At 39.5% G+C, this 57,671-nt stretch carries 57 protein-coding genes (2 of these 57 only partly in view); 50 read left to right on the forward strand and 7 right to left on the reverse strand.

Going from position 1 to position 57,671, the window contains the following annotated elements; all coding sequences use genetic code 11:
• Together M1D60_RS01125 and M1D60_RS01130 are read right to left on the reverse strand one after the other, a co-directional pair.
• On the reverse strand, window positions 1-95 hold the start of the coding sequence (locus M1D60_RS01125; protein WP_456277395.1) for a lipoate--protein ligase family protein. 745 nt of this gene lie to the left of the window's left edge; only the first 95 of its 840 coding nucleotides appear in the window; it begins with the start codon at window positions 93-95; its stop codon lies beyond the left edge, outside the window.
• 253 nt (window positions 96-348) lie between these two features.
• Window positions 349-1,023 (reverse strand): RsfA family transcriptional regulator, encoded by a 675-nt coding sequence (locus tag M1D60_RS01130; RefSeq protein ID WP_456277396.1) that lies wholly within the window; start codon window positions 1,021-1,023, stop codon window positions 349-351.
• Window positions 1,024-1,263: 240 nt separating this feature from the next.
• Here M1D60_RS01130 and M1D60_RS01135 point away from each other — a divergent pair, with 240 nt between their 5' ends.
• The 6 genes from M1D60_RS01135 to M1D60_RS01160 all read left to right on the forward strand — a co-directional run bounded on the left by M1D60_RS01135 (window position 1,264) and on the right by M1D60_RS01160 (window position 5,858).
• Window positions 1,264-1,488 (forward strand): DUF1450 domain-containing protein, encoded by a 225-nt coding sequence (locus M1D60_RS01135; RefSeq protein WP_456277397.1) that lies wholly within the window; start codon window positions 1,264-1,266, stop codon window positions 1,486-1,488.
• 111 nt (window positions 1,489-1,599) lie between these two features.
• Window positions 1,600-2,103, forward strand: coding sequence for a hypothetical protein (locus M1D60_RS01140; RefSeq protein WP_456277398.1), 504 nt, complete (start codon window positions 1,600-1,602; stop codon window positions 2,101-2,103).
• 470 nt (window positions 2,104-2,573) lie between these two features.
• Entirely contained in the window at window positions 2,574-3,878 is a 1,305-nt protein-coding gene (locus M1D60_RS01145; protein ID WP_456277399.1) for an HD domain-containing protein, read from the forward strand.
• Window positions 3,879-3,928: 50 nt separating this feature from the next.
• Window positions 3,929-4,432 (forward strand): YwgA family protein, encoded by a 504-nt coding sequence (locus M1D60_RS01150; protein WP_456277400.1) that lies wholly within the window; start codon window positions 3,929-3,931, stop codon window positions 4,430-4,432.
• A gap of 186 nt (window positions 4,433-4,618) precedes the next feature.
• Window positions 4,619-5,302, forward strand: a complete 684-nt coding sequence (locus M1D60_RS01155) for a site-2 protease family protein (protein WP_456277401.1) — start codon at window positions 4,619-4,621, stop codon at window positions 5,300-5,302.
• A 37-nt stretch (window positions 5,303-5,339) separates the two neighbouring features.
• A complete protein-coding gene (locus M1D60_RS01160; protein WP_456277402.1) occupies window positions 5,340-5,858 on the forward strand; it encodes a YwhD family protein in 519 nt (172 codons plus the stop codon).
• Window positions 5,859-6,030: 172 nt separating this feature from the next.
• Here M1D60_RS01160 and M1D60_RS01165 read toward each other — a convergent pair whose 3' ends face one another.
• A complete protein-coding gene (locus M1D60_RS01165; protein ID WP_456279544.1) occupies window positions 6,031-8,106 on the reverse strand; it encodes a transglycosylase domain-containing protein in 2,076 nt (691 codons plus the stop codon).
• A 584-nt stretch (window positions 8,107-8,690) separates the two neighbouring features.
• Between M1D60_RS01165 and speE the strand changes: the two genes are divergently transcribed.
• Both speE and speB read left to right on the forward strand, forming a co-directional pair.
• Entirely contained in the window at window positions 8,691-9,518 is an 828-nt protein-coding gene (speE, locus tag M1D60_RS01170; RefSeq protein ID WP_456277403.1) for a spermidine synthase, read from the forward strand.
• Between the two features lie 30 nt (window positions 9,519-9,548).
• Window positions 9,549-10,427 (forward strand): agmatinase, encoded by an 879-nt coding sequence (speB, locus tag M1D60_RS01175; protein WP_456277404.1) that lies wholly within the window; start codon window positions 9,549-9,551, stop codon window positions 10,425-10,427.
• A gap of 342 nt (window positions 10,428-10,769) precedes the next feature.
• On the opposite strand, the gene M1D60_RS01180 is transcribed toward speB, so the two are convergent.
• Window positions 10,770-11,018 (reverse strand): YetF domain-containing protein, encoded by a 249-nt coding sequence (locus tag M1D60_RS01180; RefSeq protein WP_456277405.1) that lies wholly within the window; start codon window positions 11,016-11,018, stop codon window positions 10,770-10,772.
• Between the two features lie 168 nt (window positions 11,019-11,186).
• Between M1D60_RS01180 and M1D60_RS01185 the strand changes: the two genes are divergently transcribed.
• The 3 genes from M1D60_RS01185 to M1D60_RS01195 are packed head-to-tail and all read left to right on the forward strand — an operon-like array spanning window position 11,187 to window position 13,523.
• Window positions 11,187-11,624 carry a DUF1934 domain-containing protein gene (locus tag M1D60_RS01185; protein WP_456277406.1) on the forward strand — a complete coding sequence of 146 codons (438 nt, stop codon included), beginning with the start codon at window positions 11,187-11,189 and terminating at the stop codon, window positions 11,622-11,624.
• Window positions 11,624-13,294: an arginine--tRNA ligase gene (gene argS / locus M1D60_RS01190; protein ID WP_456279545.1), complete on the forward strand. Its 1,671-nt coding sequence runs from the start codon at window positions 11,624-11,626 to the stop codon at window positions 13,292-13,294. Before M1D60_RS01185 ends, argS begins: the two co-directional genes overlap by 1 nt.
• A gap of 52 nt (window positions 13,295-13,346) precedes the next feature.
• Window positions 13,347-13,523, forward strand: a complete 177-nt coding sequence (locus tag M1D60_RS01195) for a XapX domain-containing protein (protein ID WP_456277407.1) — start codon at window positions 13,347-13,349, stop codon at window positions 13,521-13,523.
• 46 nt (window positions 13,524-13,569) lie between these two features.
• Here the strand turns inward: M1D60_RS01195 and uvsE are convergent, their stop codons facing one another.
• Both uvsE and cls read right to left on the reverse strand, forming a co-directional pair.
• Window positions 13,570-14,523 carry a UV DNA damage repair endonuclease UvsE gene (gene uvsE, locus M1D60_RS01200; protein WP_456277408.1) on the reverse strand — a complete coding sequence of 318 codons (954 nt, stop codon included), beginning with the start codon at window positions 14,521-14,523 and terminating at the stop codon, window positions 13,570-13,572.
• Between the two features lie 15 nt (window positions 14,524-14,538).
• Window positions 14,539-15,732, reverse strand: coding sequence for a cardiolipin synthase (gene cls, locus M1D60_RS01205; RefSeq protein WP_456277409.1), 1,194 nt, complete (start codon window positions 15,730-15,732; stop codon window positions 14,539-14,541).
• 184 nt (window positions 15,733-15,916) lie between these two features.
• Between cls and M1D60_RS01210 the strand changes: the two genes are divergently transcribed.
• The 9 genes from M1D60_RS01210 (at window position 15,917) to M1D60_RS01250 (ending at window position 29,623) form a co-directional block, all read left to right on the forward strand.
• Window positions 15,917-18,031, forward strand: coding sequence for a heterodisulfide reductase-related iron-sulfur binding cluster (locus M1D60_RS01210; protein WP_456277410.1), 2,115 nt, complete (start codon window positions 15,917-15,919; stop codon window positions 18,029-18,031).
• A gap of 186 nt (window positions 18,032-18,217) precedes the next feature.
• Window positions 18,218-19,402: an acetyl-CoA C-acetyltransferase gene (locus M1D60_RS01215; protein WP_456277411.1), complete on the forward strand. Its 1,185-nt coding sequence runs from the start codon at window positions 18,218-18,220 to the stop codon at window positions 19,400-19,402.
• 125 nt (window positions 19,403-19,527) lie between these two features.
• On the forward strand, window positions 19,528-20,379 hold the full coding sequence (locus tag M1D60_RS01220) for a 3-hydroxybutyryl-CoA dehydrogenase (RefSeq protein ID WP_456277412.1): 852 nt from the start codon (window positions 19,528-19,530) through the stop codon (window positions 20,377-20,379).
• Window positions 20,380-20,495: 116 nt separating this feature from the next.
• Window positions 20,496-21,629 (forward strand): acyl-CoA dehydrogenase, encoded by a 1,134-nt coding sequence (locus M1D60_RS01225; protein ID WP_456277413.1) that lies wholly within the window; start codon window positions 20,496-20,498, stop codon window positions 21,627-21,629.
• Between the two features lie 89 nt (window positions 21,630-21,718).
• Window positions 21,719-22,858 carry an acyl-CoA dehydrogenase gene (locus M1D60_RS01230; protein WP_456277414.1) on the forward strand — a complete coding sequence of 380 codons (1,140 nt, stop codon included), beginning with the start codon at window positions 21,719-21,721 and terminating at the stop codon, window positions 22,856-22,858.
• Window positions 22,859-22,892: 34 nt separating this feature from the next.
• A complete protein-coding gene (locus M1D60_RS01235; RefSeq protein ID WP_456277415.1) occupies window positions 22,893-23,534 on the forward strand; it encodes a TetR/AcrR family transcriptional regulator in 642 nt (213 codons plus the stop codon).
• A complete protein-coding gene (gene icmF, locus M1D60_RS01240) occupies window positions 23,534-26,779 on the forward strand; it encodes a fused isobutyryl-CoA mutase/GTPase IcmF (protein ID WP_456277416.1) in 3,246 nt (1,081 codons plus the stop codon). The genes M1D60_RS01235 and icmF overlap by 1 nt, the downstream gene beginning before the upstream one ends.
• A gap of 226 nt (window positions 26,780-27,005) precedes the next feature.
• The gene (rpoE, locus tag M1D60_RS01245) at window positions 27,006-27,587 is read left to right on the forward strand and encodes a DNA-directed RNA polymerase subunit delta (RefSeq protein ID WP_456277417.1); all 582 of its coding nucleotides are present in this window, start codon (window positions 27,006-27,008) and stop codon (window positions 27,585-27,587) included.
• Between the two features lie 431 nt (window positions 27,588-28,018).
• A complete protein-coding gene (locus tag M1D60_RS01250) occupies window positions 28,019-29,623 on the forward strand; it encodes a CTP synthase (protein ID WP_456277418.1) in 1,605 nt (534 codons plus the stop codon).
• Window positions 29,624-29,668: 45 nt separating this feature from the next.
• Here M1D60_RS01250 and M1D60_RS01255 read toward each other — a convergent pair whose 3' ends face one another.
• The gene (locus M1D60_RS01255) at window positions 29,669-30,208 is read right to left on the reverse strand and encodes a DUF2529 domain-containing protein (RefSeq protein WP_456277419.1); all 540 of its coding nucleotides are present in this window, start codon (window positions 30,206-30,208) and stop codon (window positions 29,669-29,671) included.
• Between the two features lie 549 nt (window positions 30,209-30,757).
• Here M1D60_RS01255 and M1D60_RS01260 point away from each other — a divergent pair.
• The 30 genes from M1D60_RS01260 to M1D60_RS01405 form a co-directional block, all read left to right on the forward strand.
• The gene (locus tag M1D60_RS01260) at window positions 30,758-31,135 is read left to right on the forward strand and encodes a response regulator (RefSeq protein WP_456277420.1); all 378 of its coding nucleotides are present in this window, start codon (window positions 30,758-30,760) and stop codon (window positions 31,133-31,135) included.
• Between the two features lie 174 nt (window positions 31,136-31,309).
• Window positions 31,310-32,167, forward strand: a complete 858-nt coding sequence (locus M1D60_RS01265) for a class II fructose-bisphosphate aldolase (RefSeq protein WP_456277421.1) — start codon at window positions 31,310-31,312, stop codon at window positions 32,165-32,167.
• Between the two features lie 325 nt (window positions 32,168-32,492).
• On the forward strand, window positions 32,493-33,134 hold the full coding sequence (fsa, locus tag M1D60_RS01270; protein WP_456277422.1) for a fructose-6-phosphate aldolase: 642 nt from the start codon (window positions 32,493-32,495) through the stop codon (window positions 33,132-33,134).
• A gap of 404 nt (window positions 33,135-33,538) precedes the next feature.
• Window positions 33,539-34,825, forward strand: coding sequence for a UDP-N-acetylglucosamine 1-carboxyvinyltransferase (locus M1D60_RS01275; RefSeq protein ID WP_456277423.1), 1,287 nt, complete (start codon window positions 33,539-33,541; stop codon window positions 34,823-34,825).
• Between the two features lie 110 nt (window positions 34,826-34,935).
• A complete protein-coding gene (glpX, locus tag M1D60_RS01280; RefSeq protein WP_456277424.1) occupies window positions 34,936-35,904 on the forward strand; it encodes a class II fructose-bisphosphatase in 969 nt (322 codons plus the stop codon).
• A 729-nt stretch (window positions 35,905-36,633) separates the two neighbouring features.
• The gene (gene rho / locus M1D60_RS01285) at window positions 36,634-37,914 is read left to right on the forward strand and encodes a transcription termination factor Rho (RefSeq protein ID WP_456277425.1); all 1,281 of its coding nucleotides are present in this window, start codon (window positions 36,634-36,636) and stop codon (window positions 37,912-37,914) included.
• A gap of 179 nt (window positions 37,915-38,093) precedes the next feature.
• Window positions 38,094-38,294 carry a 50S ribosomal protein L31 gene (rpmE, locus tag M1D60_RS01290; protein ID WP_456277426.1) on the forward strand — a complete coding sequence of 67 codons (201 nt, stop codon included), beginning with the start codon at window positions 38,094-38,096 and terminating at the stop codon, window positions 38,292-38,294.
• A 239-nt stretch (window positions 38,295-38,533) separates the two neighbouring features.
• Complete coding sequence (locus M1D60_RS01295) at window positions 38,534-39,142, forward strand: thymidine kinase (protein ID WP_456277427.1); 609 nt, start codon at window positions 38,534-38,536, stop codon at window positions 39,140-39,142.
• Between the two features lie 58 nt (window positions 39,143-39,200).
• On the forward strand, window positions 39,201-39,641 hold the full coding sequence (locus M1D60_RS01300) for a hypothetical protein (RefSeq protein ID WP_456277428.1): 441 nt from the start codon (window positions 39,201-39,203) through the stop codon (window positions 39,639-39,641).
• 229 nt (window positions 39,642-39,870) lie between these two features.
• Window positions 39,871-40,938 (forward strand): peptide chain release factor 1, encoded by a 1,068-nt coding sequence (gene prfA / locus M1D60_RS01305; protein WP_456277429.1) that lies wholly within the window; start codon window positions 39,871-39,873, stop codon window positions 40,936-40,938.
• Window positions 40,939-41,790: a peptide chain release factor N(5)-glutamine methyltransferase gene (gene prmC, locus M1D60_RS01310; protein ID WP_456277430.1), complete on the forward strand. Its 852-nt coding sequence runs from the start codon at window positions 40,939-40,941 to the stop codon at window positions 41,788-41,790.
• 231 nt (window positions 41,791-42,021) lie between these two features.
• Entirely contained in the window at window positions 42,022-42,651 is a 630-nt protein-coding gene (spoIIR, locus tag M1D60_RS01315) for a stage II sporulation protein R (RefSeq protein WP_456277431.1), read from the forward strand.
• A 79-nt stretch (window positions 42,652-42,730) separates the two neighbouring features.
• Complete coding sequence (locus M1D60_RS01320; RefSeq protein ID WP_456277432.1) at window positions 42,731-43,177, forward strand: GNAT family N-acetyltransferase; 447 nt, start codon at window positions 42,731-42,733, stop codon at window positions 43,175-43,177.
• Window positions 43,178-43,350: 173 nt separating this feature from the next.
• Entirely contained in the window at window positions 43,351-44,397 is a 1,047-nt protein-coding gene (locus M1D60_RS01325) for an L-threonylcarbamoyladenylate synthase (RefSeq protein WP_456277433.1), read from the forward strand.
• Between the two features lie 66 nt (window positions 44,398-44,463).
• Window positions 44,464-45,018, forward strand: a complete 555-nt coding sequence (locus M1D60_RS01330) for a manganese efflux pump MntP (protein ID WP_456277434.1) — start codon at window positions 44,464-44,466, stop codon at window positions 45,016-45,018.
• 33 nt (window positions 45,019-45,051) lie between these two features.
• Complete coding sequence (locus tag M1D60_RS01335) at window positions 45,052-45,489, forward strand: low molecular weight protein arginine phosphatase (RefSeq protein WP_456277435.1); 438 nt, start codon at window positions 45,052-45,054, stop codon at window positions 45,487-45,489.
• Between the two features lie 93 nt (window positions 45,490-45,582).
• Window positions 45,583-46,035, forward strand: coding sequence for a ribose 5-phosphate isomerase B (gene rpiB, locus M1D60_RS01340; protein ID WP_456277436.1), 453 nt, complete (start codon window positions 45,583-45,585; stop codon window positions 46,033-46,035).
• A gap of 9 nt (window positions 46,036-46,044) precedes the next feature.
• Window positions 46,045-46,617 (forward strand): TIGR01440 family protein, encoded by a 573-nt coding sequence (locus tag M1D60_RS01345; RefSeq protein WP_456277437.1) that lies wholly within the window; start codon window positions 46,045-46,047, stop codon window positions 46,615-46,617.
• Window positions 46,618-46,936: 319 nt separating this feature from the next.
• On the forward strand, window positions 46,937-47,746 hold the full coding sequence (locus M1D60_RS01350) for a DUF1189 domain-containing protein (RefSeq protein ID WP_456277438.1): 810 nt from the start codon (window positions 46,937-46,939) through the stop codon (window positions 47,744-47,746).
• A 111-nt stretch (window positions 47,747-47,857) separates the two neighbouring features.
• The gene (locus M1D60_RS01355; protein WP_456277439.1) at window positions 47,858-49,099 is read left to right on the forward strand and encodes a serine hydroxymethyltransferase; all 1,242 of its coding nucleotides are present in this window, start codon (window positions 47,858-47,860) and stop codon (window positions 49,097-49,099) included.
• A 267-nt stretch (window positions 49,100-49,366) separates the two neighbouring features.
• Complete coding sequence (gene upp / locus M1D60_RS01360) at window positions 49,367-49,996, forward strand: uracil phosphoribosyltransferase (RefSeq protein WP_456277440.1); 630 nt, start codon at window positions 49,367-49,369, stop codon at window positions 49,994-49,996.
• Window positions 49,997-50,101: 105 nt separating this feature from the next.
• Window positions 50,102-52,357, forward strand: coding sequence for a S8 family serine peptidase (locus tag M1D60_RS01365; protein WP_456277441.1), 2,256 nt, complete (start codon window positions 50,102-50,104; stop codon window positions 52,355-52,357).
• 392 nt (window positions 52,358-52,749) lie between these two features.
• On the forward strand, window positions 52,750-52,971 hold the full coding sequence (locus tag M1D60_RS01370) for an AtpZ/AtpI family protein (RefSeq protein ID WP_456277442.1): 222 nt from the start codon (window positions 52,750-52,752) through the stop codon (window positions 52,969-52,971).
• 4 nt (window positions 52,972-52,975) lie between these two features.
• The gene (locus tag M1D60_RS01375) at window positions 52,976-53,359 is read left to right on the forward strand and encodes an ATP synthase subunit I (RefSeq protein WP_456277443.1); all 384 of its coding nucleotides are present in this window, start codon (window positions 52,976-52,978) and stop codon (window positions 53,357-53,359) included.
• A 7-nt stretch (window positions 53,360-53,366) separates the two neighbouring features.
• Entirely contained in the window at window positions 53,367-54,107 is a 741-nt protein-coding gene (gene atpB, locus M1D60_RS01380; RefSeq protein WP_456277444.1) for a F0F1 ATP synthase subunit A, read from the forward strand.
• A 52-nt stretch (window positions 54,108-54,159) separates the two neighbouring features.
• Entirely contained in the window at window positions 54,160-54,372 is a 213-nt protein-coding gene (gene atpE, locus M1D60_RS01385) for a F0F1 ATP synthase subunit C (RefSeq protein WP_163180386.1), read from the forward strand.
• A 150-nt stretch (window positions 54,373-54,522) separates the two neighbouring features.
• On the forward strand, window positions 54,523-55,056 hold the full coding sequence (gene atpF, locus M1D60_RS01390; RefSeq protein WP_456277445.1) for a F0F1 ATP synthase subunit B: 534 nt from the start codon (window positions 54,523-54,525) through the stop codon (window positions 55,054-55,056).
• Window positions 55,053-55,592 (forward strand): F0F1 ATP synthase subunit delta, encoded by a 540-nt coding sequence (locus M1D60_RS01395; protein WP_456277446.1) that lies wholly within the window; start codon window positions 55,053-55,055, stop codon window positions 55,590-55,592. The genes atpF and M1D60_RS01395 overlap by 4 nt, the downstream gene beginning before the upstream one ends.
• Window positions 55,593-55,607: 15 nt before the next feature.
• Entirely contained in the window at window positions 55,608-57,116 is a 1,509-nt protein-coding gene (atpA, locus tag M1D60_RS01400; RefSeq protein WP_456277447.1) for a F0F1 ATP synthase subunit alpha, read from the forward strand.
• Window positions 57,117-57,222: 106 nt separating this feature from the next.
• Window positions 57,223-57,671: the 5' portion of a F0F1 ATP synthase subunit gamma gene (locus M1D60_RS01405; protein WP_456277448.1), read on the forward strand. 415 nt of this gene lie beyond the right edge of the window; the window shows 449 of its 864 coding nt (coding positions 1-449); it begins with the start codon at window positions 57,223-57,225; its stop codon lies beyond the right edge, outside the window.

Raw genomic sequence — 57,671 nt, forward strand, 5'->3', positions numbered from 1 at the left:
GCAAAGGATTGCTTCGCTTCAAATAGTGAGCCTAATGTGGATTGATCGATAATTCTCCAGCGTGGTTGGGTAAGCAATGAATCTAGTTGTGACATATTGTTAATCTCCTTCGCTACATTTCCGATTTCTAATTATAGCATAAAGGATTTTGATATGAAAAAATCAGTAGCTAGGTGGCTACTGATTTATAGATTTATTGATTTTTTATGGTGTTGCAGTAATCTAGCTCCAGCACCCAGCCCCTCGAGGTCAAATAACCCTTGAAGAGTAAAAGGGAAGGTTCACCCTTTTTCTCTTCAAGGAACATTTGCTTTTCGGGGCTAAACGGGGCGCTTCCGCTTTTTGAGTTTATTCAGCTAGTTTTTCTAGGTTACCGTTACGGTCCATTTTAAATTTAGTAGAAGGGCGTTCTTCATCTTCAAAAAGAACTAGCTTTCTAGCTCGGTTCATAATGGACATTAAGGTTTGGTAATCCTCTTCAATCGTTTGTGAATCTTTTTCAAGCTTTAGCACCTGTCTCTCAAGCTCTTCATTTTTACGTGCGAGCTGTTCATTTTCAAGTCGAAGTGCTTCGTTTTCATGCTGTGTCATGGTGACGTTATATCGGTTTCCTCGTAATCCTGAAAGAAAGTGAATGACATCATCTAAAGATAGACTACCGGTTTCTTGCATGTACGTAGTTGGTAAACTAGTAGTGGAAGAAACAGGTGTTACGATATTAGTAGGTTCTGTCATTGCTGGTTCTGGTGGAGTATATAGTAGCTGCTTTTTTGCAGGCTTTCCTTGTCCCATCGTGCGCAGGCGTTGTTTACGTTGTTTTTTAGCTAGTGCTAGTGCTTTCTCGTATTGCTCCCTAACGACAGCATTCCAACGGAACCCACAAGCGGATGCTGTTCGATTTAAAATATCGCCTACCTCTTCAAAGGCGTTTAGCTGTGTGCTACCTTCTCTTACGTGCCGCAGTACTGTTTCTGCTAGTAATAAGTCATTTTCTTCTGACCATGCATCTTGTCTTATCTTCATCTTTTACACTTCCTATCTATGTATTTTATAAAAGTTATTAAATTGGAAGGGAGGGTTTATATTACCCAGGTTCCCAAATTTCCCCTTACCTGCAGTATGGGCAGATTCGCTGTGGTTTATACCATAAATTTTTATAAGGATAGTAGATTACTACTTTTTCCGTATGGGACTGTTACTTGCATTGTCGAAATGAAGAAGGTACAATACCGTATAGGATTTGAGAGAGAAAGGATTGCTTGTATGGCAAACGAATTTCGTATTTGTGATGATTGTCAGGCGACGAATATTAAAACCTTGGTACCGAAATTAAAAAAGGTTGATCCGGATGCAACCATTGATATAGGGTGTCAGTCATATTGTGGACCTGGGAGAAAAAAATCATTTGCTTTTGTCAATAACCGTCCAGTTTCTGCACCTACTGAAGATGAACTGATTGAAAAAGTAGAGGGCAAAATTAAGAAGTAAGTTGAAAACTCTTGTATTGTATATGCAAGAGTTTTTTTGTATACAAACAGGTAGATTTTCTTGTATGGTGGTGGGAATTTATGGTCAAGCTTATTAATGAGGTGAGACATCATGATCAGAAGAATTCTATTACTATTTTTGTTAATGGAGCTTGGCGTAATTGGATGGTTTTTTCAGAAGGAGACACAGCTTGAAGGGGACATGGACCATGGAGTGCCCCAGGAATTTAGAGAATCAGAGGTTAAGGGTACCCAAGAAGCTGTTCAAGAAGATTCGATGATTAACGGAGAAGAATTGAAGCAACTTTTAGAAATGGTACCTGAGCTTTTCAGCGAACTTCTCCAATTTGGAAAGTTACAAAATGAAGTGATCAGTAGTGACCTTTTGGAAGAATTGGACAAGCTCCAATTAGAAGCAGGGAGCTCGCTAGATTTAAATGAAAATGGATTAAAAGAGATTATGACTCAGCTGCTTGAAGACCCGGAAAATAAAGAAGCAGTAAGGGTTTATTATGAGTGGCTAAAGGAACAACTTGAGGATCATAAAGAGAAAATCAATGAAGTCATCAATCAAGAAGATTCGTTCCATGAAGAACGAGTATCTGAAATGTATTAGCTGTCTCATCTAATGGTAGATGAGGCATTTTTAATAGAGTGGGACTATTTTAGAAAAGGCTTTAGAAGCTTCAATTGCAAACAGAGATTTGTAAGGCTTTTCTCTTAAAGATTGTTGCTGTTTGAATAGCTTTGTTAAAGCACTGAGTTGATTGGAGCGGAAGGTACTCGACTCCTGCGGGAGATAGAGGGAAGTGTGAGACCCCACAGGCACAGCCGAGGAGGCTCACATCCCTCCCCGCGGAAAGCGAGTGCCTGCAGCGGAGATCAACGGTCCCAATAAAAAAATCATTTATTTGAAATTAGCAACAAAGTATGAGAAAAGCTTGAGGGAGTAATAGGCAGCAGTACTTCTTCGTCTTTTTTGTCAAATATAAGCAGAGTAAAATGTCAAAAGTCGGGTTTTTTTATCGAAAAAAAGAAGCTATAATAAAATTTATAAAAAATTATAACGGTTCTGGGGGTAAAAGAATGACATATCCCAATGGTAAATTAAGTGAAGAAAAGGTATTCAAAGATCCTGTTCATCGCTATATTCATGTACGAGATAAGTTGATCTGGGATTTAATTGGGACCCCGGAGTTTCAAAGACTACGTCGAATTAGGCAATTAGGGACTACGTACCTGACCTTTCATGGAGCAGAGCATAGTAGGTTTAATCATTCCTTAGGTGTTTATGAAATCATTCGCAGAATTATTGATGATGTGTTTCATGAGCGACCACAGTGGGATGACAATGAACGGATATTAAGCCTTTGTGCAGCATTACTACATGATTTAGGGCATGGCCCGTTTTCTCATGCTTTTGAAAAAGTGTTTCATTTAGATCATGAGGAGTTTACACGAGCGATTATTCTAGGTGACACTGGAATTAATAAGGTTTTGAAGCGAATGGGAGCGGATTTCCCTAAAAAGGTAGCTGAAGTGATTGAAAAAACCTATGAAAATAAGCTGGTTGTGAGTTTAATTTCAAGCCAGATTGACGCCGATCGAATGGATTACTTGCAGCGAGATGCTTATTTTACAGGGGTTAGCTATGGTCATTTTGACATGGAACGGATTTTACGTGTCATGAGACCGAGGGAAGATCAGGTTGTTATTAAAAAGAGTGGAATGCATGCGGTGGAAGACTATATTATGAGTCGCTATCAAATGTATTGGCAGGTTTATTTTCATCCGGTATCTCGGAGTGCAGAAGTGATCCTAACCAAGATTCTACATCGAGCCAAGCATTTACATCAGGATGGTTACCAATTTAAAACAGAACCAAAACACTTCTATTCCTTGTATAATAATGAAATTACAGTTCAGGATTATCTAAAGCTAGATGAATCTATTATACTGTTTTATTTCCAAGCATGGATGGAAGAGGATGATCAGGTCCTAGCTGACTTATGTAACCGATTTGTTCACCGTAATTTATTTCAATATGTGGAGTTCAATCCACATCTTCAAATGCAGCAGTGGTTGGAGCTTATTCAGCTTTTCAAAAAGGCTGGAATTGACCCAGAATATTACTTAGTTTTAGATTCTTCTTCCGATTTACCTTATGACTTTTATCGACCAGGAGAAGAGGAAGAACGGTTACCAATTCATTTGCAAATGCCGAATGGTGAATTGCGTGAACTATCACGAGAATCCGAAATTGTTGAGGCGATTTCAGGGAAGCGTCGTACCGACCATAAGCTTTATTTCCCTCAGGATATAATTGAGGATCTGTCTAGTAAGCGAAAAGTGAAAGAACAGATATTAGAAATTTTAAAGAAGCCGTATTAGAAGAAGGCTTATAGATATAGATAAATGCCGGAGTAAGGAGTGTTGGTGAGTTGTTAAAGGATCATATAAAGGTAATGAAGGTATTTGCTGAAGCTGGGGAAATTATTGGACGAAAAAAGCTTCAAAAAATGATATATATCGGAAAAAAGCTTCAGTTCCCGTTTTATGAGCGTTATGATTTTCATTTCTATGGCCCGTATTCCGAAGAATTAACACTACGCATAGAGGAGCTTTGTAATCTAGGTTTTCTTCAGGAAATGAAAGAGAAAAAGGGTGGTTATTTTCAATACCGTTATACACTAACGGAAGTAGGAGAGCAGTTCCTCAATCAAAATGACTATACGCTGCCTGATCTTAATGGCTGTATGAAAGCTATGAATGAACAAAGCTCACGGTTCTTAGAGCTTGTATCTACTGTTTTATACTTCGAAAGCCTAGACAAAGAAGAAGTGAAAGAAAAGGTATTCACCCTAAAAAGCAAGCAACGTTATACAGAAGAAGAAATCGAGGAAGCCTATCAATATATTGCTGCCCTAAAACAGCAGGTAAATTAATAGAATAAAAGATTTAATCTGGTTGGGGGTCTGGTTCCTTTCATGCATTAACGCATTGGGGGACAGGCCCCCATCACGTTAATGGGGTAAAGTGAATGATTACATAATATATGACATATTTTTGGATGATTGGTGCTAGGATTATAGTATAATGATAGACAATGATGAGTGGAAAAGGAGAATATTATGGATTTTCTTCCGTTTCAAAGCTTGGATTTACAAACGATTATTTATTTTGTGATCACCTTACTAATTGCCTTTACGCTTCATGAATTTGCCCATGCCTATGTTGCCTATAAGTTCGGGGATCCTACTGCGAAGAACCAGGGGCGCCTGACTCTATCACCGTTGAAACATTTGGATCCGATTGGAACAATCGCACTATTTATTATGGGCTTTGGTTGGGCTAAGCCAGTACCGGTAAATCGTTTCTTCTTTAAAAAGCCAAGACTGGCTGGGGTTTTGGTTTCGATTGCAGGGCCTTTAAGTAATCTAGTTCTAGCTTTTATTGGATTATTAATCTGGTTTGGCTTAATGAAGCTTGGAATCTATAATAGTGTTTCTGTTGAGACAGAGCAGTTATTGTATGGTTTTTTTAATGTGTTTATCTTAATTAATGTAGCGTTATTTGTATTTAATTTACTTCCTTTTCCACCACTTGATGGCTATCGAATCGTTGAGGATCTTGCTCCGCCGTCCGTTCGTGCAAGACTTACACAATATGAGCAGTATGGTATTATAATTTTCTTAATTCTAGTCATTACACCACTCGACCAATATACGATTCTACCAATTTTTGATACGGTCATTCCGTTTGTTACGGATACTTTAACCGTCTTCGTACTAACTTTGTTGAATATGAATGGGTGAATTCGTTAAAATGGAACACAAAGAGGAGGTCAAATCGATGGAACAGGATAAAAAGAAGAAATCAATTGGTTTTAATATTATAAAAAATGATCCAACAGACGGCCATGGAGGCTTCGGTGCAGGTGGAGCGCTTAGCTTAGATAATATTTCCCCTGTTTTTGTTGACCCTGAAGCGGAAGAGGCTTTTGTGGATATTGGAGCTATGCACGCGAGAAGTGTGGTCGAGAAGGGAATTAAGTTTTTACCAGATCGAGATAAGGTTCCCAATGGTAAATTGTATTGGTTAGTATGGGTGACGATTGAACGTACAGAAAATGGTCCATATTATGCAGGAGTTACGGCTTGTGAAATGACAGTCGATCGTGAAATACGTCGAGGCTACAAGTCTTTACCAGATCACGTGAATAAAATGGATAAATCACTTAAGCGAAAAATTATCGTGAATGATATGGATGAAAAGTCTAAGAAAGTTCTTGCCGATTTTTTACAAAAGCATGATAAAGGAATGTGGGAACGTTCTTCGGCACAATTGAAAGAAGATTTACAAGTAATATAAGAAGAAAGTCGTATTTATGACATTTTGATGAACGTTTTCATTTTTGATTGAGCTTTTTTGTGAAAAAAAGTAAACTTATTTTACAGTCTTAACACACTGTAGGACTAGGACACAAAAAATCGTAGGAGCTTTTAGGCTTCTACGGTTTTTTGTTTTTGTAATAAATTTTCCATTATGGGGAAAACCAATTCATTATTTTTTTTATAAGACCAGGCTCTGCTTTTTCCTCGTCTTCCTCATTAAGTGGTCCTTCTTCCTCATATTGATAAGGCAAATGATCCTGACAGTATTCAGTTGGTTCGGTACCTTTAACATAATAGGTTAATCTAACAACGGGACAGGTCTCGGTGGCGAGCATCCCGTTATCTGGATTGACATAAACGCCAACCACACCGGATGTCGGTTTAAAGGCATGAACAGGTTCGTCCTGAAGTGCTTCCTCCATAATGGAAGCCCATATTTCTTTTGAATAGGTCTTCTCGGCTGTTAAATCAAGCGTATGATCCCTGTCATAACCCACCCATACTCCTGTTACGAGTTTTGGCGAATAGCCAATCATCCAGCTGTCTGTACTGGTTGTTCCTGATTTTCCTGCATAAATTCTTGTTAATTGATCACTGATGGTTCGCCCTGTTACCCTCGTATAATCATTAAGCTTTTCATCAAACATTCCCGTCATCATATGGGTCGTGACAAAGGCAGCGTCTTTATCAAGTACTTGTTCGTTTGGTTTCTCGCTTTGGTAGATGACTTCACCGTGATGATTTTCAATTCTTCTAATAAAGGTTGGTTCGATTTTTTTTCCACCATTAGCTAGAATTCCATAGGCATTTACCATATCAATCATTTTGACTGTAGAAGTACCAAGTGCAAGTGAAGGAATCTTTGGTAAATCACCAGAGATTCCTAGTCTTCTACTTGTATCAATAAGTGCTTGTTCGCCAAGTGACATATGAGTTTTCACAGCGAATACATTATCCGATAAAGCAATTGCTTGCGATAATGTGATATTGTCATTTGCATAGTAATCGTTGTAATTACTTGGTGAGTAGGTCCCTTCCCCATACTGGAAAGTAGTATATTCACTTCTTAAAGTGGTGGAAGGGGTGAAGCCCTGCTCAACAGCTGTATAGTATAAAAATGGTTTGAACGATGAACCTGGCTGTCTTTTAGCTTGAGTAGCTCGGTTAAACTGGCTTTTCGTGTAATCTCTTCCGCCAATCAAAGCTTTCACTTCTCCAGTAGAAGGATGCATGACGATGACGGCAGCCTGAATTTCTGATTCAGGATTAATAATCGCCTCCGTCCTTTTTTCTGCGATTGCTTGAAGCTCTGGGTCTAGTGTTGTATAAACCTTCAGCCCACCCATTTGGATCGTTCGATCAGTGAGACTGGTGACTGATTTTAATGCATCTTTCACTGCATCCTGAAAATAAGGAGCAATATTTTGATTCTTCACATCAAATCTTCCATGGAAGCTAAGCTGTTCTGACATAATCTGTCGGGCTTCTTTTTCGTTGATCATGCTATTTTCGACCATTGAACTTACAATGACTTCTTGGCGACTTTTTGCATTGTCTAGATGATCGATAGGAGAGTAGTGGCTAGGCCCCTTCGGAATACCAGCAAGCATGGTTGCTTCACTTATGGTCAGCTCCTTGGCATGTTTATTAAAGTAAAAGTTAGCAGCTGCCTCAATTCCGTAGGCACCATGGCCGTAATATATGGTATTTAAATAGCCTTCAATAATTTGTTCTTTTGAATAGTTCAATTCAAGACGAATCGTATAAAGAGCTTCCGTTAGCTTTCGTTTCCACGTTTTATCATGCTCTAAAAATAAATTACGGGCATACTGCTGTGAGATTGTACTAGCTCCCTGCACTTTTGCCATAGCCTTTATATCCGCAAGTGCCGCACCGGCAATTCGAATATAATCAAACCCTTGGTGCTCATAAAATCGTTTATCTTCAATTGAAATAGTCGCATTCACGAGATGGGGTGAGATTTCTGAAAGGGGTACCCAATAGCGGGTTTGACCTTGATGACTCTCACCAATAATCGTTCCGTCCGAACCATAATAAATAGTCGACTGTGGAACCGCGAGCGGTGGTGGTCCTTCAACCTTAGCGTAAAGAAGTAACCCTAGCACCCCAACAAATCCTAAGATTAATAGAAACAACCCTATAAAAAAAAGGGCCCGGATATATTTTAACGTCAGTCTTAATCGTCTATTCGTGATAACCTCCAACATACTCACCTGCCCACAAATCCCAAAGGATAAAATAAAGAACAAAAGGCGCAAGCGCCCCGTTTTGCCCCGACAAGCAAATGTTACTTTGACAAAGAAAAGGCGGTTTTACCTTTTATTTGTCAAAGGGTTATTTGACCTCGAGGGGCTGGGTGCTGGAGCTAGATTACTACCAACACCGTAAAACAATAGACTACAAATTGATATAAATTCTGATATTAAAACAAAGACTTTACCAGTATTGAGAAAAAACGGATTATTTAAACCTATTAATTAAATCAAAATCGCAATAATTTAACACTTTAAAGCGGTGGGGGCCTGGCCCCCACCGCTTTAAAGTGTTGATGTAAAAAAGTTCGTGAAAAAATTTCAAAAATATATCAGAAAATTTTTGCTTGCTTTTTTAATAGATTCCTCTATACTTTGATTTGCTGAATATTTTTACAGCAATGGTTAACTTTACATATAAAGGGATAAAGATGGTTTTTATTCGGCCCAAACGGGTACGATAACATAGTAAGAATTAGCGGTTGTTAAAGAGTCTTTAGCCCGGCTAAGGGATATATTAGAAAGGTGTGAATGATATGGGATTATGGTTTACAGAGAAGCAAACGGAGAATTTTGGAATTACGTTAAAGATTAAGCAAACCTTACATACGGAGCAAACGGATTTTCAAAAGCTAGATATGGTAGAGACTGAAGAGTTTGGAAACATGCTTTTACTAGATGGAATGGTAATGACGTCTCAGAAAGACGAGTTTGTCTATCATGAAATGGTTGCACACATTCCTTTATTTACTCATCCGAATCCAGAAAACGTCCTTGTCGTGGGTGGAGGAGATGGTGGTGTTATTCGTGAAGTATTAAAACACCCAAGCGTAAAGAAGGCTACTCTTGTTGATATTGATGGCAAAGTAATCGAGTACTCTAAAAAGTTTTTACCTGAAATTGCTGGTAAGCTAGAAGACCCACGTGTAGATGTGAAGGTTGGCGACGGCTTCATGCATATTGCAGAAAGTGAAAACGAGTATGACGTAATCATGGTTGATTCAACAGAGCCAGTTGGACCGGCAGTAAATCTATTCACAAAAGGCTTTTATGCTGGAATCTCTAGAGCTCTTAAGGAAGACGGTATTTTCGTTGCACAATCGGACAACCCTTGGTTCACTCCGGATTTAATTAGAAATGTACAGCGTGATGTTCGTGAAATCTTCCCGTTAACTCGCCTTTACATTGCGAATATCCCAACGTACCCAAGTGGAATGTGGACATTTACAATGGGATCTAAGAAATACGATCCACTTGAAGTAGCAGAAGACCGTTTCCATGAAATTGATACAAAATATTACACAAAAGAGTTACATAAAGCAGCCTTCGTTTTACCGAAGTTTGTTAGTGACTTAACGAAATAATAGATAAACTCGGTTTAGGGAGGGTTTTACATGCGTTTTGATGAAGCCTATTCAGGTAAGGTTTTTATAAAAAGTCATCCTAATTTTGAAGAAAGTAGTGTCGTTCTTTATGGGATGCCAATGGACTGGACGGTTTCCTATCGTCCAGGCTCTCGCTTTGGTCCAGCTCGTATTCGTGAGGTATCGATTGGTCTAGAGGAATATAGTGTATACCTTGATCGTGAGCTTGAGGAAATTAAATATTACGATGCAGGAGATATTCCACTTCCTTTTGGTAACCCACAAAAAAGCATTGAGATGATTGAAGAATTTGTAGACCAAGTACTAGCAGAAGGCAAGTATCCACTTGGAATGGGCGGAGAGCATCTCGTTTCATGGCCGGTTATAAAAGCTATGCACAAAAAGTACCCTGATTTAGCAATCATTCATATGGATGCACATACCGACCTTCGTGAGCACTATGAAGGAGAACCGCTATCTCATTCAACTCCAATTCGTAAAGCTGCCGACCTTATTGGACCTGAGAATGTCTTTTCGTTTGGAATTCGTTCAGGAATGAAGGAAGAGTTTGAATGGGCTAAAAATGTAGGGATGCATATCTCAAAATTCGAAGTCCATCAGCCATTAAAAGAAATTCTGCCAAAACTAGCAGGCCGGCCTGTTTATGTAACAATTGATATCGATGTCCTAGACCCAGCTCATGCACCTGGAACAGGAACAGTCGACGCTGGTGGAATTACTTCAAAAGAACTACTAGCTTCGATCCAAGAAATTGCACATTCAGATGTTAACGTAGTAGGCTCAGATTTAGTAGAAGTTGCACCCATCTATGACCATTCCGAACAAACAGCCAACACCGCAAGCAAAATCATCCGTGAAATGCTATTAGGTTGGGCTTTGAAGAAGTAGGATTGAGATATATATACTAGGGATTTAGTAAAGAGGTTATTGTTTGTAAAAGTCCTTTGAGGACATTTAGGTTTATATATGTGTTATGTTATAATATTTAGTTGATTGGAGCGGAAGGTACTCGACTCCTGCGGGAGATGAGGGAAGTGTGAGACCCCGCAGGCACAGCCGAGGAGGCTCACATCCCTCCCCGCGGAAAGCGAGTACCTGCAGCGGAAATCAACGGATCCAATATTTAATTCATTTCTTTGTGAAAAATACAGATTATCCGAAAACAGCAGCTTAAAAAAGCTACATCCCTAATAAAACTAGGATGTAGCTTTTCTTATTAAAAACGAACCTTTAATGAAACAACTGCGGCGTCTGAATCTTCTGCTGCTTCTCCGTAATCATCAACTGTTTGCTTCTATTGATAGAAGCAAAAAACACATCCTCCAGCTTTTGAATGCCTTTCTTCTGCAATTCCTGAACCAACCATTGCTGATCTAAAGAAAACTCATCTAAAACCGTTTCATAGAGCTGTCCTTCTACAATTAGGGGATAACCAATTGATATGCTAGGATCTTGAATTTGGAGGTCTTTTCTCGTCACAGGGGTATGGGGTGCCTTTTTCAGTATATCTATTTTTTACCAAACGCAAAGTATTATTCGAAAAGAGGTACGCGGAACGAAATTTGTACATTGCATGTATGTGATGTTGAAACTTTGCAGAGTTATCTATATACTTATAAAGTTATACTGGATAGGGATGTGAGAAGGTTGGGACAAGCGATAAAGATCCCGGTTGAGATCTTGTTTTCTAGTGAAATAAAGGATCAGGATGACAGAACCCATCTATCATTTGAAACAACGGGTCTATACTACATAAAAGAAGGTCAATACTATTTAATGTTTGATGAAAGGCTTGAAGGAACAGGGCCGATTAAAACGACGATTAGATGGGGAAAAGAAGAGGCTTGGATTAAGCGGTCAGGCTCGGTTAATATGAGAATTCCGTTTGAGCTTCATAAGAAAACAAAAGGGATTCATGAAACGCCTGAAATCAAGTTAGAAGTAACCGCAAACACCGAACAACTTTATCATACATGGGATGAACAGAATCGTAACGGGCTGTTCAGCTTAACATATACACTAAGAATGCAAGGACAATTAGTCGGATTGTACAAGCTCGACATTCAATTTAAGGAGGAATCATGATGAATGTAGTCGATCAAATAAAAGAAAGCCTAAAGCAAGAAATAAAAGCAGCGGTTTTAAAGGCAGGACTTGCTACAGAAGAGCAAATTCCTGATGTGATTTTGGAGCTTCCAAAAGAAAAGGCTCACGGCGATTATGCTACAAACATGGCGATGCAGCTTGCGAGAGTCGCAAAAAAAGCACCTCGTGCGATTGCAGAAGAAATCGTTAAAAATATCGATGAGACAAAGGCTTCCATCGAAAAAATTGAAATTGCAGGACCAGGATTTATTAATTTTTATATGAATAATCGTTATTTAGCCGACTTAATTCCGACCATTTTAAAAGCAGGGGATGCTTACGGTCAAGCAACAGGCAGTAAGAATGAAAAAGTAAATGTCGAATTTGTTTCAGCGAATCCAACAGGAGATCTTCACTTAGGTCATGCTCGTGGTGCGGCAGTTGGGGATTCACTTTGCAATATCCTTGAAAAAGCAGGCCATCAAGTAACGAGAGAATACTATATCAATGATGCCGGAAATCAAATTCATAACCTAGCTCTTTCTGTGGAAGCTCGTTATTTCCAGGCACTGGGTCAGGATAAGGAAATGCCTGAGGATGGCTATCATGGTGCCGATATTATTGAGATCGGTAAACAGTTAGCTAGTGAGTTTGGTGAGAAGTACATACAGGCAACTGAAGAAGAAAGATACCAATTCTTCCGTCAATATGGTTTAAAATATGAGCTGGCCAAGCTTCAAAAGGACTTAGAAAGCTTCCGTGTACCTTTTGATTTATGGTATTCAGAAACGTCTCTATATGAAAACGGTAAAATTGATGACGCGCTACACACACTCCGTGAAAAAGGGATGATTTTTGAACTTGATGGTGCAACCTGGTTACGTTCAACTGATTACCAAGATGATAAGGATCGTGTGTTAATAAAAAATGATGGGTCTTATACATATTTAACACCAGATATTGCCTATCATAAGGATAAGCTAGAAAGAGGACATGAAAAGCTTATTAATATTTGGGGAGCAGATCATCACGGATACATTCCTAGAATGAAGGCTGCAATTCAGTCATTAGGCTTCGGGCCAGATGTGTTAGAAGTCGAAATCATTCAGATGGTTCAGCTTTACCAAAACGGTGAAAAGGTAAAGATGTCAAAACGTACCGGTAAGGCAGTCACTCTTCGTGAGTTGATGGAGGAAGTAGGCGTTGATGCAATGCGCTATTTCTTTGCAATGAGAAGTGCAGATTCACATATGGATTTTGATATGGATTTAGCCGTGTCTAAATCAAATGAGAATCCTGTTTACTATGCACAATATGCGCACGCACGAATTAGTAGCATCTTACGTCAAGGAGAGGAACTGAATCTACAAGTAACGGATGAATTAAACCTTGACCTTGTTCAATCGGAAAAAGAATTTGAGTTATTGAAAAAGCTTGGTGAGTTTCCTGCAGCGATTATGGAAGCAGCCGAAAAGCGGATGCCACACCGAATCACCAACTATGTGTTTGAATTAGCATCAACCTTACACAGCTTTTACAATGCGGAAAAGGTTCTAGATTCCGAGCAAGTTGAGCTAAGTAAGGTACGCCTTGCGTTAATGAAGACGGTACAAATAACGTTGAAAAATTCATTAGCCTTGATTGGAGTATCTGCTCCAGAAAAAATGTAAATTCGTCTGTCCTAAGTAGATAGGTTTAGCTAGAAAGGATGTTATGTCATCTATGAAGGAAGTTATTCTATCCTTACTCACAGGTATTATCGTTGGGTTTCTGTTTGCACTCATGAAGCTTCCCATTCCTGCTCCTCCTGCATTAGCAGGAGTCACCGGGATTGTTGGGGTGTATTTAGGCTTTAAGTTGTTCACTTGGTTATCCCCACTTTTACCTTGGGTAAAATAAGAAAATCCTTCTCTTTCATCGGAGAAGGATTTTTTGCTGTATTAGCTTACCATTCCACTGTACCACCCCGAATCCGTTTTACACCCCGAATCTTTGATACCTCTTCCACAAGCTTAAGTAATGCCCGGTCCTTTTCTTTAGCTTCAATCATAATGTCAAAATCAGAGCCGATCGATTTGGCTAAAGTTAAAAATGGCATGATAAAATCTAAGCTTACATAATCGGCATGATGTCTAAACTGCCCTTCAGATTTTGGAGAAGAAAGATGAACCTTAGGAATCAGTCCAAACTCTTCCCATGTCTTATATATTTCAGGTAAAAGCTCTTCTAACGGTTCTTCACTCAAGTTAGCAAGATGATGATGGTAATCAAACAGAACGGGAACTCCGTGGCGTTGACAGACCTTTAACGTTTCAGTAGTGGTATAGGTTTTATCATCATTTTCTAAGGTCATTCTTTTTTTGATGTGTCCTGGCAAAAGCTTAATATTATCATCAAACCGATTAAGTGCCTGTTCCTTATCCCCATAGGCACCACCAATATGGATATTAATTAAGCTCCGGTCTTCAATGCCCATCGCTTTAAAAATCTTATAATGGTATTTCATATCTTCCACAGCGTTCAAGGTGACTTGTTCACGATCACTCGTAAAAAGAGTGAATTGATTAGGGTGAAGACTGACCCGTAAATGATGTTGCTTCACAAGCTCACCTAGATCCTTGAAATCCTCCTGCAAATCCTTTATATAATTCCATTTTACTTCTGGATGGGTTGCTAATGGAACAATAGAAGAAGACATTCGATATAGCTCAATTTCATGGGCAATGTTATAAAGTAGCGCCCGTTTGGTGTTATAGATATTTTGCTTAGCAATTTGAATGAGACGTGTTTTCCGTTCATCCTTCTTCAGCTTTTTCCAATTGGTAAAGGTAATCGTTTTAGAAGGAGAGCTATCCCATAAAGAAAGGGCAGTAGCCACATACCCAAATCGAATACGCATGGTTAAAGCCCCCTTTTATAACAACCCAGAAACAAGGGTTGAGAATGCCTCTTTACCCTTTTGCAGGAAGGTTCGATTTTTTAATAATTCAAAAGTCACCTCTTCTGAAGACTCGATATCTTGTAACATAATCGCTCTAACTTGGCGGATAAACTGCTGGTCATAGATCAAACAGTTAATTTCATGGTTGAGGTAAAGGCTTCTCTTATCAAAATTGGCTGTTCCAATATCACACACTTGATCGTCCACTACAATCACCTTTGCATGGAAAAAACCTGAATAATAACGGTGAATCTTACAGCCTGCGTCTAATAGAGGCTTAAAATAATGAAAGGCAGCTTCTTTAACTAAAGGGTGATCACCTTTAAAAGGAATGATGACCTTAATATTTACACCGCGTTTAGCTGCTTGAAGGACCTCGGTGAATAATGCATGACTTGGAATGAAATAGGGTGTTCCAATGATAATTTCCTTTTTTGCTTCCTTAATGAGATTAATAAAAACGGATTCAAGGTAGACTGCGTTCGTTGGCACAATCTTATGTTTGATAGCTCCACTGTGAAGTGTAGGGAAAAAGTTTGTGTTAGTAGGTAATTTCTTTTTAGTAGCATCGTCCCAGTCATACACAAACTGTTTTTGGAGATCCTGTACTCCTTCTCCTTCAATTTTCAAATGGTAATCACGCCAATCCCCGAATTTTGGGTCAAGACCTATATACTCTTTACCAATATTAAACCCACCTAGGTAGCCTATTTTCCCATCAATAACCGCAATCTTACGATGATTTCGCTCATTTAACGAATAAAATAAAAAAGGAAGCTTAGGTATGTGACAAAATGAAAAAAGAACTCCATTTTCTTTAAGTTCCTTCTTCATTTTCTTTGTTATCCGTTTGCTTCCGACCCAGTCTAATAAAAGTCTTACTTCAATGCCATCTTTTGCTTTTTTTTTCAAGATATTTAAGAATTCCTTACTTATTTCATCATCCTTAACAATGTAAAAGAGTATATGAATATGGTTCGTAGCTTGCTCTAGTTGCTCAAAAAGATCTTTATATAATTGTTGACCGGTTATAAATAAGGAAATATCACTATTCCTGATTGGGTATTCTTGTTTTTTAACTTTTTTTATATGGAAAAATCGGCCAAGCCGGTAATCAATTGCAATCCATAAAAATAGAATGAAAAGTATGAGTAGTGCGAGTTTCATTACTATTCCTCCTTATTAACAATGACTATTAGTTTCACCTAAAGAAAAGAATTGATTCATTTACAGATAAAAGCATATTGACTGAATGCTCATTCATATTATAATAGAGGTAGGAGCTTAGTAGTCTGAAAATTAATACTGTTTTAGTAACGACTATGAATATAACAGAGAAAGGGGTCATCACATGAGTGGACTTTTATGGGTCAATCTAATTGCATTTTTGATTGTAACCGCTTACGCTGCACACTTATTTATTTACTTAATTCGGACACGCTTATCTTACATTAAACTTGGTAGAAAAGTGGAGTTTGATGGAAAGTTTAAGGAACGAATGGACAAAATATGGGTCAATGTATTTGGTCAGAAAAAACTATTAAAGGATAAGAAAAGTGGAATTATTCACGTTATGTTCTTTTACGGATTTATTCTTGTCCAGTTTGGCGCGATTGATTTTATTTGGAAAGGGATTGCACCAGGTTCACATTTACCACTAGGACCTTTATACCCTGCTTTTACCTTCTTCCAGGAGATTGTTACGTTTATGATTTTAATAGCGGTCGTATGGGCTTTCCACCGTCGCTATGTTGAAAAATTAGTTCGTCTAAAAAGAGGTTTCAAATCAGGCCTAGTACTTTTATTCATCGGTGGTTTGATGATTTCGGTTCTGTTAGGAAATGGGATGGGACTCATTTGGCATGATCATCCTCTAACATGGAGTGAGCCGATTGCTTCTGGCTTTGCTTTTATTCTTGGTGGAATTAGCGAAACAGCATCGATTGTCATTTTTTACATCGCATGGTGGATTCACCTATTGTTCTTGTTAACTTTCTTGGTTTATGTACCACAATCCAAGCATGCCCACTTAATTGCTGGACCTGCTAACGTATTCTTCAACCGTCTTTCAAAGCCAGGAAAGCTTGAAAAAATTGATTTTGAAGACGAAACGAAGGAATCATTCGGGGTTGGAAAAATTGAGGAATTTACTCAATCACAATTAATTGATTTATATGCCTGTGTGGAGTGTGGACGCTGTACTAACATGTGTCCAGCAACAGGAACCGGAAAAATGCTATCTCCAATGGATTTAATCTTAAAATTGCGTGATCACTTAACGAATACAGGTGCGGTGGTTACATCAAAATCACCTTGGGTTCCGGCTGTAGCATTTTCAAACACACAAGGAAACCAATTAGCGATGATGGCTTCTGGTAAAGGTGTAGAAGAATCTGCAAGTGCTCTTGATATGTATAGCCCAAGCTTAATCGGTGAAGTCATTACAGAAGAAGAGATTTGGGCTTGTACGACCTGTCGTAACTGTGAGGATCAATGTCCGGTTATGAACGAGCATGTAGATAAGATTATTGACATGCGTCGTTACCTTGTCTTAACAGAAGGTAAAATGGATGCTGATGCTCAACGTGCAATGACAAACATCGAACGTCAAGGAAATCCTTGGGGCTTAAACCGTAAAGAGCGTGAGGATTGGAGAGACGCTCGTGAGGATGTTGTCATTCCAACTGTAAAAGAACTAAGTAAGCAAGGTGAAGAATTTGAATACTTATTCTGGGTTGGTTCAATGGGATCTTACGATAACCGAAGCCAAAAAATTGCACTATCATTTGCGAAGCTTTTAAATGAAGCTGGTGTGAAGTTTGCTATCTTAGGAAATAAAGAAAAGAACTCAGGGGATACGCCTCGTCGTTTAGGAAATGAGTTTTTATTCCAAGAGCTTGCGACTAAGAATATTGAAGAGTTTGAAAAGAATGAGATTAAAAAGATTGTGACGATTGATCCTCATGCTTATAATATATTTAAGAATGAGTATCCAGATTTTGGACTAGAAGCAGAAGTGTATCACCATACAGAACTTTTAGCAGAACTTGTAAAAGAGGGACGCTTAAAGCCACAGTATGAAGTGAATGAGACGATTACGTTCCATGACTCCTGTTATTTAGGCCGATATAATGAAGTGTATGATCCACCGCGTGAAATTCTAAAAGCTATTCCTGGTGTGAAGCTAGTGGAAATGGAACGTAACCGTGAAACGGGAATGTGTTGTGGAGCTGGTGGAGGCTTAATGTGGATGGAAGAGGACGCTGGTTCTAGAATTAACGTAACACGTACAGAACAGGCATTAGCGGTCAACCCATCTGTCATTAGTAGTGGATGTCCTTACTGCTTAACGATGATTAGTGATGGAACAAAGGCTAAAGAAGTAGAAGAAACTGTTCAAACACTAGATGTTGTTGAGATATTAGAAAAATCAGTAGTGGGTGAAGTGAAGGAATTGGCTTCTTAAACGATAGTCTAAGTCTAGTAATCTATGAATATAATAAGAGGTGTACGATTGCCGTACACCCCTTTTTTGAAAATGAGTTGAGCGAGCGTTCAGTCGATTTAAGGAAGAATGGATTTAGGGTTTATTTTATAGGTAATTTCACGGCGATTGTGTAAGCGTTTACTTTTATAGATGGGGGAGATGGGGATGACTAGAACAGTTATTTTGAGTGGTGTTCGGACACCGTTTGGAAAATTTGGTGGAGGTCTAAGTTCATTTACAGCAGCAGAGCTTGGTGGCTTTGCGGTGAAAGAGGCATTGAACCGAGCAAATGTAAATCCAGAGGAAGTGCAGGAAGTAATTCTTGGTTCGGTGTTACAAGGAGGCCAAGGTCAGCTTCCGTCACGTCAGGCATCTAGAAATGCAGGTTTACCATGGAACGTCAAAACGGAGACGATTAACAAGGTATGCGCTTCAGGGATGAGAAGTGTAACGTTAGCCGATCAGATGATTCGAATTGGTGATGAGGAAGTGATCGTTGCAGGTGGTATGGAATCGATGAGTAACGCTCCATATATTTTACCGAAAGCTCGCTTTGGGCTCCGCATGGGAGATGCTGCCGTCACCGATTTAATGGTTTATGACGGATTGACCTGCTCATTTGAGGGTGTTCATATGGGTGAGTATGGAAATGGAGTAGCGAGCGAAATGGGTCTAACCCGTGAAGCTCAAGATGAATGGGCATTACGTAGTCAACAATTAGCCGTGGATGCGATTGCATCAGGAAGATTAGCAGAAGAAATTGTTCCGATTGAAGTTCCAGTCCGAAAAGGAGAGCCAATTGTCATCAAGAATGATGAGGCGCCAAGGAAAGAAACATCAATAGAGGCATTAAGCAAGCTCAAGCCAGTGTTTGGTGCAGACGGAACAATCACTGCGGGTAATGCTCCAGGAGTCAATGATGGTGCTGCGGCACTCGTCCTCATGAGTGAAGACAGAGCGATTCAGGAAGGCAGAACACCTCTTGCGACCATCATTGGTCACACAGCCATTGCAGTCGAGGCCAAGGACTTCCCGAAGACACCAGGTCTAGTCATCAACGAGCTACTAAAGAAAACAGGAAAAAGTTTAGAGGAAATCGACCTCTTTGAAGTAAATGAAGCATTCGCAGCAGTAGCCCTAGCAAGCAAAGAAATAGCAGGACTCGATCCAAACAAAGTCAACGTGAACGGAGGAGCCGTTGCCCTAGGACACCCAATCGGAGCAAGTGGAGCAAGAATCATCCTCACCCTCGCCCACGAACTCAAACGCAGAGGTGGCGGCATCGGCATCGCCTCCATCTGCTCAGGCGGCGGCCAAGGCGACGCCATCATGATCGAAGTCCCACGTTAACACACTAAAGCAGTGGGGGCCTGTCCCCCATCGCGGTGACGCTGTAAAGTGCTGGGGGCCTGTCCCCCACTACGTTAATTGGTTAAAGCGAAATTCAAATACATAGAAAAAGAGGAGGGCTAGAGATGAATGTTCAGAAAATCATGGTTATTGGAGCCGGACAAATGGGTTCAGGAATCGCTCAGGTTTGCGCAATGGCTGGATATGAGGTCACACTACATGATCTAAAGCCAGAATTTGTGGAAAAGGGTATGGGAGTCATTCAGAAGAATTTAGCTCGTCAGGTTGAAAAGGGAAGGCTGTCAGAGGAAGACCAAACAGCGACATTAAATAGAATTTCAAGCTCAACGGATCTAACAAATGCTAAAGCAGTAGATCTTGTGATTGAAGCAGCTGTGGAAAACATGGAGATCAAAACCAAGCTATTCGCTGAATTAGATGAAATAGCACCTGAACATGCGATACTAGCTACCAATACATCTTCACTACCTATAACTGAAATCGCTGCAGCGACTAAAAGACCTGAACAGGTAATTGGAATGCACTTTATGAACCCTGTTCCTGTCATGAAGCTAGTTGAGATTATTAGAGGACTTGCAACAGCTGATGAAGTGTATAACACGATTGAAGAAATTACGAAAAAGTTAGCAAAGGTACCAGTGGAAGTGAACGATTTCCCTGGATTCGTTTCAAACCGAATTCTTATGCCAATGATCAACGAAGCAATCTACACCCTTTATGAAGGAGTAGCAACTGTAGAAGCAATTGATGAGGTGATGAAGCTAGGAATGAACCATCCAATGGGTCCTCTGACACTTGCCGACTTTATAGGCTTAGATACATGCCTATACATCATGGAAACCTTACATGAAGGGTTCGGAGATGATAAATATCGACCATGTCCACTCCTTCGTAAATACGTAAAGGCAGGCTGGTTAGGCAAAAAGACCGGTCGTGGATTTTACACGTATCAATAAATGGTAGTGGCTTTAGTGCTTTAACGGAATGGGGGCCAGGCCCCCACTAAAGTAACGCGTTAAAGCAGCGGGGGTCAGGCCCCCGGTGCGTTAGTGTGTTAAAGGAGGATTACAGCATGAATTTAAGATTCACCGAAGAGCAAGAGATGATGAGGAAGATGGTTCAAGATTTTGCTGATGGAGAGGTTTCTCCTTTTGTACCTAGGATGGAGGCTGGTGAGTTCCCACGTCCAGTTTTAAAGAAAATGGGTGAGCTTGGATTAATGGGGATTCCGGTTCCTGAGAAGTATGGCGGAGCCGAGATGGATTTTGTTTCGTATATAATTGCGATTCATGAAATCTCAAAAGTAAGTGCTACCCTTGGGGTTATCTTATCTGTTCATACTTCTGTGGGGACTAATCCAATCCTATATTTTGGAACGGAGGAGCAAAAGCAGAAGTATATACCTAAACTTGCTTCAGGTGAATACTTAGGTGCCTTTGCGCTAACAGAACCAAGCTCTGGGTCAGATGCAGCGAGTCTTAGAACACGTGCTATTAAAGAAGGAGATTCTTATATTCTTAATGGCTCCAAAATGTTTATTACAAATGGTGGGGAAGCTGATACGTATATCGTATTTGCGAGAACTAATCCTGAAATAGCTGGTAGTAAAGGAATCTCTGCTTTTATTGTTGAGAAGGATACTCCTGGTCTCATTATTGGTAAAGATGAACACAAAATGGGCCTTCATGGTTCCAGGACCGTTGAATTGATATTTGAGAACGCGAGGGTCCCTCAAGAGAATCTCCTGGGTAATGAGGGAGAAGGTTTTAAGGTTGCGATGGCAAACTTAGACGTGGGACGGATTGGGATTGCCGCACAAGCACTAGGAATTGCAGAAGCTGCCCTAGAGCATTCGGTAGAATACGCAAAACAGCGTCACCAGTTCGGGAAGCCGATTATTGATCAGCAAGGGATAGGATTTAAGCTTGCGGATATGGCGACAAGCGTAGAGGCTGCCAAACTATTAATCTACCGTGCAGCAGAGCTTCGAATGAAAGGCCAATCATGTACGGTGGAGTCCTCAATGGCAAAGTTATTTGCCTCAAAAGCAGCAGTAGATGTAACAACAGAGGCGATCCAAGTCTTTGGAGGCTATGGATATACAAAGGAATATCCAGTCGAACGCTTTTTCAGAGATGCGAAAATATGTGAAATATATGAAGGCACAAGTGAAATTCAACGTATTGTAATCGGTAAAAATCTATAAATATAAAATTTAACTAGGTAACGCATTAACGCAATGGGGGCCAGGCCCCCGGTACGTTAATGTGCTAAAGGAAAGAGGAGGAATTGGTTATGCAATTTAGACTTTCGGAAGAGCATGAGATGATTAGGAAGATGGTTCGTGATTTTGCGCGGAATGAGGTGGCTCCGACTGCTGCTGAGCGTGATGAGGAGGAGCGTTTTGATCGTGACATTTTTGATAAGATGGCGGAGCTTGGGTTAACGGGGATTCCTTGGCCGGAGCAGTATGGTGGAATTGGTAGTGATTATCTAGCGTATGTGATTGCAATTGAGGAGCTATCTCGTGTGTGTGCTTCTACGGGGGTAACTCTTTCAGCTCATACTTCACTTGCGGGTTGGCCGTTGTTTAAGTTTGGTACCGAAGAGCAGAAGCAAAAGTATCTTCGTCCGATGGCAGAGGGTAAGTCGATTGGTGCTTACGGATTAACGGAGCCTTCTTCTGGATCTGATGCGGGTGGAATGAAAACGAATGCCCGTAAGGACGGCGATGATTATATTATCAATGGTTCGAAAATCTTCATCACTAATGGTGGCGTAGCTGATTTCTACGTAGTCTTTGCCATTACTAATCCGGAGCAGGGTACTCGTGGAACGACAGCCTTTATCGTTGAAAAAGACTTCCCTGGTTTTTCGGTTGGGAAAAAGGAAGCCAAGCTAGGAATTCGTTCTTCTCCAACAACTGAGATTATCTTTGAAGATTGCCGCGTGCCAGCTGAAAATATCCTTGGTGAAGTAGGTCAGGGCTTTAAAGTAGCGATGATGACACTTGATGGTGGACGTAACGGAATTGCAGCTCAAGCAGTCGGAATTGCACAAGGTGCCCTGGATGCAGCGGTTGAATATGCAAAAGAGCGTAAGCAGTTTGGAAAGCCGATCATCGAACAGCAAGGAATTGCCTTTAAGCTTGCTGATATGGCAACAAGCATTGAAGCTTCAAGACTATTAACCTATCAAGCAGCTTGGTTAGAATCACAAGGCCTTCCGTACGGAAAAGAATCTGCAATGTCCAAACTTTTAGCAGGAGATACAGCAATGAAAGTGACAACAGAAGCGGTTCAAGTTTTCGGAGGCTATGGCTATACAAAGGACTATCCTGTAGAACGCTTTATGCGTGATGCTAAAATCACTCAAATCTATGAAGGTACTCAAGAAATTCAACGCTTAGTTATTTCAAGAATGCTAGCTAAATAAAGCCATAAAACTCTGGTATAGGCGGTGAGTGGAGATGACGAATCAAAACGTTCAAGCATCTGTGAAAGATGAACGGTTAATCGAGATCAGAAGAAATCAAATGATTACAGGCGCTGTTTCCTTATTCAAAGAAAAGGGCTTCCACCGCACGACTACAAGAGAAATTGCAAAGGCAGCGGGCTTTAGTATCGGAACTCTCTATGAATATATACGTCAAAAGGAGGATGTCCTTTACTTAGTATGTGACCGGATCTATGACCAGGTGAGGGAGCGCCTTAACGAGGATATTGATCCCAATCAAGGGAGTATCGAGAATCTCAAAAAAGCGATCTCCAACTACTTTATCGTGATGGACGAAATGCAGGATGAGGTACTTGTCATGTATCAAGAGGCCAAATCACTAACGAAGGTTGCCCTTCCATATGTGTTAAAAAAAGAATTAGAAATGGTAGAGATGTTCGAGTCCATTTTATCGAGCTGTGTCAAAAACGGAGAGATCACGTTAACCGATCAGGAAAGAAAGCTACTTTCTCATAATATTTTTGTACAAGGACAAATGTGGGGCTTCAGAAGATGGGTCCTACAAGGTCTATACACACTTGAAGAATATACGAATCTACAAATCAACACATTGCTAGAAGGTGTTCGTTCAAAAAAGCTAGAGGAGGGTTCATAATGGTCGAAATTTATAAACCTACACATCATATTCGCTTTATAACAGCATCGAGTCTATTTGATGGGCATGATGCGTCCATTAATATCATGCGCAGAATTATTCAGGCGACTGGCGGAGAGGTCATTCACCTTGGTCATAACCGCTCTGTAGAAGAGGTTGTCACAGCAGCAATCCAAGAGGATGTCCAAGGAATTGCTGTTTCTTCTTATCAAGGAGGTCATGTTGAATATTTTAAGTATATGTATGACCTTTTAAAAGAGCGTAATGCCTCCCATATCCGAATCTATGGAGGTGGAGGCGGCGTTATCATTCCAAGAGAAATCAAGGAACTCCATGATTACGGGATTGCGCGTATTTTCTCCCCGGAAGATGGTAGAAAGCACGGCCTTCAAGGCATGATTAATGAAATGCTTAAGGAATGTGATTTCCCAACCGTTACTTCTGTGGAAGATGAAGTAGAAGGTCTACAAAAAGGTAATATTCAATCAATTACTAGATTAATTACCCTCGCTGAGAGTCAGGTTAATGCAACAACGAAAAATCCGGACATTCAGGCAGTGTTACAAAAAGTAAAGGACCTTGAACAAAATGTACCTGTGCTTGGAATCACCGGAACGGGTGGAGCAGGGAAAAGCTCTCTGACTGATGAGCTCGTTCGTCGCTTTTTAAATGAGATTCCTGAAGCAAAGCTTGCTGTACTATCAGTAGATCCGACTAAGCAAAAAACAGGTGGAGCTTTACTTGGGGACCGAATTCGTATGAATGCGATCTTTAATCAGCGCGTCTTTATGAGAAGTTTAGCCACCCGTGGTTCAAAAACGGAGCTGTCGCTGGCAATTAAGGATGCGATTTCGGTTGCAAAGGCTGCTAATTTTGACTTAATCATTGTAGAAACGAGTGGTATTGGTCAAGGGGATGCTGAAATCGCTGAAATTTGTGATGTATCCATGTATGTAATGACAAGTGAATTTGGTGCCCCTTCTCAGCTAGAAAAAATCGATATGATTGATTATGCTGATCTAATTGTCATAAATAAGTTTGAACGAAAGGGCTCTGAGGATGCCAAAAGTCAGGTTCAAAAGCAGTATCAACGTAGTCATATGCTTTTTGAAACCGACCTTTCTCAAATGCCGGTATATGGAACAATTGCTAGCCAATTTAATGATAAAGGAACAAATTCCTTATTTGCAGCTTTAGTAGATGTGATTAATACGAAATGTGAAAAGGATTGGAGCACTTCGTTTTCAAAGGGGAATCTAGTCGAAAAGCAAAACGTGATTATTCCAAATAATCGTCGCTACTACTTACGTGAAATCTCAGATGCAGTTCGTAATTATCATAAAAAATCTGAAGAACAGGCAGAAGCTGCTCGTAAGCTTTTCCAAATTGATGGAGCGATAGAAGCTTTAGGTGAGCAGGAACAGCCAGTTCAAGCATTGCAAGAGGTCCGCGAAAAGTTTGACTTTAAACTATCACCAGAATCTAAAAAGCTGTTAGAAACATGGCCGAAGCTTAAGGAAAACTATTCGGGTACAGAATTTGTAACAAAGGTCCGCGATAAGGAATTCGTGACAAAGCTTACATCGAAAAGCTTATCAGGATTAGATATTCCAAAGGTCGTGCTACCGAAGTTTAAGGATTACGGTGAAATTCTTCGTTGGATTTACAAGGAAAATGTTCCGGGTGCATTCCCTTATACGGCTGGAGTATTCCCTTTCAAGCGTGAAGGAGAAGATCCAAAGCGTCAGTTCGCAGGAGAAGGAACACCGGAAAGAACAAATCGCCGTTTCCACTACTTATCAAAGGATGATACAGCCAAGCGCTTGAGTACAGCGTTTGACTCGGTTACCTTGTACGGAGAGGATCCAGATTACCGACCAGATATCTACGGTAAGGTCGGCGAAAGTGGAGTGAATATTTGTACATTAGAAGATATGAAAAAGCTGTATGACGGCTTTGATTTATGTGCACCTTCCACCTCTGTTTCCATGACGATTAATGGTCCGGCACCGATTATTCTAGCGATGTTCTTTAACACCGCGATTCATCAGCAAATTGAAAAGCGTGAAAAAGAACTAGGTCGAATTTTAACCGTGGAAGAATATATCGAGGTAAAAGAATGGACACTTCAAACTGTTCGGGGAACCGTTCAAGCTGATATTTTAAAAGAGGACCAAGGTCAAAATACTTGTATCTTCTCAACCGAGTTTGCGTTAAGAATGATGGGTGATATTCAACAATATTTTACAGACCATAAAGTTAGAAACTACTATTCCGTTTCAATTTCTGGTTATCATATTGCTGAAGCTGGGGCTAACCCGATCTCCCAATTAGCCTTCACTCTATCAAACGGGTTTACTTACGTAGAATACTATTTAAGTCGAGGAATGAATATTGATGATTTTGCACCAAATCTATCGTTCTTTTTCAGCAATGGTTTAGATCCTGAGTACACAGTAATTGGGCGAGTTGCGAGAAGAATTTGGGCTGTGGTAATGAGAGAGAAGTATGGAGCAAATGAGCGTAGCCAGAAGCTGAAATATCATGTTCAAACAAGTGGACGCTCCCTTCATGCCCAGGAAATAGACTTTAATGATATCAGAACGACATTACAAGCCTTAATGGCGATTCAGGATAACTGTAACTCCTTGCATACCAATGCGTATGATGAAGCGATTACCACACCAACTGAAGAATCTGTACGCCGTGCGATGGCCATTCAAATGATCATCACGAAGGAGCACGGGTTAACCAAAAATGAAAATCCACTGCAGGGCTCGTTTATCATTGAGGAATTAACAGATCTAGTAGAAGAAGCAGTCCTTCAAGAGTTTGAACGAATCAATGATCGTGGTGGGGTTCTTGGTGCAATGGAAACTCAGTATCAACGTGGGAAGATTCAAGAGGAATCAATGTACTACGAAATGAAGAAGCATTCTGGGGAGCTACCGATCATTGGGGTGAATACGTATCTTAATCCGAATCCACCATCTGATGAAGAGTTAGACAATATCGAACTTGCTCGTGCATCTAAGGAAGAAAAAGTCCAGCAAATTGATAACTTAAACTCCTTCCATCAAAAGAACCAGGCTGAGCTAGACGAAGCGTTAAATCGTTTAAAGAAGGTGGCAGTATCCGGTGGAAATATCTTTGAAGAACTACTGGAAACGGTAAAAGTCGCGAGCTTAGGTCAAATCACTAGAGCACTATATGAAGTAGGCGGCCAATACCGCAGGAATATGTAGAATCAATAAGAGGAGTGAATTTCACTCCTCTTATTTTATAGTCTATGTTATGATAATTCGACAAACTTCTAGTGGCGTCAATTACTAGTCGAAAAAAAACGTTACACATATATAGCATAATTGGTATATTTTTGTTTATAATGAAAAGTATGTTTGCTATAGCATTTTATTCTACATAATAGACTTTTAGGTTATTTTTAGGTATTTAGAAAGGGAGTGCTGTGACTTGAGTTTACTAAATTACTCACAGGAACAAATTAAGCAATTATCAATGATTGAATTAGCTTTTGAAATCATGGTAGCGAAAAAACAGGCAATTGGCTTTCCAGAACTAGTTACTGAGATCGCCAAGTTACTTGAGCTATCAGATGAAGATGTTAGAAAACGTATGTCTCAATTTTATACAGACTTAAATATAGATGGACGCTTTATTGCCGTTGGTGAAAATCGCTGGGGCTTAAGAAGCTGGTATCCGTATGATCAAATTGAGGAAGAAATTATTCCTGCGGCTAAGCCTAAGAAGAAGCGTAAAGCTAAGGATGATGAAGACGATCTAGATTTAGATGACTTCGATGAGATTGATGAAGAAGAATATGATGAACTAGATGATCTGGATGAAATCGATGAAGAAGAGGAAGACGATCTTCTCGATGACGATGACGACGATGAAGAAGATGATGATCTAGACGATGATCTTCTGGATGAAGATGATGATTACGATCTTGATGAAGACCTCGATGAAGAGGATGAAGATTTAGATGAAGAAGAGGAATTAGAAGATTTAGAAGAAGATGAAGAAGACTTATAATCTTCTGCTTGACTTTTGTATGGCCTGTCTATAAAATCATATTTGGGCTCTAGAAAAGCAGACGTTTTTTAAACGTTTCATACAAAAGCAAAAATTGCTCCCTTGAAAAAGGTGTAGTGATTTTTGCTTTTTTTGTTGGTTTTTTTCAGATTTCTGTTAAAGAACCGTATATATTTTTAGCAGTTGATCGTATTGGCAGACGCGAAAATACTGCGAGAGATGCCTTTAGGTAAAAGCCTCTCGGGAGCATTTGCACCAAGAAGGCTTCCTAATTCATCCCGTGGAAAATAAGTGTTCTCAGTCAATGATCACCCTCATTTACAGGGTAGCTTTTCTAATAAAAATTAAAAAACAAGGCACTTTATTAAGAGAGTTGTTTACATAGTGAATCGACTGTATAAGTGCGGATAGACAGGATAAGGGGGATCAACATGACAAAGTATATTTTTGTAACAGGTGGAGTAGTGTCATCATTAGGTAAAGGAATTACGGCTGCTTCTTTAGGTAGATTATTAAAGAACCGCGGGTTAAATGTAACGATTCAAAAATTTGATCCGTATATCAATGTTGATCCAGGTACGATGAGTCCTTACCAACATGGAGAGGTTTTCGTAACAGACGATGGTGCTGAAACCGACTTGGATTTAGGGCATTATGAAAGATTTATCGATATTAACCTAACAAAATTTTCAAACGTAACGACAGGTAAAATTTACTCAACGGTTCTAAAAAAGGAACGCCGTGGTGATTATTTAGGTGGAACAGTTCAGGTAATTCCTCATATTACGAACGAAATCAAGGAACGCGTATTCCGTGCAGGACGCGAAACGAATGCAGATGTTGTAATTACTGAAATTGGTGGAACGGTTGGAGACATTGAATCCCTTCCATTCCTTGAAGCGATTCGCCAAATTAAGAGTGATATTGGTCGCGATAATGTTATGTATATTCACTGTACATTAGTACCTTACATTAAAGCGGCGGGTGAAATGAAAACGAAGCCGACTCAGCATAGCGTAAAAGAGCTTCGAAGCTTAGGAATTCAGCCAACGGTAATCGTGGTTCGTGCAGAAATGCCGGTTTCTCAAGATATGAAGGACAAGATTGCATTATTCTGTGATATAGATCCAAAAGCAGTTATTGAAGCAATTGATGCAGATACTCTTTACTCTGTGCCATTGTCATTACAAGCTCAAGGTCTTGATCAAATTACTTGCGAGCACTTAAAGTTAACTTGCAAGGGTGCTGATATGACAGAGTGGAGCGAGCTTGTTGATAAAGTAAAGAATCTCTCTAAGAAGACGAAAATTGGCTTAGTAGGAAAATACGTTGAGCTTCAAGATGCTTATATTTCTGTGGTTGAAGCTTTACGTCACGCTGGCTATACGTACGATAGTGATATCGAAGTAAAATGGATTAATGCAGAAGAAGTAAATACACAAAATGTTCAAGAGCTTTTAAATGATGTAGACGGCGTCTTAGTTCCTGGTGGTTTTGGTGACCGTGGAATTGAAGGTAAAATCGCTGCCATTCAATATGCTCGTGAAAATAAAGTACCATTCCTCGGAATTTGCTTAGGAATGCAGCTAGCTTCCATTGAATATGCAAGAAACGTGCTTGGCTTAAGAGGTGCTCATTCAGCTGAAATTGATCCGAACACGCCATATCCAATCATTGATTTATTACCTGAACAAAAGGATGTCGAGGATTTAGGTGGGACACTTCGCTTAGGTCTACAGCCATGTAAGCTTCAGGAAGAAACGCTTGCCTTTACTGCTTATCAGGATGAAGTAATCTATGAGCGTCACCGTCATCGCTATGAGTTCAACAATCAATTCCGTCAACAGATGGAAGGGGCAGGATTTACTTTCTCTGGAACAAGCCCAGATGGACGTCTTGTTGAAATTATTGAAATTAAAGATCACCCATGGTTTGTAGCGTCTCAATTCCACCCAGAATTTATATCTCGTCCAACGCGACCACAACCATTATTTAGAGATTTTGTACAAGCATCCCTGCAAAATCAAGAAAGATAAGTTAAAAAACCCTCTTCATGGCGAAGAGGGCTTTTTACTATTTTCTTATTCTTCATCTTCATACTCTGCTAAAATTTCTTTTACCGTAAACATTAATCCATAGTAGGTATATAAAGCTACCATAGACGTAGGTATGCCATACCTATTACCGAAGTCATCTGGAATCAACCCTTTAGTTAAATAAGTATTGATATGCACATTTGCTAGCTGATGTAGCCCTTCTTCCTCTTGATTATGAATGGAAGAAACGGCAACTGTAGGGATTCCGTTCTCTTGTAAATCCTTGACGAGAGCAATAGCCTTCACATCATTTGAATTTCTAGCAAAAATCAATACTCGGTCTAGTGGTTTAACATCTACAGCTTGCCCATTTTTAAGATAAGGAAGGAACCCTTCTAATTTCTCTGGTCCAAGTAAGGCAGTTAGTTCAACAGCCTGTAACTCCTCCAATCCATAAACATAAACAGCCCCATCTCCAACTAAGGCTTGTGAAAGTAACCGTGCACCTTCCTCTATATGAACATCCTCTTTTTCCTCTATCTTTTTAAAAACACCCTGAAGCTGAGTTGTAAACATTTTTAACATCTAATCACCTGACCCTACCAATTTTTCTATTGGCTATGTTAATGTACATTGTTGATTTTAGCAGAGTTGATTGAAGTGGAGGGACGCGAGACTCCTGCGGGAGAAGCGTGGTGAGGGAGACCCCACAGGCGGTAAAACGCCGAGGAGGCTCCCAAACCCGCCCGCGGAAAGCGAGTGTCCCGAAACGAAAATCAACAACAAGGTTTAACAAAGCCTTTCCATTATATCGAACTATATCAAAAACTTAGGCTGTATTAAAGAATCAAGCTGTTTTTCTGGAGGTATTGTTTAAAATAGAGGGATTGGAAGAACTCCGAAATTGGAGGTTTTACAGCCTTTAGCAAAGAAATTTAACAGGAAAAAGGAGAAAAAACTAGAAATTAGTAGGATTTTGTCGGAAACTAATTTCGACAGAAAAGAGGATTTTTAGCATAAAAAGAGAATTATTTGCATTAGCATAATGTTGACGAATATCAAGTTCTGATTACAAATAGATAGACTCGCAAGAACGACGTAGGTATTCTAGATACAATAATTACTAACAGGGGGATGAAAGCTGTGAAAGAAAAAATATTAATTGTGGACGATCAGTTTGGCATAAGAATTTTACTTAATGAGGTATTTCAAAAGGAAGGCTATCAAACATTTCAAGCGGCAAATGGCTATCAAGCGTTAGAAATAGTAGATAAGCATTCTCCAGATCTTGTTTTATTAGACATGAAAATCCCTGGCATGGATGGGATTGAAATATTAAAAAGAATGAAGGCAGTTGATCAGGAAATTCGAGTAATTATTATGACTGCATATGGCGAGCTTGATATGATTCAAGAGGCAAAGGACCTTGGTGCTATTACTCATTTTGCAAAGCCATTTGATATTGATGAAATAAGAGAAGCTGTTAAGAAGCATCTGCCAATCCGCTCATAAAGGTAGTTCTCAAAGTATTCAACGTTGCTGTTTTTAACAATAGTTGGTATGCTATTTACTGAAAAGCCTCTAAATAATAGGTCCTTTTACATAATTGCTTTTTAATCGGGAAAAATAGTAAAGATAGGACTTTAAGAGGTTTGGGTATTTAGGATACATAAGGAGGACAAAAATATGCCTTTAGTTTCAATGAAAGAAATGCTAGAAAAGGGTAAAGCAGAAGGTTATGCGGTTGGTCAATTTAACCTTAACAATTTAGAGTTCACTCAGGCGATTCTTCAAGCTGCACAAGAAGAAAATTCACCTGTTATTTTAGGTGTTTCTGAAGGTGCTGCGAAATACATGGGTGGCTTTAAGACAATCGTTGAGATTGTTAAAGCGCTAATGGAAGAATACAAGGTAACTGTACCTGTTGCGATCCATTTAGATCATGGTTCAAGCTTTGAATCATGTGCAAAGGCAATTCATGCAGGATTTACTTCTGTTATGATCGATGCTTCTCACCATCCTTTTGAAGAAAACATCGAGACAACTTCAAAGGTTGTCGAGCTTGCTCATTTCCATGGAGTGTCTGTCGAGGCTGAACTAGGAGTAGTCGGTGGTCAAGAAGATGACGTTATTGCAGAAGGCGTAATCTATGCTGATCCAAAGGAATGTGAAGAGCTTGTAACTCGAACAGGTATTGATTGTCTAGCACCTGCACTTGGTTCTGTACATGGACCTTACAAAGGTGAGCCTAACCTTGGATTTAAAGAGATGGAAGAGATCGGTAAAGCAACAGGTGTACCTCTTGTTTTACACGGTGGAACAGGTATTCCAACAAAGGATATCCAAAGAGCTATTTCTTATGGAACAGCGAAAATTAACGTAAATACAGAAAACCAAATTTCTTCAGCAAACAAGGTACGTGAAGTACTAGAAGCAAACCCAAATATGTATGATCCACGTAAATATTTAGGGCCAGCTCGCGACGTAATCAAAGAAACGGTTAAAGGAAAGATGAAAGAATTCGGATCTTCAAACCGTGCATAAATATGACAACCGCCTATTTTAGGGCGGTTTCTTACTATATGTAAGGCTCCATAGCTAAAGATTATTGCATTTGATTAGTATTGTTAAAACCTTGAGTTGATTGGAGCGGAGGGCTCTCGACTCCTGCGGGAGATAGAGGGAAGCGTGAGACCCCGCAGGCGAAGCCGAGGAGGCTCACGTCCCTCCCCGCGGAAAGCGAGTGCCTGAAGCGGAAATCAACGGACACAATATAGATTCAATTTCTTTGTAAAAAAAGCGTAATATGCTAAAACAGACATATTTAAAGACGATTACATACTAAAACCAGGGAAAAGGGGAAATCGGTATGAAATTTTTTATTGATACAGCTAATATTGAAGAAATAAAAGAAGCTAACGCATTGGGAATTCTTTCTGGCGTAACTACCAACCCATCACTTGTCGCTAAAGAAAAAGGAGTGACATTTGAGGAGCGCCTTCGTGAAATTACCGCAGAAGTATCCGGTTCAGTTAGTGCGGAGGTTATTAGTTTAGATGTAGAAGGTATGTTAAGAGAAGGTAGAGAGCTCGCGAAAATTGCTCCGAACATTACAATAAAAGTTCCTATGACCCCAGATGGCTTAAAAGCAGTAAAAGTATTCACTGCAGAAGGCATTAAGACGAATGTAACGTTAATCTTCTCAGCAAATCAAGCGTTATTAGCAGCAAGAGCAGGTGCTACCTATGTGTCGCCTTTCCTTGGAAGACTAGATGACATCGGTCAAGATGGTTTAGAGCTAGTTAGCAAAATTGCTGAAATTTTCCTAGTTCATGATATCCCTACTGAAATTATTGCAGCTTCGATTCGTCATCCACAACATATTACAGAAGCAGCAGTACGAGGTGCACATATCGCGACGGTACCATTAAAAGTAATCCTTCAATTATTTAACCATCCGTTAACGGACAAAGGAATTGAACAGTTTTTGGCTGATTGGAATAATCGATAATACAGGAGCAGTGGGTGATATATATATCATCTGCTGCTTTTTGTTTTAATCCAATAAAAATTCAATCTCTTGTTCTAAGCTACAGTCACTTCCATTCCCCGCCCCGAGGAAAGCGATAATTCTGTAACGAAAATCAACACAAACATACTATACAAAATTATGATATCGCTCACCTTTTCTCACCTAACCCCGATAAAAATATATTAGTGTCCTCTTTAAATAAGCCATGTTATGATGAAAATAATGAAATTAAATATAACAGTAAAAAATTCGTTAAAATAGATATTTTGTCGCGATTTTTCCTTTTCATTACATATTTTTTTCATAATCGTGTAAACTAAGGGATAAAATAACGTTAAGTGTATGTCCTTCGTGAGCGACCATAAATTGGAAGGGAGATTTACATGGAAAAACTTAAAATAGAAGGTGGAAACAAGTTAAATGGAACAGTTCGGGTTAGCGGAGCTAAAAATAGTGCAGTAGCCTTAATTCCTGCGACGATTTTAGCTGAGTCTCCTGTAATTATTGATGGATTACCAAATATTTCAGATGTGCAAACATTATCGGATTTGTTAGAAGAAATTGGCGGTACTGTTTCCTTAAATGATAGTGAAATTATCGTGGATCCATCAAAAATGATTTCAATGCCACTACCTAACGGAAAAGTAAAAAAATTACGTGCTTCTTATTATCTTATGGGTGCCATGCTTGGACGTTTTAAGAAAGCAGTAGTCGGATTACCAGGTGGTTGTCATTTAGGACCAAGACCTATTGATCAGCATATAAAAGGGTTTGAAGCACTTGGAGCAAAGGTAACCAATGAGCAAGGTGCGATTTATTTGCGTGCAGATGAGCTTAGAGGTGCAAGAATTTATCTAGACGTGGTAAGCGTAGGGGCTACCATTAATATAATGTTAGCTGCAGTAAGAGCTAAAGGACGAACAATCATTGAAAATGCAGCCAAAGAACCGGAAATTATCGATGTTGCCACACTTTTAACAAGTATGGGGGCTAAAATTAAAGGTGCAGGAACTGATGTTATTCGTATTGATGGGGTAGACTCTTTGCAAGGTTGCCGTCACAGTATCATTCCAGACCGAATTGAAGCAGGTACATATCTAATTTTAGGTGCTGCAATGGGAGAAGAGGTTGTCATTGATAATGTCATCCCACTTCACTTAGAATCATTGATTGCTAAGCTTCGCGAAATGGGAGTAGTGATTGAGACAAAGGATGATAAAATTCTAGTTAGAGGTCGCGATCAATTAAAAACTGTAGATATCAAGACGCTAGTATATCCTGGCTTTCCAACGGACCTTCAGCAGCCATTCACTTCATTGCTAACAAAGGCACATGGTTCAGGTGTCGTAACAGATACGATTTATGGGGCTAGATTTAAGCATATTGATGAGCTAAGAAGAATGAATGCCACTATTAAGGTGGAAGGGCGTTCGGCAATTATAAATGGTCCAGCACAATTACAAGGAGCCAAGGTACGAGCAAGTGATTTGCGTGCAGGTGCGGCACTTGTCGTAGCAGGCTTAATGGCTGAAGGAATTACAGAGGTTTCTGGACTGGAGCATATTGATCGAGGCTATGAAAACCTAGTAGAGAAGTTAAATGGTCTTGGTGCGGTTATTTGGAGAGAAAGTATGTCAGAGCAAGAAATCGAACAACTACAAAATTCTTAATAGATGATTGAAGAAAATATGTTATACTAATTGTGAGAAAATCACGATTTGGTATAACATATTTTTTTATATACAAAACTCAATAGAGAATGATAAGGGGAGAAACTATCATGGAACGTAGTTTATCGATGGAGCTTGTACGTGTCACTGAAGCCGCAGCTCTTGCGTCAGCGAGATGGATGGGGAGAGGGCTGAAGAATGAGGCAGATGATGCAGCGACTTCTGCAATGCGTGATGTATTCGATACAGTACCAATGAAGGGGACTGTGGTTATTGGTGAAGGGGAAATGGACGAAGCACCGATGCTATATATCGGAGAAAAACTGGGGACAGGCTACGGTCCTAGAGTAGATGTCGCAGTTGACCCGTTAGAGGGAACGAATATTGTGGCAACAGGTGGATGGAATGCACTTGCTGTTCTTGCGATTGCAGATCATGGTAACCTATTGCATGCTCCTGATATGTACATGGATAAAATCGCGGTTGGACCTGAAGCAGTTGGAAAAATAAATATTAATGCTTCTGTTTATGAAAATTTACTAGCAGTAGCCAAAGCGAAAAATAAAGATATCGAAGACGTAGTAGCGACAGTTCTTAATCGCCCAAGACATGAAAAAATCATTCAAGAAATTAGAGAAGCTGGAGCACGTATAAAATTAATCAATGATGGTGATGTTGCAGGAGCCATTAACACAGCTTTTGACCATACAGGAGTCGATATCCTATTTGGTTCAGGCGGAGCACCAGAAGGAGTTATTGCAGCTGTAGCATTAAAATGCCTAGGCGGAGAGATTCAAGGAAAGCTACTTCCTCAAACAGAAGAAGAGCTAATCCGTTGTCGTAAAATGGGTATTGAAGACGTAGATCGTATTCTCTATATGCATGACCTAGTTAAAGGTGATGACGCGATCTTCGCAGCAACAGGTGTAACCGACGGTGAACTATTACGTGGAGTTCAATTCAAAGGAACCGCAGGAACCACCCACTCCCTCGTCATGCGTGCAAAATCCGGAACCGTCCGATTTATCGACGGCCGACACAGCCTAAATAAAAAACCTAATTTAGTGTTTAAGCCTTAATTTAATATTAATCAAAATTACAACTATGCAACGAAGACTTTCTAACTAAGGGGAGTCTTCGTTTTTTGCTTCGTCGGATAGCGGGCATCCTGGGGTGGAAATCATTAATAAAGAGTTGAAGTTAAGATTTCAAAGATTTAAGAGATTAAATTGTATTAATGTTTTTTTAGGTTTATAAGCACTTTGTTGTTTTTTGTGTTAAAATTCAGAGTTGATTGAAGTGGAAGGCACTTGACTCCTGCGGGAGATAGAGGGAAGTGTGAGACCCCACAGGCGCAGCCGAGGAGGCTCACATCCCTCCCCGCGGAAAGCAAGTGCCTGCAACGGAAAGAAACGGACAAGAGTTTTAATTTAACTTCTTGTTAATAAGAGTAACAAAGTTATGAAACAGCCTATTTACCAAAAACAAAATAATAACAATTTCTTACGTATTCCTAGTTATTTTGACAAAATTAGATAACAAAATAAAGACAAGCACGTAATCTGTCAAAATGTTTTCTAGTAGCCAGGTGTTGATTAAATCGGTGTAATAGGGGTAAAATAAGAATTGCTACGTATTTTCATTCGCTTATTAACTTCTTCAAAATAACTTCGAAGAAATCTTCTTACTTCTTTTCCTTTCCATCGTTTCTACCTTTTTATTCTCTCAGGTACATGATTATGAAAAGATGGATAACTAAGCGCTTGCATTGTAACGTACAATAATTAAGTTAAAAGAGTGGTGTTCAAATGAGTAATGGTCTTACTCTTTCTAGTTTAGAAGAAATGAAATTAAAGGATTTATATGAACAAGCCCGTAATTTTAAGGTGTCTTATTATAGCAAGCTCACCAAAAAAGAATTAATTTTTGCCATCCTAAAGGCACAGGCTGAAAAAGACGGCTTTATGTTTATGGAAGGTGTCTTAGAAATTATCCAGTCAGAAGGATTCGGATTCTTAAGACCGATTAATTATTCACCAAGTTCTGAGGATATTTATATATCAGCCTCACAAATTAGACGTTTTGACTTACGTAATGGTGATAAGGTTTCAGGTAAAGTTAGACCTCCAAAGGAAAATGAACGATATTACGGACTTTTGCATGTAGAGGCTGTAAATGGAGATAATCCCGAATCTGCCAAAGAGCGAGTTCACTTCCCAGCACTAACCCCTCTATACCCAGATCGTCAAATTATTTTGGAGACAAGCCCTACCCAAACGTCAACAAGAATCATGGATTTAATTGCTCCCGTTGGATTTGGTCAGCGTGGTCTGATTGTTGCCCCTCCAAAAGCAGGGAAAACGATGCTATTAAAGGAAATTGCCAATAGTATCACGACCAATCATCCAGAAGCAGAACTGATTGTTCTTCTAGTTGATGAAAGACCAGAGGAAGTAACTGATATCGAACGTTCCGTAGCAGGTGATGTGGTTAGTTCTACTTTTGATGAGGTTCCTGAAAACCATATTAAGGTAGCTGAGCTTGTTCTTGAACGTGCAATGAGATTGGTTGAGCATAAAAAAGATGTTATTATCCTGATGGATAGTATCACTCGTTTAGCAAGAGCGTATAACCTAGTTATTCCTCCAAGTGGAAGAACGCTATCAGGGGGAATTGACCCGGCTGCTTTCCACCGTCCGAAACGCTTCTTTGGAGCTGCACGTAATATTGAAGAAGGTGGAAGTTTAACCATCCTAGCAACTGCATTAGTTGAAACAGGCTCTCGTATGGATGATGTCATTTATGAAGAGTTTAAAGGAACAGGTAATATGGAGTTGCATCTTGATCGTTCATTGGCAGAAAAGAGAATCTTCCCTGCTATTGATATTCGTCGCTCTGGTACAAGAAAAGAAGAGCTTCTGATTACAAAGGATCATTTAGACAAGCTCTGGACCATTAGAAGAGGTATGACCGATTCCCCAGACTTTATTGAGCGTTTCTTACGTCGTTTACGGAATACGAAAACGAATGAGGAATTCTTTCAGCTAATGGAAGACGATAAAAAAGGGACTAGCTCGGCTAGGTCATAAATTGGTAATAGAACTTCTCTCTTAGGTGGTTGCAAAAGAGTCATCGTACTGCTATAATTTCATCATGTGTGATTTTAGCAGTGAGATTTAACAAGCATCTTGCTACGATCTCACTTACGATATGTGTACAAACTTACTCTGATTCAAAAACGGTTTCAGGGCAGAAGGAGATGAAAAACATGAAAACAGGAATTCACCCAAACTATAAACAAGTTATGGTTAAGTGTGCTTGCGGAAACGAATTCGAAACTGGATCTGTATTAAAGGAGATAAAGGTTGAGGTTTGTTCTGAATGCCACCCATTCTATACTGGACGTCAAAAGTTCGCTAGTGCAGATGGTCGTGTAGATAGATTCAACAAGAAATATGGTCTTAAGTAATACTGTCTAAACGAAGTATTAGCAATGCCGTATAAAAAGCAGGCAAGAGTTCATTCCTTGTCTGCTTTTTTACTTGATATGATTATGATAAACAGTTACTTATTTAAATAGATGTGATACTTAGTGGGAAAACTGGAAAATGATATTTAGTCATTTTCTAATCGCTGAAACAAGTATACTAATAAAAGAAGTCATTCAGTTGAACAAAACGTGAAGACGAGAAAGGGAGAGACCGTCTTATGTACGAAATGAGAAAGAGCGGTTGGATTGAGGTCATCTGTGGCAGTATGTTTTCTGGAAAATCAGAGGAGCTCATTCGACGTGTAAAACGTACGCAATATGCTAAACAACATGTAATGGTTTTTAAACCAGCTATTGATAATAGATACAGCGAAGAAAATGTAGTTTCACATAATGGTACGTCTGTACAAGCACGCCCTGTATCTTCTTCTCGTGAAATATTAGACCAAGTAACGGCAGATGTGGATGTCGTAGCAATTGACGAGGTACAATTTTTCGATGAACAAGTTGGTGAGATTGCACAACAATTAGCTTACCAAGGACACCGAGTTATTGTAGCAGGCCTTGATCAAGACTTTCGAGGCGAGCCGTTTGGTCCAGTACCAGATCTAATGGCAGTGGCGGAACATGTTACGAAGCTTCATGCCGTATGTTCAGGTTGTGGTTCTCCTGCAAGCAGAACACAGCGATTAATTAATAACGAGCCAGCATCTTATGATGACCCGATTATCTTAGTAGGAGCGTCTGAATCATATGAACCTCGTTGTAGACATTGTCATGAAGTAAGAAACAAGCCTGTTATTAAGCAAGTAACATTAAATTCGTAATATTTTCCATGCAAAGCAGCTTTCGCTCAGGGTTATCCTATCAATAGGAGGGATGATCATGAGAATAAAGCTGCTTTTATTTTTGAGTGTTGTATTACTTGTATCAGGCTGCAGTAATGTGAAAACAGCAGAAGACCAAAATGGCCTAAAGCTTATGACATATGAAAGAGCAAATGATACTGGTGACGAAGACCCTCTAGGTGATGGTGCTTTCCCACCGAATCAAAGTCCAGTCAATTATTATGATGCAACTGCACCACGTCCAGATTTTGGGACGGATACTGACAAAATTAGGGATGTTGTTGATAACCATGACGGGGTGACACCTGGCTCGGTATTTATCAATGGAGATAATGCGTATGTAACCGTGCATTCAAATAAATCCTATTCCAAAGATGAAAAAGATAAGCTGAGACATAAACTGCTTCATGATATAACAAAAGCCATGCCACGTTATCATATACACGTCCGTGTACATGATGGGGATGGTGGGCAGTAGTAGTAGGCAAAAGGTGGTGATTTTTAGTGAATCACCACCTTTATTTTTAGTTAAAAGTGGTGGTAGACGCAAATATGTCGCATCTTCACGCGATTAGTTCTTAAGCTATTGCTTAATTACCTCTCCATAACATTTCCCCACTAACTGTCACCAATAGAGTTTGCTTTGACTACCTGATTTCTCTATACTATAATTAGAATGTTATGGCTAAAAAATGAGGTGAATGATTGTGTTAGATCGATTGCAATCTGTTGAAGATCGTTACGAAAGGCTGAATGAGCTGTTAAGTGATCCAGCTATCGTCAATGATCCAAAGAAACTACGTGAATATTCAAAGGAACAGTCCGATATACAAGATACAGTAATGGCTTACCGTGAATATAAAGATGTTCGCGAACAGCTTAAAGATGCAAAGGCTATGCTAGAAGAAAAGCTTGATGCAGAAATGCGTGAAATGGTTAAGCTTGAAATTAGTGAATTAGAAGAACAAGAGGAAGAACTTTCTGAGCGCTTGCGTTTATTGCTTTTACCAAAGGATCCGAATGATGATAAGAACGTAATTATTGAAATTCGTGGAGCGGCTGGTGGAGATGAAGCGGCCCTTTTTGCTGGGGACTTATATCGTATGTATTCTCGTTATGCAGAAGCACAAGGTTGGAAACCAGAAGTGATTGAAGCTTCTTCTACAGGTGTAGGTGGATATAAGGAAATCATCTTTATGATCAATGGTAAAGGTGCTTATTCTAAGATGAAGTTTGAAAATGGGGCACACCGTGTACAACGTGTTCCAGAAACAGAATCTGGTGGTCGTATTCATACATCTACAGCTACAGTAGCAGTCTTACCTGAGGCTGAAGAGGTAGAAGTAGATATCCATGAAAAAGATATTCGTGTTGATACGTATGCATCAAGTGGAGCTGGGGGACAATCCGTTAATACGACGATGTCTGCAGTTCGTTTAACGCATATTCCAACTAACACGGTGGTTACGTGTCAGGATGAAAAGTCTCAAATCAAAAATAAAGAAAAAGCAATGAAAGTATTAAGAGCGCGTGTTTACGATAAAATTAACCAGGAAGTACAAGCGGAATATGATGCAAATCGTAAACTTGCTGTCGGTACTGGTGACCGCTCTGAGCGAATTCGTACGTATAACTTCCCGCAAAATCGTGTGACGGATCATCGTATTGGATTAACCATTCAAAAGCTTGATCAGATTCTTCAAGGAAAGCTTGATGAAGTGGTTGATGCTCTTATTATGGAAGATCAAGCTTCACGTATGGAGCAGGCAGAATAATTGTTTACAAAAGTGTATGAAGCCCTAAATTGGGCTTCTTCTTTTTTAGAGGAAGCAGGGAGAGAAGCGAAAGCGGGAGAGCTTCTTTTAATGCATGTACTCGACTATAACCGTACTCAGTTATTTATGAATATGAGAGAGGATTTACCAAGCCAAGCGCAAGAAGCGTTGATAGAGGCAGTCACATTACATAAAAAAGGGGTTCCTGTTCAGCATATTACCGGTTATGAGGAGTTTTATGGTCGACGTTTTGATGTGAATCAAGAGGTTCTCATTCCGAGACCAGAAACAGAGGAACTTGTCCTTGGTGTTCTTCAGAGAATGAAGCGACACTTCCCGGCAAAAGAAACTCTGGATCTTGTCGATGTAGGGACTGGAAGTGGTGCAATTGCCATTACAATATCATTAGAGGAAGAGCGACTAACTACCTTTGCAACTGATATTGCAGAAGAGTCATTACAGGTCGCTCGTCAAAATGCAGAAAAACTAGGTGCAAGGGTCACCTTTTTACATGGAGATATGCTGGCACCAATCCAAAAGCTTGGTAAGAAGGTAGATATTGTGATTTCAAATCCTCCGTACATCCCAAATGATGATATATTATCAGACGTCGTGAAGGATCATGAACCACACCGAGCACTGTTTGGTGGACAGGATGGTCTTGATTTTTATCGTCGCTTTATGGAGGAGCTTCCTTTGGTTCTAAACGATCAAGCGATTGTTGCTTTTGAGGTAGGGGCTGGACAGGGTCAAGCAGTGGCCATGATGCTACAACAAACCTTTTCAAATGCAGTAGTAGAAGTTCAGGATGATATTAATGGCAAAGATCGAATGGTATATGCAATGATCTAATACGGTAAAGCAACTCGAGCAGATCGGGTTGTTTTTTACTGTTTGTGCAATTCAATTCCTTTCGCTTTTCGTGCAATTCCTAATGTTTCGATGAAAAAAGCCATGTCTCAGCGGATGTTTTAATAGGGAAAAAACCAAAAAATAAAAGTTTACTAGATTTTTTTAATTTACTAGTTTAGGATTCTAGTTTTTTGACTACACTGTTTTAGTGAAGGGACGGTGTAGAGAAAAATGAAATTAACTAAACTAACTAAATTGGCAATTATATATGTACTATTATTATTTATTGGGGCTACCTTAACGACAACTTTGAAACCAGCCATGGCTACTGAAAACGAGGCCGTTGTGATTCCGGATGAGGCGATCCGACTTAGAATTCTAGCAAATAGTAATTCAGCAGAAGATCAAGCGTTAAAGCAAAAGGTTCGTGACGAAGTAAATAAAGAAATTACAAAGTGGGTCGAGGAATTAACATCAATTCAAGATGCGAGAGATTTAATTCAAGATCGTCTTGGTGACATTGAAGTGATTGTTGAAAATGTGTTAAAGGAACAAAACAGTGATCAAGCTTACACAGTTGGATATGACAAACAGGTGAAGTTTCCGACTAAGGTATATGGTTCTTACATCTATCCTGCTGGTGAATATGAGGCAATCCTAATCACGCTTGGTGAAGCAAAGGGTAACAACTGGTGGTGTGTACTATTTCCTCCGCTCTGCTTCTTAGATTTTGGTAATGGGGATGCAGTAGATGCTTCAAAGGGTGGGGAAACTCAAACTGAGGCGACTGTAGTAGAGGAAGAGCCAGAAGTAGAAGTGAAATTCTTTGTAGTCGAGTGGTTGTCCAAAATTTTTGGATAAACAAATCTAGTAAATGTTCTATTTTTTGAATCTACCTCATAGGTTATACCAACAGTAAATTTAATGAGGGGGAATTGAAATGACGACGACTATTATCCGTACTGCAGAACCAAAGGATTTAGGAGAAATGATGTCCTTTCTTGGACAAGCTCAAGTAAGCACAAAGGGTCTAGCAGAACAGATTGATCATTTCATTGTAATGGAAGATTTAGATGGGAACTTATTAGGGACATTAGGCATTCAAAGGGTGGAGCAGGAGGGGTTACTCAGATCTCTCGTTATTTCACCAAAGGCGGAACAGACAACAATTTTAGACATGTTTCAGCAAATCCTAAAGCTAGCAAAGGAAAAAGAATTAAAGAGGCTATACTTAGCGACAAATAAAATCGTTTCGATTGAGTTTTTTACCTTATTAGGCTTTAAGCAAAAGGACAAGCTAGAGCTTCCAAACTATATAGTGGAAACAGAGCATCTACAAGAAACATTACATCTTGATGAAACAGTCATTATGGAATTTGTGATTTAAGATTTCCACAAACTTATCAACAGGATAGAGAAGTTATCCACAAAAATGTGGATAACTTCTCTTTTTATGTGTATAAACTACCTACTTTTCCATAAAAAACATCACATTGTTTATAATTTTGCTCAATTATGATTTAATAGTTTCATCAACTGTTCGTATTAGAGGTGTTTTTAATGAAAACGAAGAAATGGGTTGTGGATATGGAGGAGGAGTTATCCACATCTTATCCACATATACAGGAAGCAGCCCAATTATTAATAAAAAATGAGGTTGTTGCTTTTCCAACTGAAACGGTTTACGGACTAGGTGGGAATGCAAAATCGACAGAAGCTGTTACTAAAATTTTTGAAGCGAAAGGAAGACCTAGTGATAACCCGTTAATTGTCCACATCGCGGATCAGCACCAGCTGCAAGAGTTAGTGACAGAAGTTCCGGCAGTTGCACTGAAGCTGATGAACGAATTTTGGCCTGGACCGTTAACGTTCATTCTACCTGCAAAAGAGGATGCTGTTTCAGAACGAGTGACAGCTGGCTTATCCACAGTTGCTATTAGAATGCCGGATCACCCGGTTGCACTAGCGATTCTAAAGGCATCGGGACTTCCGTTAGCGGCTCCTAGTGCAAATCTATCGGGGAAACCAAGTCCAACTTCAGCAGAGCATGTGTGGAATGATCTGAACGGAAGAATTGCTGGGCTTGTTGATGGAGGAATCACAGGGGTGGGTGTTGAGTCGACGGTGCTTGATTGTACCGAGAAAATCCCTGTTATTTTAAGGCCTGGTGGCATTACGAAGGAGCAGATTGAAGAGGTAGTTGGGGAAGTTGCGCTAGACCTTGCTTTAACAAAGAAAGATTCCAGTCCGAAATCACCTGGAATGAAATATACGCACTATGCTCCGAATGCTCCCTTGTTTATTGTAAAAGGAAGCCAGGCTTTTATTCAGGGGCTTGTATATGAAGAAATGAACCAAGGTAAAAAAGTAGGAGTTTTAGCAACGGATGAAACAGTAGAATTGTACAAAGCAGATGTAGTTCTATCCTGTGGATTAAGAGAAGACTTATCCACAGTAGCCAATCGTCTTTATGATACTTTACGTAAATTTGACGAGGAACCTATTGATCTTATTTACAGTGAGGCGTTTCAGACAACTGGTATTGGTGAAGCGATTATGAATCGATTAGAAAAAGCGGCCGGACATCAATTTATTACGGAAAAATAAATTCTTCTATTTTTCCTTGGACTTGCATAAGTTGAATTAGCAAGTCCAAGGAGGTCGAATACAGATATGTCAGCTATACCCGGAGAAGTTCTTACTTTGTTTATTATGGCATTTGCACTAGGAATGGACGCCTTTTCTGTTGGGCTTGGGATGGGATTAATTCCTCTTCGATTAAAACAGATTTTTTACATAGGAATCACAATTGGTATTTTTCATATGTGGATGCCGTTAATTGGAATTCTGATTGGTGATTTTCTCTCTCATCAATTTGGAAATATTGCATCTATCGTTGGGGGCGTCTTATTACTTTTACTTGGCATTCAAATGATTATTTCGTCCTTTAAAAAGGATGATGAGCCAATGATTACGCCAAAAGGGTTTGGATTAATTATATTTGCACTTAGTGTAAGTCTAGATAGCTTTTCGGTTGGTCTGAGTTTGGGGATTTATAAGGTATCTCCTATTGTAGCCATTTTAATGTTTGGTTTGGTCAGTATGGTGCTAACCTGGGCTGGACTTTTGTTAGGTCGAAGAGTACAGGAATGGCTGGGTTCATATGGTGAAGCACTTGGAGGGAGTATTTTATTTGCATTTGGTATTAAACTATTATTACCTTTATAGGTAGATTGGTGTTAGGAAGGGGAACTTTGTTTTATGAACCTTTTATTTGTATGTACGGGAAACACATGTAGAAGCCCGATGGCTGAAGCGATTGCGAAGCATCTTTCAGAGGGCATTCATATAAAATCAGCGGGTGTGTTTGCGGCTGATGGACAACCAGCCTCAACCCATACAGCCCAGGCTCTTTTGGAGAAAGGGATTCCGGTTCAGCATTCCTCACAGCTTTTAACAAGTGAGTTAGTCGATTGGGCTACTTATATTTTCACGATGACCCATTCGCATAAAGATCTTATTTTACGGCAGTTTCCTGAGGCTTTGCCTAAAATATATACGATTAAGGAATTTAGCCATAATCAGCCTGGAGATGTGATTGATCCTTACGGAGGCCCACTAGAAATATATCGTGAAACCTATAAGGAGCTAGATGTATGTGTAAAGGCTTTGCTGAAGGAGCTTGAGCAAAATCGTTGAACATAATAGCGTAGCTAATTTGGAAAGAAAATTGAAAAAGAACCAGTTACCATATAGTATAAAAGGTAGAATGATATCAAATGAGGTGTAGAAATGAAAGTGGCAATTGCATCAGATCATGGTGGATTAATGATTCGTGAAGAAATTAAAAGGCTTCTGGAGGAAATGAATGTTTCCTATGTTGATTTAGGCTGTGAATGTGGCACTTCTGTCGACTATCCGGACTATGCTTTACCAGTGGCGGAAATGGTAGCAAAAGGTGAAGTTGATCGCGGAATATTAATATGTGGAACGGGTATTGGTATGAGTATTGCGGCCAATAAGGTGAAGGGTATTAGATGTGCATTAGTTCATGACATGTTCAGTGCGAAGGCTACTAGGGAGCACAATGATAGCAATATTTTAGCGATGGGTGAACGGGTAATTGGACCAGGTCTTGCTCGTGAAATTGCAAAAATATGGCTAACGACTGAGTATGAAGGTGGAAGACATGCCAATCGTGTTGAGAAAATTACAAGCTATGAAAATACAGCTCAAGTGAAATAGGGTGTACACATGAAACTAGAACTTGAACAGTTAAAGCTCGAGCTTCAAGAGATACTTGTAGATTTTAAAAATCAAGCCTCTCTAATAGAAAATAAAGTAATCATCATTGGTTGTAGTACAAGTGAAGTGATTGGAGAGCGAATTGGTACAGCGGGAACAGAAGAGGTAGCTGGGTTAATTTTTGAAGAGCTTTCTTCGCTTGCAAAATCAACTAAAACTCATCTAGCGTTTCAAGCCTGTGAGCATATTAACCGCGCGATTGTGGTCGAAAGAGAGACTGCGAATAGACTCTCACTAGAAGAGGTTACGGTGATTCCAGTTAGAAAAGCAGGAGGGGCAATGGCAACGTATGCGTTTCAGCATTTTATTGACCCTGTTGTAGTAGAGTTCATAAAAGCAGATGCTGGAATAGATATCGGGGATACCTTTATTGGTATGCATCTAAAGCATGTCGCAGTTCCAATCCGGGCAAGAATTAAACACCTGGGTCATGCACATGTAACAATGGCAACCACGAGACCTAAATTAATTGGTGGTGTCAGAGCCGTATATACAAAAGAAGATAGTAATCTCTCCTGCTAACTGGAGGTGATTACTTTTTTTATTGCTAAAATTATACAATTTGCTGTTATAATAAAATATGGCTGTTTTCGCATACTTTGTTGGAATTTTTACAAAGAATGCATTTATATTAGGTCCGTTGATTTCCGCTGCAGTCACTCGCTTTCCGCGGGGAGGGATGTGAGCCTCCTCGGCTTTGCCTGCGGGGTCTCACACTTCCCTCTATCTCCCGCAGGAGTCGAGTGTCTTCCGCTCCAATCAACTCAATGTTTTAACAAAGCTATTCAATTAGCAACAATCTTTACGAATAGAGCTTAAAATAAAAAATAGTGAGGTAAATATGGTGAAAACAAAGCAATCATTCTTTCGTAAGTTTAAACATGCCGTAATGAAGCCAAATGAATACCCGAGCATGGTGCAAGAAGGTGTTAAAAGATCCATTCTTTATTTATTATTATTAGCGTTAACGTTAGGTGTAATTAGCGGTGTCTATCATGCTGTAAGTGCTGCCGTTTCATACAATTCATTCCTAGGTAATCTTGAAGAAAATGTACCTTATTTTGCATTAGAAAATGGAGAATTAACGGTAGAAGGTGATGAGCCAATTATCTTCGAGGAAGATGGGGCTAGTGAAATCTTTATCATTGATGACACAGGTGAATATACAGCGGACAACGTTGAGTCGCTTTTAGAGGAATATTCAATGGTGGTTCTAGTGACAAAGGATTCTTTCATAATGGTTGATGGTTTTGAAACAACAGAGTTTCCTTTTTCCGATTTAGCTGACATTTATGTTGATAAAGATATGATTCTTAATTTCCTCCCTTATTTATCATGGGTACTCGTTTTAGTAGGATTTGGGATTGTGTTCTGGTTCTTTGTAAGTAAGTTAATCATGGGCTTCTTATATGCGTTATTCGGATTAATTGCTTCAAAGGTTATGAAGAAGCGATATAGCTATGGACAACTGTATAGCATGGGTCTGTACGGAATCACTGTACCAACGATCATTGCCATCATTTTATCCATGTTAGGTTATAGTTTGCCATGGATTGTATATGTGGCAATCTTGATGGTGTATTACGTACTGGCTCTTCGCTCTACTCCTGATCAGGTTGAGGAAACTACAGTCGATGATTCAGATTGGTAAAAAACCGAACGATTATTATTATCCTATAATTAATAATTCGTCTTTTATCCATATTAGAAAGATGTTAAAATGATAGGGGTATTGCCGTTATATATAAAAGGGGGATGGACCATGAGTACGTTACGTAATCAGGATCAACTAGTATTTGAAGCAATTGAAGCTGAACGGAAAAGACAGCAAGACAAGATTGAGTTAATCGCATCAGAAAACTTTGTAAGTCAAGCTGTTATGGAAGCGCAAGGCTCAGTCATGACAAATAAATACGCTGAGGGTTACCCTAGCCGTCGTTATTACGGTGGTTGTGAGCATGTTGATGTTGTGGAAAATCTAGCACGAGACAGAGCAAAGGAATTATTTGGTGCTGAACATGCGAATGTCCAACCTCACTCTGGCGCGCAAGCCAATATGGCGGTTTATTTTACAATTTTACAAACAGGAGATACTGTTTTAGGGATGAATCTTTCGCATGGTGGTCATTTAACACATGGTAGCCATGTTAACTTTAGTGGAATTCAATATAACTTCGTAGAATATGGTGTGGATGAAGTGACACATCGTATTAATTATGAGGATGTTTTAGAGAAAGCGAAGGAACACAAACCGAAGCTGATTGTAGCGGGTGCGAGTGCTTATCCGAGAGAGCTAGATTTCCAGAAATTTAGAGAGATTGCAGATGAGGTTGGTGCCTATTTAATGGTGGATATGGCGCATATTGCAGGGTTAGTAGCTGCAGGTCTTCATCCAAATCCGGTGCCATATGCGGACTTTGTTACCACCACTACACATAAAACATTAAGAGGCCCTCGTGGTGGAATGATTTTATGTAAGGAAGAGTTTGCAAAGCAAATCGATAAGTCGGTGTTCCCGGGTATTCAAGGTGGGCCACTTATGCATGTTATTGCTGCGAAAGCTGTTGCTTTTGGTGAAGCACTTCAGGATGATTTTAAAGTATATGCAAAGAATATTATCGAGAACGCAGCACGCTTATCGGATGCTTTGAAAAAAGAGGGATTAACGATTGTTTCAGATGGTACTGACAATCACCTTTTATTAGTGGATGTTCGTTCTCTTGAGATTACAGGGAAAGTAGCGGAAAAGGTCCTGGATGAAGTAGGGGTAACCGTTAATAAAAATACAATTCCTTTTGACCCAGCAAGTCCATTTGTTACAAGTGGGGTTCGTATCGGAACTGCGGCGGTGACGTCTAGAGGGTTCGGACCTGATGAAATGGATGAAATTGCGGCAATCATTGCACTTACTCTTCGTAATCCAGAAGATGAAGAAGTGTTACAAGAAGCAGCTAAGAGAGTATTGGCTTTAACTGAGAGATTTCCTTTATATACAAACGTATAATACATTCAAGAGGGTGATAGATCATATATGATTTATCACCCTTTTTTTCACCAATCTATTTAATGTGGAAGAAAATCAAGTGAAAAAGAGATACTAAGGAGACTTGCTCTAAGATAGCTTTTTCTGTAAAATCAATGAAGGTTGTGAGAAAAAAGAATAATCGTGCCGTTTGAGGGAGGACAAGCTAAATAAGCGAGCATCCTTGAACAAGGCACCAATGTAAAAAAACAGAGAATACATAATAATAAAATAGGGAGCTGATAGGAAATGAGTAAAGTCTATGTATTTGATCATCCGTTGATTCAACATAAATTATCATATATCCGAGACAAAAGAACAGGAACGAAGGAATTTCGTGAGTTAGTCGATGAGGTTGCAGGCCTAATGGCGTTTGAAATTACTCGTGACCTACCATTAGAAGAGGTTGAAATTGAGACTCCAGTTGCGATTGCAAAATCAAAAATGCTAGCGGGTAAAAAACTAGGCTTAATACCGATTCTCCGTGCGGGACTTGGAATGGTGGATGGAATTCTGAAGTTAATACCAGCAGCGAAGGTTGGTCATGTTGGGTTGTATCGTGATCCTGAAACGCTTCAGCCTGTTGAGTATTACATAAAGTTACCAAGTGATGTAGAAGAAAGAGATTTCATTGTGCTAGACCCAATGCTTGCAACAGGTGGCTCTGCTGTAGAAGCGATTAATTCTTTAAAAAAGCGCGGCGCTAAAAATATTAAACTCATGTGTATCATTGCAGCACCTGAGGGAGTTGAACTCGTTAAAGAAGCGCATCCAGATGTAGATATATATTTAGCGGCAATGGATGAAAAGCTAAACGATCACGGCTATATCGTCCCAGGACTAGGTGACGCAGGAGACCGTTTATTCGGAACAAAATAATTTAACACAGTAAAGGAGTGGGGGCCTGTCCCCCACTCCTTTACTGTGTTAAAGAGGGAATGGAACCTGGATATGTGGTACAACCTATGGAATGAGGTGGGATAGATGCGTAGAATTGTCAAAGTATTGTATGTAACTTCATTGCTATTATGTCTATTTGTACCGACGAGCTGGTCCGGAGCGAGCTCTGTCTTCACTTATCCAGAGCGTCCACCTGTATCGATTGATCATAGTGAAGATGTTGAGTCGGTGATTATCTTAACAGAGACGTTACAAAAAGACAGTGTTATTTCAAAAATAAAAAAAGAGTTTCCTTCCATTACTATAACTACTGTTTTTGATACCGCTTTTGATGGGATTTCACTGACTGGGAAGAAGGAACAAATTGATCAGGTTTCCGAACTGGTTGGAGTTAATCAAGTATTTCCGAATCACACCTATCAGGCAACCATTGAAAAAAGTGTGCCCTATATCGGGGCAGAGAATATTAGAAGCTACCTTGATGTAGAAAACCATCGTTTAACAGGTGAAGGAATCAAGGTTGGGATTATTGATACGGGTGTTGATTATTCACATCCTGACTTAAGAAGGAACTTTAAAGGTGGTTTTGATTTAGTCGACCAAGACAAGGATCCAATGGAGACTAAAGCCTCGCAAGGAATGCCGACGATGCATGGAACTCATGTTGCAGGTATTATTGCAGCAGATGGGAAAATCCATGGAGTTGCTCCAAAAGCAGAGATTATTGCTTACCGGGCACTTGGTCCTGGTGGGATGGGAACATCAGAGCAAGTTATTGCAGCCATTGAAAAAGCGATAAAAGATAAGGTAGACGTAATCAATTTGTCGCTTGGTAATAATGTCAACGGACCTGATTGGCCCACGAGTCTTGCCTTAAATAAGGCGGTTGAAAATGGAATTGTGGCGGTAACCTCGAGTGGAAACTCTGGTCCTGAGATGTGGACGGTGGGCTCACCAGGGACTGCCTCAAAAGCAATCTCTGTTGGTGCTTCCACCCCTCCAATTCAAGTACCTTATCTAGCATTTGGAGCAACAGGAAAACAAATCGAGCTAACTCCTATGCAAGGTGCATTGCCTTGGGATTTTCATAGAGAGGTAAAGCTTGTTGAAGGGGGCTTGGGTAATCCAGAAGAGATCCCAAGTAGTGTAAAAGGAAATATTGCCTTAATAGAAAGGGGAGTCATTCCTTTCACTGAAAAAGTGTTTAATGCTTTAGAAAAAGGGGCTATTGGTGCTGTAATCTACAACAATGTAAAAGGAAGCTTTGCTGGAGGCTTGGAAATGGAATTTGCCATACCAGTTGTTTCGGTTTCCAAAGAAGATGGTGACTATATAAAGAAAGAGCTAAAAGAAACTCCGTACATTCATACCCAGTATAAAAAGATTGAAGATAGTATGGCCGACTTTAGCTCAAGAGGGCCGGTTACGTATACATGGGATGTAAAGCCAGATGTAGTAGCACCTGGAGTTGCGATTAATAGTACAATTCCAAATGGGTATATAGCCTTGCAAGGGACAAGTATGGCAGCGCCTCATGTAGCAGGAGCTGCAGCCCTGATCAAGCAAGCGCATCCTGATTGGAGCCCTGAACAAATAAAGGCTTCCCTTATGAATACGGCTAAAAGGTTAACAGAAAAGGGGATACATTATGAACCAATCGTTCAAGGTGCAGGTAGAATTCAGATTGATCAAGCAGTCAAAGCAAAGACCTTAATCTATCCTAGCTCCTTTTCATTTGGTATGTTTCATAATGAAGATTCTCGAACAGAAAAAAAAGTGACAATAACAGTTGATAACCAAAGCTCTAAGGAAAAGGAATATCACTTTGAACAACCTATGTTCGAAAACGGAATACAATGGCATCTGCCAAAAAGCTTTACATTAGGTCCAAGCGAGAAACGGGAAATAACCATATCCGCGGATCTCACACCATCTGTGATTAAGGAAGGGATTTATTCTAAATGGTTAACGATCTTTGATGATGGGGATCCGATTCACCTTCCATATTTATTTGTAGTCGAAGAGCCGGATTATCCGCGTATTATGGGCTTTCAATTTGGACCAGGTGACTCACCAGACACATTTACGTATGAAGCCTATTTACCAGGTGGGGCAGATGAGTTTGGAATTGCTTTATACGACCCGGACACCTTTAGATTTATAAAGTACCTAGATTACTCTAAAAACTTATCAAGAGGTTTATATAAAAAGAACCTTTCAAAGGATCAAATAGGAGTAAGTGGTACATTTAAGGGATTAATTTTTGTTAAATACAAAGGTAAAGAAGATACCATTGAGACGATGATTAATATTGATGATGTATTTGTAGGGAATAAATAAGAGTTTTATAATGAGGGAAGAGTTGTGTAGAGTAAGGGAGAGAGAGACAACAAACGATTATTGGACTTGCTGGAAAACAGTTTGAAAAGGGCACCTCACTTTGCAATAGCAACGAGGAAAACGCACACCTGAAAAACAATGCGAATAACAAGTTGATCAGAGTAGTTTATTGAAAAAGTCTCAATAAAAAACAAATAAAAAAATGTGAACATTTTGTAAACAGAAAAAATGGGTATATAACTTTTTAGTGGGAACACATTGACATTGACAATACCCTATTGTATGCTTACAAAGGGTATGATGATAAGGGTTACAAACCGGTGATATCAATGTTTTTTACAACTTTCTTAAGATGAAAAATAACAATGTTATTGCCGAAGGAGTGCGTTACTATGCACAAGAATGACCGGCGTCCAATTCAAGCTATGGCATTGTATGGAGCCATCCTTTCACAACTTGTGGGTTCTATCTTAGTAGGGATTTTTCTTGGAAGATGGTTAGATCAATCGATCGGGACGTTCCCTCTTTTCTTAGTCATTGGCCTTCTGATTGGATTAGCGACAGGTATATATTCTATGTTGCGTCTAGTCCGACATTTTTTTTCAGGGGAATGAGAACATGGCTGATATTAAAGACATCTTCGTACGGCATAAGAAATACATACTTTTCTTGCTGGCAGCCTATGTACTCGCTTGGGGATTTACTCCTTATCAAACCTTCTTTCTGGGATTGATTTTTGGTACAACCTTAAGTCTCTATAATTTATGGCTCATGGTTCGAAAGATTGAACGATTTGGACAAGCGATTGCTGAAGGAAAACGCGTATCGTCAATTGGAACATTTACGAGATTGGCCTCAGGAGCCCTAGTTGTTTTGATTTCTCTCCGCTATCCAGAGTATATTCACATAGCTGGAGCAATTTTGGGATTAATGACAAGTTACATTGTTATTATGATAGATATTATAATCCAATTCTTTTTAAATGGCAGGGAAAAGAGGTGAACACACATTGGGTCATTCAACTCCTACTGTAGAATTTTTAGGGCTAGTATTTAGTTGGTCCAACATTATGATGACCAGTATTACTGCTGCTATTGTGTTTATCATCGCTATTATGGCTACTCGATCATTATCTTTATACCCAACCGGAGTGCAAAATTTCATAGAATGGGTTATGGATTTTGTTAAGAATATTATTAATAGCACGATGGATTGGAACACAGGTGGAAGATTCCTAACCTTAGGGATGACAATTCTCATGTATGTATTCGTAGCTAACATGATTGGACTACCATTTGCAATTATTGATAAAACATCACATGAGTTATGGTGGAAGTCACCAACAGCAGATCCGATCATTACGCTTACTTTAGCGGTTATGGTTGTTGCTTTATCTCATTTCTATGGAATAAAGCTAAAAGGGGCGAAGGAATATGGTAAAGATTATTTTAGACCGATGCCATTTTTATTCCCTCTAAAGATTATTGAAGAATTCTCAAATACGCTAACGTTAGGTCTGCGTCTTTATGGGAACATTTTTGCTGGGGAAATATTACTAGGGCTACTTGCTGGTATGGCTGTAGCAGGATTTGAAACTGGTATTTTCTCAGGGATTATAGGTTCGGTTGCTGCCTTTATCCCAATGATGATATGGCAAGCATTTAGTATCTTTATTGGAGCAATCCAAGCATTTATCTTTACTATGTTAACGATGGTCTATATGGCACACAAAGTGAGTCATGACCATTAAAATAAATTTATTTAAATAATACATTTTTTATATTACTAAGGAGGAATTATTAATGGGTGCATTAGCAGCAGCGATAGCTATTGGTTTAGCAGCATTAGGTGCAGGTTTTGGTAACGGGATGATCGTAAGTAAGACAGTTGAAGGGATTGCTCGTCAACCTGAGTTACGTGCTCCACTTCAAACTACAATGTTTATCGGGGTAGCGTTAGTTGAGGCGATTCCAATCATCGCGGTAGTAGTAGCGTTCATGGTAATGGGACAATAATAATCATTTGAACATATATAAAGTTCAATAGTGGCGAAGTCGTCTCTACTAGAGAATCTTCGCCATTCCTTTATGTAAAACAGTAAAAGATTTAGTTTTTATATAATAAACAAGCTGAAAACATCGAACTCTTCGAAAGGAGTGAACAATGTGCCGTTCAATTTCGATATATTCATTTTAGCTGCTGAAGCAGGCCCGTTTAAATTAAACACGGGAGATATTATATTCCAGCTTTTGGTATTCTTAGTATTATTAGCTCTTTTACGTAAATTCGCTTTTGGTCCTTTAATGGGCATTATGAAGGAACGTGAAGGTAGAATTGCTAACGAAATTCAATCAGCGGAACAAAATAATGCAGACGCTAAAAAACTAGTTGAAGAACAGCGAGAAATGTTAAAACAATCTCGTCAAGAAGCACAAGAATTAATTGAAAATGCTAAGAAACTTGGTGAAGAGCAAAAGAATAGTATTGTTCTAGAAGCTCGTAACGAAGCTACTCGAATTAAAGATTCAGCAGTAAAAGAAATTGCCCAAGAAAAAGATCAAGCGATTGCTGCTTTACGTGAGCAAGTTGCTTCATTATCAGTTCTAATTGCTTCTAAAGTTATTGAAAAAGAACTTAACGAGCAAGACCAACAAAAACTAATAAACGACTACATTCAAGACATTGGAGAAGCACGATGAGTAATGGCAGAGTAGCAAAGCGCTATGCAACCGCTCTTTTTCAAGTGGCGAATGAACAGGGTATATTAGAACAAGTTGAAAATGAACTGAACACAGTTAAGTCTGTATTCGAAGGCAATAAAGAGCTAACATCTGTCTTAAATCATCCAAAAGTTACTAGGGTGACAAAGAAAGCATTGATTAAAGAAAGCTTTAAAGACATGTCAGCTCCTGTATTAAATGTTTTACTTATTCTAGTTGATCGTGATCGTCAAGTTGTGATTCCTGAAGTTGCTGAATTCTTTATTGAAGAAGCAAACAATGCAAGAGGAATTGCAGATGCGAAGGTTTACACAGTAAGAGCGTTAACTGAAGATGAAAAATCTACGTTATCGCAAGCTTTTGCTAAAAAGTTTGGCAAAACATCACTTAGAATTCAAAACATTGTTGATCCAAAAGTATTAGGCGGAGTGAAGCTTCGTGTTGGTAACCGTATATATGATGGAAGTGTTAGCAGTAAATTAGCTCGTGTAGAACGAGAGTTATTGAACAAGTAGATAGGGGTGAAATTCATGAGCATCAAAGCAGAAGAAATCAGTGCGCTGATAAAGAAGCAAATTGAAAACTATCAGTCTGAAATTGAAGTAAATGATGTGGGTACTGTAATCCAAGTTGGGGACGGTATCGCTCGTGCTCATGGCCTCGACAACGTCATGGCTGGAGAACTTGTAGAATTTTCTAACGGTGTCATGGGTATGGCACAAAACCTAGAAGATAATAACGTAGGTATTGTTATTTTAGGACCTTACAAGGAAATCCGTGAAGGTGACGAAGTACGTCGTACAGGCCGTATCATGGAAGTACCAGTTGGTGAAGCTTTAATTGGTCGTGTAGTAAATTCACTTGGTCAACCAGTTGATGGGTTAGGTCCAATTGAAACATCTAAAACTCGTCCGATTGAAAGTCCAGCTCCTGGTGTTATGGATCGTAAATCAGTTCATGAACCACTACAAACAGGGATCAAGGCGATCGATGCTCTAATCCCTGTTGGACGTGGACAGCGTGAGTTAGTAATCGGTGACCGTCAAACAGGTAAAACTGCTGTTGCAATCGATACAATTCTAAACCAAAGAGACCAAAACATGATTTGTATCTATGTTGCAATTGGTCAAAAAGAATCAACAGTACGTGGAGTAGTTGAAACTCTTCGTAAAAATGGTGCATTAGATTACTCAATCGTTGTAACTGCATCAGCATCACAACCAGCTCCATTATTATACTTAGCTCCACTTGCTGGTGTAACAATGGCTGAAGAATTCATGAACAGTGGTAAGCATGTTTTAATTGTATATGATGATCTTTCTAAGCAAGCGGCAGCATACCGTGAGCTATCATTACTATTAAAGCGTCCTCCAGGTCGTGAAGCATATCCAGGGGATGTATTCTACTTGCATTCACGTCTTTTAGAGCGTGCAGCTAAGCTTTCTGACGCAAAAGGCGCAGGTTCAATTACAGCTCTACCGTTTGTTGAAACACAAGCTGGAGATATCTCTGCTTATATCCCAACAAACGTTATCTCTATCACTGATGGACAAATCTTCTTACAATCAGACTTATTCTTCTCAGGGGTACGTCCTGCGATCAACGCTGGTTTATCCGTATCTCGTGTAGGAGGATCTGCACAGATTAAGGCAATGAAGAAGGTTTCTGGTACATTACGTCTAGACCTTGCTGCATACCGTGAGCTAGAAGCATTCGCTCAGTTCGGTTCTGATCTTGATAAAGCTACTCAAGCAAAACTAAACCGTGGTGCTCGTACAGTTGAAGTATTAAAGCAAGGCTTAAATAAGCCACTAAAAGTAGAAAAGCAAGTTGCTATTCTTTATGCGTTAACTCGTGGATTCTTAGACAGTATTCCTGTTGGTGACATCACTCGCTTTGAAGAAGAATACTTAACATGGTTAGAACACAACCATAAAGATCTTCTAAACCACATCGTAACAACTAAAGATCTACCAAGCGATGAGGACTTTGCTAAGGCGATTAACGACTTCAAGAAAACATTTGTTGTTTCTGAGTAATAGATCATGCTAAGCAGCATAGTATGCTGCTTGGCCACTTTACTGTACGGTGTAATGACACTGTACAAATAATGCTTTAGGTATAAAAAAAAGGTGGTGAAAACCTTTGGCATCCTTACGCGACATAAAGTCGAGAATTAATTCAACTAAAAAGACAAGTCAGATTACAAAAGCCATGCAGATGGTATCAGCTTCGAAGTTAAACCGAGCTGAAAACAGTGCGAAGGCATTTGTTCCTTATATGGAAAAGATTCAAGAGGTTGTTGCAAGTGTTTCCACGGGCACAACTGATATCACTCATCCGATGCTACAAACAAGACCAGTTAAGAGAACGGGTTATATCGTTATCACATCTGATCGTGGGTTAGCAGGAGCATATAACAGTAATATCATTCGTGCAGCTTATCAGATGATGCAAAAGCGTCATAAATCTAATGACGAATTTGCTGTTATTGCAATCGGAAAGATCGGTCTAAACTTCTTTAAGAAGCGTGGAGTAACAGTAACATCGGAAATCACTGGTTTAGGTGATCAACCTTCATTTGCAGACATTAA

The sequence above is a fragment of the Bacillus sp. AK128 genome (genome assembly GCF_053903075.1).

What these genes read in the sequence shown, in the direction of transcription:
- rho (WP_456277425.1), top strand. Translation starts at nt 36,634, where the DNA reads ATGAGTAATGGTCTTACTCTTTCTAGTTTAGAAGAAATGAAATTAAAG.
- M1D60_RS01375 (WP_456277443.1), top strand. Translation starts at nt 52,976, where the DNA reads ATGGCTGATATTAAAGACATCTTCGTACGGCATAAGAAATACATACTT.
- M1D60_RS01195 (WP_456277407.1), top strand. Translation starts at nt 13,347, where the DNA reads ATGAAGGAAGTTATTCTATCCTTACTCACAGGTATTATCGTTGGGTTT.
- glpX (WP_456277424.1), top strand. Translation starts at nt 34,936, where the DNA reads ATGGAACGTAGTTTATCGATGGAGCTTGTACGTGTCACTGAAGCCGCA.
- upp (WP_456277440.1), top strand. Translation starts at nt 49,367, where the DNA reads ATGAGTAAAGTCTATGTATTTGATCATCCGTTGATTCAACATAAATTA.
- M1D60_RS01160 (WP_456277402.1), top strand. Translation starts at nt 5,340, where the DNA reads ATGGAACAGGATAAAAAGAAGAAATCAATTGGTTTTAATATTATAAAA.
- M1D60_RS01135 (WP_456277397.1), top strand. Translation starts at nt 1,264, where the DNA reads ATGGCAAACGAATTTCGTATTTGTGATGATTGTCAGGCGACGAATATT.
- M1D60_RS01330 (WP_456277434.1), top strand. Translation starts at nt 44,464, where the DNA reads ATGTCAGCTATACCCGGAGAAGTTCTTACTTTGTTTATTATGGCATTT.
- rpiB (WP_456277436.1), top strand. Translation starts at nt 45,583, where the DNA reads ATGAAAGTGGCAATTGCATCAGATCATGGTGGATTAATGATTCGTGAA.
- M1D60_RS01335 (WP_456277435.1), top strand. Translation starts at nt 45,052, where the DNA reads ATGAACCTTTTATTTGTATGTACGGGAAACACATGTAGAAGCCCGATG.
- M1D60_RS01355 (WP_456277439.1), top strand. Translation starts at nt 47,858, where the DNA reads ATGAGTACGTTACGTAATCAGGATCAACTAGTATTTGAAGCAATTGAA.
- M1D60_RS01260 (WP_456277420.1), top strand. Translation starts at nt 30,758, where the DNA reads ATGAAAGCTGTGAAAGAAAAAATATTAATTGTGGACGATCAGTTTGGC.
- M1D60_RS01140 (WP_456277398.1), top strand. Translation starts at nt 1,600, where the DNA reads ATGATCAGAAGAATTCTATTACTATTTTTGTTAATGGAGCTTGGCGTA.
- M1D60_RS01250 (WP_456277418.1), top strand. Translation starts at nt 28,019, where the DNA reads ATGACAAAGTATATTTTTGTAACAGGTGGAGTAGTGTCATCATTAGGT.
- rpmE (WP_456277426.1), top strand. Translation starts at nt 38,094, where the DNA reads ATGAAAACAGGAATTCACCCAAACTATAAACAAGTTATGGTTAAGTGT.
- cls (WP_456277409.1), bottom strand. Translation starts at nt 15,732, where the DNA reads ATGAAACTCGCACTACTCATACTTTTCATTCTATTTTTATGGATTGCA.
- fsa (WP_456277422.1), top strand. Translation starts at nt 32,493, where the DNA reads ATGAAATTTTTTATTGATACAGCTAATATTGAAGAAATAAAAGAAGCT.
- M1D60_RS01255 (WP_456277419.1), bottom strand. Translation starts at nt 30,208, where the DNA reads ATGTTAAAAATGTTTACAACTCAGCTTCAGGGTGTTTTTAAAAAGATA.
- M1D60_RS01275 (WP_456277423.1), top strand. Translation starts at nt 33,539, where the DNA reads ATGGAAAAACTTAAAATAGAAGGTGGAAACAAGTTAAATGGAACAGTT.
- M1D60_RS01235 (WP_456277415.1), top strand. Translation starts at nt 22,893, where the DNA reads ATGACGAATCAAAACGTTCAAGCATCTGTGAAAGATGAACGGTTAATC.
- M1D60_RS01325 (WP_456277433.1), top strand. Translation starts at nt 43,351, where the DNA reads ATGAAAACGAAGAAATGGGTTGTGGATATGGAGGAGGAGTTATCCACA.
- M1D60_RS01320 (WP_456277432.1), top strand. Translation starts at nt 42,731, where the DNA reads ATGACGACGACTATTATCCGTACTGCAGAACCAAAGGATTTAGGAGAA.
- M1D60_RS01210 (WP_456277410.1), top strand. Translation starts at nt 15,917, where the DNA reads ATGAGTGGACTTTTATGGGTCAATCTAATTGCATTTTTGATTGTAACC.
- atpA (WP_456277447.1), top strand. Translation starts at nt 55,608, where the DNA reads ATGAGCATCAAAGCAGAAGAAATCAGTGCGCTGATAAAGAAGCAAATT.
- spoIIR (WP_456277431.1), top strand. Translation starts at nt 42,022, where the DNA reads ATGAAATTAACTAAACTAACTAAATTGGCAATTATATATGTACTATTA.
- M1D60_RS01215 (WP_456277411.1), top strand. Translation starts at nt 18,218, where the DNA reads ATGACTAGAACAGTTATTTTGAGTGGTGTTCGGACACCGTTTGGAAAA.
- M1D60_RS01345 (WP_456277437.1), top strand. Translation starts at nt 46,045, where the DNA reads ATGAAACTAGAACTTGAACAGTTAAAGCTCGAGCTTCAAGAGATACTT.
- uvsE (WP_456277408.1), bottom strand. Translation starts at nt 14,523, where the DNA reads ATGCGTATTCGATTTGGGTATGTGGCTACTGCCCTTTCTTTATGGGAT.
- M1D60_RS01370 (WP_456277442.1), top strand. Translation starts at nt 52,750, where the DNA reads ATGCACAAGAATGACCGGCGTCCAATTCAAGCTATGGCATTGTATGGA.
- M1D60_RS01220 (WP_456277412.1), top strand. Translation starts at nt 19,528, where the DNA reads ATGAATGTTCAGAAAATCATGGTTATTGGAGCCGGACAAATGGGTTCA.
- M1D60_RS01225 (WP_456277413.1), top strand. Translation starts at nt 20,496, where the DNA reads ATGAATTTAAGATTCACCGAAGAGCAAGAGATGATGAGGAAGATGGTT.
- M1D60_RS01230 (WP_456277414.1), top strand. Translation starts at nt 21,719, where the DNA reads ATGCAATTTAGACTTTCGGAAGAGCATGAGATGATTAGGAAGATGGTT.
- argS (WP_456279545.1), top strand. Translation starts at nt 11,624, where the DNA reads ATGAATGTAGTCGATCAAATAAAAGAAAGCCTAAAGCAAGAAATAAAA.
- M1D60_RS01145 (WP_456277399.1), top strand. Translation starts at nt 2,574, where the DNA reads ATGACATATCCCAATGGTAAATTAAGTGAAGAAAAGGTATTCAAAGAT.
- M1D60_RS01295 (WP_456277427.1), top strand. Translation starts at nt 38,534, where the DNA reads ATGTACGAAATGAGAAAGAGCGGTTGGATTGAGGTCATCTGTGGCAGT.
- M1D60_RS01365 (WP_456277441.1), top strand. Translation starts at nt 50,102, where the DNA reads ATGCGTAGAATTGTCAAAGTATTGTATGTAACTTCATTGCTATTATGT.
- M1D60_RS01265 (WP_456277421.1), top strand. Translation starts at nt 31,310, where the DNA reads ATGCCTTTAGTTTCAATGAAAGAAATGCTAGAAAAGGGTAAAGCAGAA.
- icmF (WP_456277416.1), top strand. Translation starts at nt 23,534, where the DNA reads ATGGTCGAAATTTATAAACCTACACATCATATTCGCTTTATAACAGCA.
- M1D60_RS01350 (WP_456277438.1), top strand. Translation starts at nt 46,937, where the DNA reads ATGGTGAAAACAAAGCAATCATTCTTTCGTAAGTTTAAACATGCCGTA.
- speB (WP_456277404.1), top strand. Translation starts at nt 9,549, where the DNA reads ATGCGTTTTGATGAAGCCTATTCAGGTAAGGTTTTTATAAAAAGTCAT.
- M1D60_RS01155 (WP_456277401.1), top strand. Translation starts at nt 4,619, where the DNA reads ATGGATTTTCTTCCGTTTCAAAGCTTGGATTTACAAACGATTATTTAT.
- M1D60_RS01130 (WP_456277396.1), bottom strand. Translation starts at nt 1,023, where the DNA reads ATGAAGATAAGACAAGATGCATGGTCAGAAGAAAATGACTTATTACTA.
- speE (WP_456277403.1), top strand. Translation starts at nt 8,691, where the DNA reads ATGGGATTATGGTTTACAGAGAAGCAAACGGAGAATTTTGGAATTACG.
- M1D60_RS01300 (WP_456277428.1), top strand. Translation starts at nt 39,201, where the DNA reads ATGAGAATAAAGCTGCTTTTATTTTTGAGTGTTGTATTACTTGTATCA.
- atpE (WP_163180386.1), top strand. Translation starts at nt 54,160, where the DNA reads ATGGGTGCATTAGCAGCAGCGATAGCTATTGGTTTAGCAGCATTAGGT.
- M1D60_RS01395 (WP_456277446.1), top strand. Translation starts at nt 55,053, where the DNA reads ATGAGTAATGGCAGAGTAGCAAAGCGCTATGCAACCGCTCTTTTTCAA.